The organism is Roseateles sp. P5_E8 (assembly GCF_054177665.1).
Window position 1 is genome coordinate 1 of sequence record NZ_JBGCUM010000012.1, and the last position, 57,671, is coordinate 57,671.

Here is a 57,671-nt window from a genome sequence, read left to right on the forward strand (position 1 = left end):
GCCTGGACCCGTTCGGCGGCGCCACCTTCGAGCGCCCCTGGTTCCAGGGCGGCTCGCCGATGGAACTCGCCAAGCTGAAGGCCGATGCCGCCTTCGAGTTCTTCGCCAAGCTGGGCGCGCCCTACTACTGCTTCCATGACCGCGACGTCGCCCCCGAAGGCGCCACGCCGCGCGAGAGCCAGGAGAACTTCAAGCGCATCGTCGACCTGCTGGGCGAGAAGCAGCAGGCCACCGGCCTGAAGCTGCTGTGGGGCACGGCCAACCTGTTCAGCCATCGCCGCTTCATGTCGGGTGCGGCCAGCAACCCCGACCCCGAGATCTTCAAGGTCGCCGCGCTGCAAGTGCGCGACGCGATGGACGCCACGCTGGAACTCGGCGGTGAGAACTACGTGCTCTGGGGCGGCCGCGAAGGCTATGAGACGCTGCTGAACACGCGTCTGGGCCAGGAGATGGACCAGCTCGGCCGCTTCCTGAACATGGTGGTCGAGTACAAGCACAAGATCGGCTTCAAGGGCGCCATCCTCATCGAGCCCAAGCCGCGCGAGCCGTCCAAGCACCAGTACGACTTCGACACCGCCACCGTCTACGGCTTCCTCGTGCGCTACGGCCTGGAGAAAGAGGTCAAGGTCAACATCGAGGCCAACCACGCCACGCTGTCGGGCCACAGCTTCGAGCACGAGATCGCCACCGCCGGTGCGCTCGGCATCCTCGGCAGCCTGGACATGAACCGCGGCGACCCGCAACTGGGCTGGGACACCGACCAGTTCCCCAACAACGTGCCCGAGACGGCGCTGGCGCTGTATCACGTGCTGCAAGCCGGCGGCCTCGGTTCGGGCGGCTTGAACTTCGACGCCAAGGTGCGCCGCCAGTCCATCGACGCGGCGGACCTCTTCCACGGCCACATCGGCGGCATGGACGTCTGCGCGCAGGCGCTGCTGATCGCCGAAAAGATGGTCAACGACGGCCGCCTCAAGGCCGCCGTCGACAGCCGCTACGCCGGTTGGGACGCTGCGCAAGGCCAGGACATCCTCAACGGTCGCCGCACGCTTGATCAACTGGCCGACGAGGTGCTGGCAAGGAACACCGACGTCGTACCGGTCTCCGGTCGACAGGAAGTCCTGGAGAACCTTGTCAACCGCTTCTGCGGTTGAACTCACCTCCCTTGGTCCGCGCACTGACGGCGCCGGCCACGAACACAGGACTGCTATGACTGACTCGAGCACTTGCCTGGCTGACTTCATCAGAGGTGTCGCCGCCACCAGCCAACACGGCAGTGACGACCCATTCATGGAAATCGACAACTTGACCTACTCCAGCCCCTTCCCCGCCGACTTCATCTTCGGCGTTGCCGCCGCTGCCCCGCAGATCGAGGGCGCCGCCTTCACCGACGGCAAAGGCGAGTCCATCTGGGACCGCTTCTGCCGCACGCCCGGCAAGGTGCACGACGACGACACGCTCGATGTCGCCTGCGACCACTACAACCGCTTCGACGACGACTTCGCGCTGATGGCCTCGCTGGGCCTGAAGTACTACCGCCTGTCCCTCGCCTGGCCGCGCATCTACCCCAAGGGCGACGGCGAGCTGAACCAGGCCGGGCTGGACTTCTATCACCGCCTCTTTGCCAGCATGAAGAAGCACGGCATCGAGCCGTGGGTGACGATGTTCCATTGGGACCTGCCGCAATCGCTGGAAGACCGCGGCGGCTGGACCTCGCGTGTCACCGTCGACGCCTTCGCGACCTACGCCGACACCATCGTCAAGGCCTTCGCCGGCGAGGTGAAGCACTGGATCACGATGAACGAGATCCGCTGCTTCACGGAGCTGGGCTACGGCTGGGGCACCAAGGCGCCGGGCCGCAAGGAGAGCGCCGCGGTCGTCAACCAGACCTTCCACCACGCGCTGCTCTGCCACGGTCATGGTGTGAGGGCCGTGCGCGAGTTTGGCGGCGCGGGCGCGGTCGTCGGCCTGACCGACAACCTCGATGTCTGCATCCCCGTCACCGAGATGCCGGCCGAAATCGCGGCTGCCAAGGCCTGGTTCCTGGAGAAGAATGCCCATGTGCTGGGCGCCATGCACGCCGGCCGCTATCCGGCCGATTACCTCGAACGCGTCGGCCCGGATGCGCCCGACGTGCGGCCGGGCGATTTCGACCTCATCAGCCTACCCACGGACCACCTGGGCCTGAACATCTACACCGGCACCTTTGTGCGCGCCGGCAGGAACGGCGCTGCATTCGAGGCCCTGGCCCATCCCGTGAACTATCCGCGCGCCGACAGCCCGTGGCTGCGCCTTGTGCCCCAATCCATCTACTGGGCCACGCGCTTTGCCGCCGAGTGCTACGGCCACCAGGCCCTCTACATCACGGAGAACGGCTGCGGCTACAACGACGAGCCCGTGGTGAACGGCGAGGTGCTGGACCTGCACCGCCGCGACTTCCTGCGCAACCACCTGCGAGAGGCCCATCGCGCCATCGGCGATGGCGTGCCGCTGAAGGGCTATTTCCTGTGGTCGTTCATCGACAACTACGAATGGGAAGACGGCTACCAGCGCCGCTTCGGCATCGTGCATTGCGATTTCGAGACGCAAGTCCGCACGCCCAAGCTGTCGGCCCGCTACTACTCGGACGTGATCACGACACGCAAGATCCTGTGAACGCAAGCACCCTCCACCTGACACAGGTCGTACCGCCCGCGGCCGACCGCCTGCCGATGCGCCAGAAGGTCGGCTTCGGCCTGGGCGCCTTCCTCGACATGTGGGGCCACTGGCTCTACCCATCCCTGGCCTTCCAGGTTTTCAACATTTTTCTGGGCGTCGCACCCGGCCTGATCTCCACGGTGCAGATGGTCAAGATCTTCATCGACGCGGGGTCGGATGCGGTCTTTGGATGGATCTCGGACAACACGCGCACGCGTTACGGCCGGCGCCGACCGTTCATCCTGGTCGGCGGCGTGCTCGCCGGCATCGGCCTGCCGCTGATGTTCGCCGTCGGCAAGGACTGGACGCAGACGCAGTACTTCATCTTCATGCTGGTCAGCATGGTGATCTACGTGCCCATCATGAGCTGCTTCAACATGCCCTGGGTCAGCCTGGGTTCGGAGATGACGCCGGACTATCACGAGCGCACCACCGTGATGGCCATCCGCAACGCCATCCAGAAGCTGCCTGAGCTGTCGATGTTCTTCGCGGCGCAGTTCACGACGCTGTCGATCTTCAACGATGCGAGCGGCAAGCCCGACATCCTGCGCGGCGCGCAGACCTACTGCGGCATCCTGGGCGCCATCATGGTGGCGGTGTCCATCGCCATCTTCCTGCTGGTGCGCGAGCGCTACTACGAGAAGCTGGTGTCGCGCACGCAGACACACATCCCCTTCTCCGATACGTTGTGGCGCACGCTGCGCTGCAAGCCGTTCCGGCATGTGCTGCTGATGGCCCTGGCCTACGGCATCGGCACGGCGATGGTGGGCGCGCTGGGCTACTACGCGACCATCTACTACGTCTGCCAGGGCGATGTCGTGCAGGGGGCGAAGTGGAACACCGCCATGGGCCTGGCCGGCATGGCCTTCGGCTTCGCGGGCATCCCCTTCTTTACCTGGATCGCGCGCAAGCATGGCAAGCGTGCCGGCCTGGCTGCGGTGCTGGCGCTGGCCATCTGCGCCTTCATCGGCGACTGGTGGCTGTATGACCCGGCGCGGCCTTATCTGCAACTGTTCGCCTGCGGCTTCGTCGCCTTCACCGGCGCGGGCTTCTGGACGCTGTACGGCGCCACCATCGGCGACGTGGTGGACTACGACGAGTCCCTGACCGGCCAGCGCCGCGAGGGCTCGTTCTCGGCCTGCCAGTCCTGGATCACCAAGGTCGGCATCGCGCTGGGTGTGGGCGCGTCGGGCTGGATCCTGCAGTTCACCGGCTTCGACGCCAAGCAGGCAATCCAGACGCCCGAAGCCATCTTCTGGATCCGCATCCTGCTGTCGGGCATCCCGGTCATCGGCCTGGTGCTGGCACTGATCGCTATCCTCCGCTTCCCGCTGACAGAAGCGCGCATGCTGGCGATACGCGGGCAGCTCGAATCAACGCGGGGGACGGTATGACGATGGCACGCGCGATTCCCGCACACATGCAGACTGAAGTTATGCACAACCACAAGTCATCCTTGAATGGCTTCAAGGCACTCTGGTTTGCGTGCTGCCTGGCGTTGAGCACCCTCTCTCACGCTGCGGGACCCGCGAAACAGGCTCAGCCTTTTGAATGGAAATCCAGCGAGCCGCTGATCAGGCCGCCCGCGGATGCGAAGAACATCTTTGGCGTCAAGGACCCGACCATCGTCTATCACGACGGCCGCTATCACGTCTTCATGACGACGGCGGGGACGGCGGGCTGGGGCATGGCCTATACGAGCTTTGCGAATTGGGACGAAGCGCCGAATGCGCCCAAATTCATGCTCGAAAAGTCCCCCATCGGGCCGGGCTACCGCGCGGCGCCGCAGGTCTACTACTTCGCGCCGCAAAAGCTCTGGTATCTCATCTTCCAAGGCGGCGACCCGCTGTACTCCACCACCAAGAACCTGGCTGACCCCCAATCATGGACGGCTCCAAAGCCCTTCTACGCGGCGATCCCGCAAAGCGTTAAAGACGCCAAGGGCCAGGCGCACTGGCTGGACTTCTGGAATATCTGCGACGACAAGAAGTGCTATCTCTTCTTCACTGACGATCACGGCAGCTTCTACCGCGCTGAAACCACGTTGGAGCGTTTCCCCCAGGGTTTCTCCGAGCCCGTCGTCGTCATGAAGGAAAAGCTCGAGGACATGTTCGAGGCGAGCAACACCTACAAGATCACGGGCACCAACCAGTATTTGACGCTGATCGAGGCGATGGGGCCCAGCGGCAGGTATTTCCGGGCCTGGACAGCCGATCGCCTGGACGGGGAGTGGCAACCCATTCCCGGCGCAAGGATGAACATGTTTGCTGGCGCAGACAACGTCAAGTTCAGCGGCCGGATCTGGTCCGAAGGCATTTCCCACGGCGAAATGATCCGCGACGGCGTCGATCAGACGCTGAGCATCGACCCCTGCCAGCCGCTGAAGTTTCTCTATCAGGGCCTGGACATGGAAAAGAACAAGAAATACGACTACATCGAGCTGCCTTATCGTCTGGGCTTGATCACCGCCACAACGCCCAACGCCATCAGCGACTTGTGCAAGAAATGAACGACGGCACCGCTGCCCTTGCGCACGACCGCGAGAGCTGGGCGGAAAACTTCCATCACTTCGCCCAGCAAGCCTTTCGCTGAGCGGTCCGCCACACCCCAACACAACACGGAGACATCATGCGCCGCATCACCTTTCTCGGACTGGGCCTCATGCTGACGCTCGCGCCCTGTGCAGCAGCGCTGGCGCAGGGCAAGGGCACCATCGGCATTGCGATGCCGACCAAGAGCTCCCAGCGCTGGATCGCCGACGGCGACAACATGGTCAAGAGCCTCAAGGCCCTGGGCTACCAGGTCGACCTGCAGTACGCCGATGACGAGATCCCGAATCAACTCGCACAGCTCGAGAACATGGTCACCAAGGGCGTCAAGGCCCTCGTGATCGCGTCCATCGACGGCACCACGCTGTCAGGCGTCTTGCAGAAGGCCGCCGAGAAGGGGGTCAAGGTTGTCGCCTACGACCGGCTGATCCGCGGCTCGAAGAACGTCGACTACTACGCCACCTTCGACAACTTCCAGGTCGGTGTGTTGCAGGCCGAGTCCATCGTCAACCGGCTCGGCCTGAAGCAGGGCAAGGGGCCCTTCAACCTGGAGGTGTTCGCGGGCTCACCCGATGACAACAATTCGGGCTTCTTCTACGACGGCGCCATGAGCGTGCTGAAGCCCTACCTGGACAGCGGCAAGCTCGTCGTCCGCAGCAAGCAGCTGGGTGCGATGAAGGTCGGCATCCTGCGCTGGGACACCGCCACCGCTCAGGCGCGCATGGACAACCTGATGTCGGCCTTCTACGGCAAGGAGAAGCTGCATGCCGTCCTGTCCCCCGCGGACATCCTGTCGATCGGCATCATTTCTTCCTTGAAGGGCGTCGGCTACGGCAGCGCGAGCCAGCCGATGCCGGTCATCACCGGGCAGGACGCCGACCTGCCGTCGGTCAAGGCCATCCTGAGGGGCGACCAGGCCTCCACCGTCTTCAAGGACACCCGCCAGTTGGCCAAGGTCACGGCCGACCTCGTCGACGCGGTGCTCAGCGGCCGCACACCGCAGGTGAACGACACCAAGACCTACAACAACGGCGTCAAGGTGGTGCCGTCCTATCTGCTCAAGCCCGTTGCGGTCGACACGACGAACTGGAAGCCGGTGCTCGTGGACAGCGGCTACTACAAGGAAGGGCAGCTCAAGTGAAAGTGAGCCCCTCGCCCGCTCCTGCACCGCTGAACGCGGGCAGGCCCGGCCGGCCCCCCGAGGGGGCGGCGATGCTTGCCGGTGCGACCGGCAAGCACATCGCCAAGTGGGCCGGCTTGGGAGCGGCCCGGCGCTCGGCCCTCAACACATCAGTGGAATGACAACCTCAGGCAATCAGCCTGCCGCGCTGCTGGAGATGCGCGGCATCGGCAAGAAGTTCCATGGCGTGGTCGCCCTCCGGCACGTCGACCTCGTCGTCCAGCAAGCTCAGATCCACGCGGTGGTCGGCGAGAACGGCGCTGGCAAGTCCACGTTGATGAAGATTCTCTCGGGGGTCTATCCGCACCCGGACTACGAAGGAGAGATCCGGTTCGCCGGGGAACCGCAGCGCTTCGCCGGCATTCGGCAGAGCGAGGCGCTCGGCATCGTCATCATCCATCAGGAGCTGGCGCTGATTCCGCAACTCTCCATCGCCGAGAACCTCTTCCTCGGGCACGAGCGTGCCCGGCGCGGCGTGATCGACAGGGCGCGCACCCACGAGCAGGCCGTCGAGCTGCTGCGCCAGGTCGGGCTTCAGGAATCCCCGAACACGCTGGTGAAGGACATCGGCGTCGGCAAGCAGCAGCTCGTGGAGATTGCCAAGGCACTCGCGAAGGACGTCAAGCTGCTGATCCTCGATGAGCCCACGGCCAGCCTCAACGAGGACGACAGCGCCGCCCTGCTCGAGCTGCTGAAACGGCTGCGTGGCCGCGGTGTCAGTTGTGTGCTGATCTCCCACAAGCTCAACGAGATCGCCGAAGTGGCCGACGCCGTCACGGTGCTTCGCGATGGCTCGACCATCACCACCATGGACTGCCGGGACGCACCGCCGGCGGAGGCGGCCATCGTCCGCGCCATGGTCGGGCGAGACATGCAGGATCGTTACCCCAAGCGGCAGCCCAATCCTGGCGACGTCCTGTTCGAGTTGCGCGACTGGTGGGTCGAGCACCCGCTTCACGTGGGCCGCGAAGCCATCAAGGGCGTCAACCTGAATGTGCGCCGCGGCGAGATCGTCGGCATTGCCGGGCTCATGGGCGCCGGGCGAACCGAGCTGGCCATGAGCGTGTTCGGCCGTTCCTGGGGGCGGCGCATCCGCGGCTCCGCCTGGATGGGCGGTCAGCAGGTCGACGTTTCCACGGTCAGGCGGGCCATCAAGGCCGGCATGGCCTATGTCACCGAGGACCGCAAGTCCCTCGGCCTGGTGCTGCAGGAGAGCATCGCCCGCAACACCAGCCTGTGCCGCCTCGAGGGCGTCTCGCGCCTGGGCGTCATCGACGAAGCCAGGGAGGACGCCGTGGCGAATGACTTCCGGCAGCGCCTGGCCACCCGTTGCTCCGGCGTCCAGCAGCCGGTCGGCGACCTGTCAGGCGGCAACCAGCAGAAGGTCGTGCTGGCCAAGTGGCTGTTCACCGACCCCCAGTTGCTGATCCTGGACGAGCCGACCCGAGGCATCGACGTCGGCGCCAAGTTCGAGATCTACAGCCTGATCGCCAGCCTGGCTGCCCAGGGCCGCGCGATCCTGATGATTTCGTCCGAGCTGCCCGAGCTGCTGGGCCTGTGCGACCGCCTGTACATGATGAACGAGGGTGCACTGGTGGCCGAGATGCCGGCCGCCGGCGCCACCCAGGAAACCGTCATGCACGCCCTGCTGGGCACCCATTGAAACCTATCGCCATGTCTTCCTCTTCCCTGCGCAATTTCCTTGCATCGCATCTGCGCGACTACGGCATGCTGCTGTCGCTGGTCTGCATCATGGGGTTCTTTCAGGTGCTCACCGACGGCACCCTGCTCCAGCCGCTGAACCTGACCAACCTGTTCCTCCAGAACAGCTACATCGTGGTCATGGCCCTCGGCATGTTGCTCGTCATCGTCGCGGGCCACATCGACCTGTCGGTCGGTTCCATCTGCGGCTTCGTCGGTGCCCTGGCGGCCATCCTGATGGTCGAGTGGGGCTGGCCTGTGCTGCCATCCGTCGCCGTTTGCCTGGTCGCGGGCGCTCTCATTGGCGGCCTGCAGGGCTGGTTCGTCGCCTATTTGAAGATCCCCTCGTTCATCGTCACCCTCGCCGGCATGCTGGTGTTCAAGGGCCTGGCGCTGGCGCTGCTGGGCGGCCAGTCCGTAGGCCCCTTCCCGGACAGCTTCCAGCTCCTCAGCAGCGGCTTCTTGCCCGACTGGCCCGCCGGCGCGGAGCACCACCTCAGCACGCTTGTCATCGGGTTCGGTCTGGTGGCCTGGCTGGGCTGGCGGGAGCTAGCCGCGCGCGGCAAGTCCGCAGCGCTGGGTTTGACGGTGGAGCCGGCTGCGCTCTTCGGCCTGCGGCTGCTAGCCCAGTCCGGCGCCCTGGCGGCGCTGGTGTGGCTGCTGGCCTCATACAAGGGCCTGCCCAATGTGCTGCTGCTGATGGGCGTGCTGATTGGTGCCTATGTCTTCCTGACCCAGCGCACGACGCTCGGCCGGCGTGTCTACGCCCTTGGCGGCAACGAACGCGCCGCGCGCCTGTCCGGCGTGCCGACGGAGAAGCTGACGCTGCTGTGCTTTGCCAACATGGGCGTCATGGCGGCGCTCGCCGGCCTGGTCTTCGCGGCGCGCCTCAATACGGCCACGCCCAAGGCCGGCCTGGGCTTCGAGCTCGACGTGATTGCCGCCTGCTTCATCGGCGGCGCCTCAGCATCGGGCGGCGTCGGCAAGGTGATCGGCGCGGTGATTGGCGCCTTCATCATGGGCGTGATGAACAACGGCATGTCCATCCTCGGCGTGGGCATCGAATGGCAGCAGGTCATCAAGGGTGTGGTGCTGCTGGCCGCCGTGGTTTTCGACGTCTACAACCGCCGCAAGGGCGGGTGACGCCTGGCCGGTCCGGTGATGCCATGAAGCAGCAAGCCGCCGTCGCCGTGAAACGGCCGAAGTGGCGTTGGCCACAGTGGATGCCGATCCTGGCATCGCTGGCCGGCCAACAGGCCGTGCATGCCGCCGAGCCAAGCCCGCTGTTGATCGTGGCACCGACCAGCCAATCCATGCCCATGCTCAGGATGGCGAAGGACAGGCCCGTCGACGGTGTGCTCAAGGAACTTGGCGAGCTGCTGGCCCGGCGCCTGGGCCTGAAGCCCGTGTTCGTGGCGCTGCCCAGCAAGCGCGCCGGCCCGGCCGTGGCGTCGGGAGCTGCAGACCTGCTGTGCTACGTCAAGCCCGCATGGCTCGAGGGCAAGGTGCTCTGGACGCGTCTTTTCCTGTCAGGCACGGGGGTCATCGCGGCGGGGTCGAGCGCCCCTGAAGTGGCTGAGCTTCAGGCCCTCGCCGACGAGCCGCTGGGCACGGTGCTGGGGTACTACTACCCCGCCCTCGAATCGGCTTTCAGGCAGCAGGTGCGGCGGGCAGACGTCCCCGATGCCGAGACCAATCTGCGCCGGCTGACCTACGGCCGTGTGCGTTACGCGGTCACCGACCGCGCCGCGCTGGCCTACTACCTCAGGGCCAACCCGGACGCCGGACTGCGCGAGATCCTGGAAGTCGAACACTACCAACTTGGCTGTGCGCTGACCCTCGCCAAGAAGGCGCTATTGCAGCCGCTGAACAAGGCCATCGACCGAATGGTGGCCGACGGATCGCTGGAAGCGCTGCTGAAGCGATACCGCTGAAACCGACGGCCGCTGCCCGGTGGCGGCGAGCGGCCGTGCCGGGTCGTCAACACATCACTTCACAAACCGCGCGGTGTAGCTTCGTCGTGGCCGCGCGACTGGCGGCCCGCGACGAGGTGCCTCTGACGTGGTCGCGCCGGGTTGGCAGGCAGGCCCTTTTTCGTGGGTCCATCTTTGTGTCCGTTTTGACATCTAATCCGAAACGGAATTTTGGTAAGACCAACTTCGCACAAAGGACAGATTCAGCACCATCCGCCRCAGCCCCGGGTAAGCACCGGTCTGACCAAAGCGCCAATGTGGCAAAGTGGCATGACCGAAAACTTGCCTGTTTTGAATCCGTTCGCCGAGATGTCTGAGTTCCCAGCCCCCCGATCGACCTTGTTGAGCATGCAGGGTGTCTGCAAGCGTTTCGACAACGTCACGGCGCTGGCGGGCGTTGCGCTGGACGTGCGCCGCGGTGAAGTCCATGCGATCTGCGGCGAGAACGGGGCCGGCAAGTCGACGCTGATGAAGATCCTCAGCGGCGTCTACACACCCGACGAAGGCGAGATCCGCATCGATGGCGAGCCCGTGCGCATCCAGGGCCTGCAACATGCACGGGCCCTGGGCATCGTCATGATTCATCAGGAGCTCAACCTGGTGCCGCATCTGACGGTGGCCGAGAACATCTGGCTCGGCCGCGAGCCACGCCGCGGCTGGTTCGTCGATCAGGCCAGGCAGCGCGAAGGCGCGCGCGCCTACCTGCAACGCCTGGGCGTGGATATCGATCCGGACGCCGAGGTATCGACGCTGTCCATCGCCCAGCAGCAGATGGTCGAGATCGCCAAGGCCTTGTCGATGCAGGCGCGGCTGCTCATCATGGACGAGCCCACCTCCTCCCTGGGCGAGGCCGACGCCGCGCGGCTGCTCAACGTCGTGAAGGACCTCAAGCGCGAAGGCGTGGGCATCGTCTACATCTCGCACCGGCTCGACGAGCTGGAGGCGATCGTCGACCGGGTCACCGTGCTGCGCGACGGCCACTACATCACGACCCGCCAATGGACGGAGACCTCCATCGACGAGATCGTCAGCCTGATGGTGGGTCGCGAGTTGAACCAGCAGTTCCCGCCTGCGACGCGGCAGCCCTCCTCCGACGTGCTGCTGCGCGTGCGCGGCCTGCGGCAGGACGGCGTGTTCGGGCCGCTGGACTTCRAGCTGCGGCGCGGCGAGATCCTCGGCTTCGCCGGCCTGGTCGGCGCCGGCCGCACCGAGGTCGCGCGGGCCATCTTCGGCGCCGATGCCGTCGATGGCGGCGAGGTTGAACTGGCCGGCGAGCGGCTGGACATCCGCTCGCCGCGCGACGCCATCGCCGCCGGCATCGCCTACGTCTCGGAAGACCGCAAGGCCCATGGGCTGGCGGTGAAGATGAGCGTGGCCCACAACATCACGCTGGCCAACCTGGGCGCGCTGGCCAGCGGCCTGGGCTTCATCGACGCGGCCGGCGAACGCAGCACCGCCGAACGCTTCATCGCCGAGCTGGGCATCCGCACGCCCTCGCCCGACCAGATCGCCCGGCTGCTGTCGGGCGGCAACCAGCAGAAGGTGGTCATTGCCAAATGGCTGTTCCGCCAGGCCCGCGTCATCCTCTTCGACGAACCGACGCGCGGCATCGACGTGGGCGCGAAGTACGCGATCTACGCACTGATGGACCAGCTCGCAGCCCAGGGCGTCGGCGTCGTGCTGATCAGCTCGGAGCTGCCCGAAGTCCTGGGCATGAGCGACCGCGTTGCCGTGTTCCGCCAGGGCCAACTGGCCGGCGTGCTGGAAACCCGCCACTGCAGCCAGCACGACGTCATTCACCTTGCCTCGGTCGGCTCATGCGACCCGGCCATGCACAGCGCGGCCTTCCTTGAACCCACGACATGAACGACCGCCAGAAAGACCTGATCCAGAAATTCGCCGCGCTGGCGGGCCTGCTCATCCTGTTGCTCGTCTTCTCGCTGACAAGCGCCGCCTTCTTCTCGGTCGGCAATGCGATGACGGTGTCGCTGCAGGTGACGACCATCGTCTACCTCGGCATCGGCGCGACGCTGGTCATCCTGACCGGCGGCATCGACCTGTCGGTGGGCTCGGTGCTGGCCCTGTCGGGCGTGGTGGCGGGCATGCTCGTCAAGAGCGGCATGCCGGTCGCGCCGGCCATGGTCATCGGCGTCGTCGTCGGCGCGCTGTGCGGTGCGATCAACGGCCTGTGCGTGACCAAGCTGCGGCTGCCACCATTCATCGCCACGCTGGGCATGATGCTGGTCGCACGCGGGGTCGCGCTGCAGCTCACCGACGCGCGCGCCATCTCCGGCCTGGGCGATGCCTTCGGTACCTTGGGCAACGGCGCGCTCTGGCGCATCGAGAAGATCGACGAGCAAGGCTTTCCTGACGTCGTGTTTCCCGGCATCCCCTACCCTGTGCTGCTGATGATCGTGATCGCGGTCGCCGCGGGCATCCTGCTGCGTCGCACGACGCTCGGCCGGCACCTGCACGCGGTCGGCTCCAACGGCGAGGCGGCGCGGCTGTCGGGCGTCAACGTGGGGCGCGTCACGATGTTTGCCTACGTCGCCTCGGGCGCGCTGGCCGGCCTGTGTGGCTGCGTGCTGATGTCGCGCCTGGTGACGGCACAGCCCAACGAGGGCGTCATGTACGAGCTCGACGCCATCGCGGCCGCCGTCATCGGCGGCACCTCGCTGCTGGGCGGCGTCGGCACCATCTCCGGCACGCTGATCGGCGCCTTCGTCATCGGCATCCTGCGCAACGGGTTGAACATGAACGGCGTCTCGTCCTTCACGCAGCAAATCATCATCGGCGTGGTCATCCTCGTCACCGTCTGGATCGATCAACTCCGCAACCGGCGCTGAAGACCGGCCTCACACATCAAGAGACATCCCACATGCCCAATTCTTTGATCCGCACGCTCCTGAGCGCCTGCCTGGCCGTGCTCGGTGGCACGGCCCATGCCGGCGAGATCGCCGTCATCGTCAAGACCACCAACTCGACCTACTGGCAGAACGTCAACAAGGGCGCCGAGGCTGCCATCAAGGAGGCCACCGGCCACACCTTGACCTTCTCCGGCCCGGCGAGCGAATCGGCCATCGCCGACCAGGTCAACCTGGTCGAGAACGCCATCAACCGGCGGGTCGCCGGCATCGTGCTGGCCCCGTCGGACCCGGACGCCCTCGTGCCGGCGATCAAGAAGGCATGGCAGGCGCGCATCCCCGTCGTGCTAATCGATTCGCACGTGTCCGAGGCCGGCAAGGCCTACTACCAGTCCTTCYTGACGACGGACAACCGCGCCGCCGGCGAGCTCTGCGCGAAGCAGCTGATCGACAAGATCGGCACCACCGGCAAGGTCGCCGTCATGTCCTTCGTGGCCGGGGCGGGCTCGGAGGTCGGCCGGGTCGGCGCGTTCACGAGCTACCTGAAGGCCCATTCCAAGCTCGAGATCGTCGGGCCGTTCTATTCGCAGTCGCAGATGGCCACCGCGATGAACCAGACCACCGACGTGCTGGCCGCTCATCGCGACCTCAAGGCCATCTTTGGCGCCAATGAGCCCACCGCCGTCGGCATGGGCCGCGCGTTGGTGCAGAGCGGCCGCGCGGGCCAGGTGGTCGCCATCGGCTTCGATGGCAACCAGGACCTGCAGAAGTTCGTCCAGGACGGCACGCTGGCTGGCATCGCGGTGCAAAGCTCGTTCCAGATGGGCCAACTCGGCGTCAAGACCGTCGTGGACGTGCTGCAGAAGAAGCCGGTGGCCAAGTTCCGCGACACCGGCGTCGTTTGGGTGACCAAGGCAAACCTGCAGTCGCCCGAGGCCAAGGCAGTCCTGTACTGAACCGCGCCTGCCAACTTCGATTGAGCGCATGCACGCCCTCCCCAGTCGCCCCCTCCCCGGTGCCGGGCTGCCGCTGACAACGCTGGGCCTGGGCGCTAGCGCGCTGGCGGGCCTCTACGAGGCCGTCAGCGATGCCGCGGCCACCGCCACGTTGCAGGCCGCCTGGCGCGCCGGCATCCGCTATTTCGACACGGCGCCCTTCTACGGCTACACGCGCAGCGAACGCCGGATCGGCGAGTTCCTGTCGCGCCAGCCGCGAGATAGCTTTCGACTCTCCACCAAGGTGGGGCGGCTCATGCGCGCCGATCTGACGGTGAAGGCCGGCAGTGACGGCTGGGCCGATCCCTTGCCCTACCGCCCCGTCTACGACTACAGCTACAGCGGCGTGCTGCGCTCCTTCGAGGACAGCCTGCAGCGCCTCGGACTGGCGCGCATCGACATGCTGCTGGTCCATGACATCGGCCGCCTGACGCATGGCGACCGTCACGCCGAGCATTGGCAGGCGTTGACCGCGGGCGGCGGCTTTCGTGCGCTGGAGGAACTGCGCGGCCAGGGCGTCGTGGGGGCCATCGGCCTGGGCGTGAACGAATGGGAAGTGGCTCAGGATGCTGTCGCCGCCGCGCCACTGGACTGTGTGCTGCTGGCCGGCCGCTACACCTTGCTGGAGCAGGGCAGCCTGGGATTCCTGAATCAGTGTGCGGCGACCGGCGTTGGCGTCGTCATCGGCGGCCCGTTCAACTCGGGGCTGCTGGCCGGCCAGGCCAAGTACAACTACGGCAGCGTGCCACTGGCGGTGATGCGCCAGGCCAATGCCCTGGACGCCACCTGCGCCGAGTTCGGTGTGCCCTTGCAGGCGGCTGCCCTGCAGTTCCCGCTCGCGCACCCGGCTGTCACCAGCGTGCTCGCGGGCATGCGGTCGGCCGAGCAGGTCGCGGCCAACGCGGCCTGGCTCGAGTGCCCGATCCCGCGCGAACTCTGGCATCGCCTGCGCGGCCGCGGGCTTATCGCCGGCGACGCGCCGTTGCCGGACGACCAGGAGGACTGATGAGAGTCGACGCGCACCAGCACTTCTGGCGCTTGATGGACCGCGAGGGCCAGTGGCCGCCCGCGTCGCTGCAGGCCATCCACCGCGACTTCGGGCCCGATGACCTCGCACCCGACCTGCAGGCCGCCGGCATCGACGCCACCGTCCTCGTGCAATCGCTGCCCAGTGCGGCCGACACGCACTGGATGCTGGCGCTGGCCGAGCGCACGCCGTGGGTGCGGGGCGTGGTCGGCTGGGTCGACTTCAAGGCCGCCAACGCGGCCGAGCAGATCGACGCTCTGGCGCGCCACCCACTGCTCAAGGGCCTGCGACCCATGCTGCAGGACTTGGCCGAAGACGACTGGATAGACGACCCTGCCTGCGCCGCTGCCGCCGAGGCCATGCAGCGACATGGCCTGGTGTTCGACGCGCTGGTGCTGCCTCGCCATCTACCCGCTCTGGCCCGCTTCGCTGCACGCCACCCGGCCCTGCCTATCGTCATCGACCATGCCGCCAAGCCCCTCATCGCGCGCGGCGAGACGCAGCCGTGGCAAGACCACATGGCCCGGCTGGCTGCCCTGCCCCAGGTCCACTGCAAGCTGTCGGGCCTGCTGACGGAAGCCGGTGAGCGGCGCGACGCCGCAGCGCTGCATCCCTATACACAGGCCCTCTGGACGCTGTTCGGCCCGCGCCGCCTGCTCTGGGGCAGCGACTGGCCCGTGCTCCGCCTGGCCACCGACTACGCCGACTGGTGGCAACTCGCCCACCAGCTGGCCCACCAGTTCCAACCCATTCCCCAGCCTGACGACCTACGTGCGCTGTTCGGGGGTAATGCCAATCGCATCTACCGCCTTGCCTTGACTGACTAGCACCATGCTGACTGTTTCCTGCGAATCCCCTGGCATCCTCGTCGCCCACGACCGCCCGCGCCCGGAGCGCGGCCCCGGCGAAGTGCTGCTGCGCGTCAAGCGTGTCGGCGTGTGCGGCACCGACCTGCACATCTTCACCGGCCACCAGCCCTATCTCAACTACCCGCGCGTCATGGGGCATGAGCTTTCCGGCATCGTCGAAGAGGCGGATGCGGACAGCGGGCTGGCCGCCGGCGACCCGGTCTACGTCATGCCCTACCTGTCCTGCGGCCACTGCATCGCCTGCCGCCAGGGCAAGACCAACTGCTGCGTGCGCATCCAGGTGCTGGGCGTGCACCGTGACGGCGCCTTTGCCGAGTACGTCAGCGTGCCGCAACGCTTCGTCGGCAAGGCGGGCGACATCACGCTGGACCAAGCCGCGATGCTGGAATTCCTCGCCATCGGCGCGCATGCCGTGCGCCGCGGTGAAGTCGCCGCTGGTCAGCGCGTGCTCGTGGTGGGAGCTGGCCCGATAGGCATAGGCGCGATGATCTTTGCGAGTCTGCGCGGCGCGGTCGTCACGGCCCTGGATGGCCGGCAGGACCGGCTCGATTTCGCGCTCAAGCATGCCGGCGTGGCCGCAGCCGTGCCGCTTGGCGAAGGCGACGAGGCGCAGCTGTCGCAACTCACCGACGGCGAGTTCTTCGATGTGGTCTTCGATGCCACCGGCAACGCCGGCGCCATGGAGCGGGGATTTCGCTTCATCGCCCATGGCGGCCGCTACGTGCTGGTGTCCATCGTGCAGGGCGATATCCGCTTCTCCGACCCAGAGTTCCACAAGCGCGAGGCCACGCTGCTGAGCAGCCGCAATGCCACGACTGAAGACTTCGAGACCGTCATGCGAGCGATCCGCCAAGGCCAGGTGCCCGACGGCGCGCTGGCCACGCACCGGCTGAGCCTCGCCGAGGTTCCGGCATCGTTTGCGCGCCTGCTGGACCCAGCGGAAGGCGTCATCAAGGCAATCGTCGAATGCTGAACGGAGCGATGAGCGCCGGCCATCCGATCCTGCAGTTCGGCACCAGCCGCTTCCTGCAGGCGCATGTCGACCTGTTCGTCTCGGAAGCCGCCGAGCGCGGCGAGGCCTTGGGCGGTATCACGGTGGTCCAGAGCACCCGCAGCCCGACCAGCACGATGCGCACGCAGGCCCTCGCTCGCGCCGAAGGCTTCGATGTCGTCGTGCGCGGGCTGTCGGGAGGGCAGGCCGTTGACGTGCGCAAGACCTGCCGGTCGGTGCGCGAAGCCTTCCTGGCCGCAGACGACTGGGCCGCGGTGCGAGCGCGCGTACGCGGGCCGGTGCAGGTGATCGTTTCCAACACCGGCGACGGCGGCTGGGCACTGGCGCCGCAAGACGACGCCGTGCTGCTGGCCGAAGAGGCGCCAGCGCCCACGTCCTTTCCCGCCAAGCTGCTGGTGCTGCTGCACGACCGCTGGCAAGCGCAACCGCATGCCGAGTTGACGCTGCTGCCCTGCGAGCTGGTGTCTCGCAACGGTGACACGCTGCGCGACCTCGTCGTGGGCCTCACGCGTGAGTGGCAATGCACGGCGGCCTTCATCGACTGGCTGCTGACGCAGCCGGTCTGGGCCAATTCGCTGGTGGACCGCATCGTGTCGGAAGCCCTCGATCCGGTGGGCGCCGTGGCCGAGCCCTACGCGCTGTGGGCCATCGAGGCGCAAGCCCGTCTGCAACTGCCTTGCCGCCATGCCGACATCGTCGTCACCGACGACCTCGCCGGCTACGAGCGGCTGAAGCTGTTCCTGCTCAACCTGGGCCACACGCTGCTGGCCGAGCAGTGGCTGTCGGGCCAGCACGGCAGGGAAATGACCGTGCTGCAAGCCATGCAGGAACCAACCCTTAGAGACCCGCTCGAACAGGCCTGGCAGCACGAGGTGCTTCCCGTCTTCGACGCGCTCGGCCAGGGCGAAGAGGCTCGCGACTACCTGGTCAGCCTGCGCTCCCGGCTGCTCAACCCCTTCCTCGCCCACCGCCTGGCCGACATCGCCCAGAACCACACGCTCAAGAAAGCGCGCCGCCTGCAGCCGGTCGTCGACCTCGCGCGGGAGCGTGTGMCCGGGCTGCCACAACCGCGCCTGCGCGCCGCGCTCGCCAACCACTGAACAAGGAGCACGCAATGCAACGCATGGGCATGGTCATCGGCATCGAGCCGGACCGCATCGCCGAGTACAAGCGCCTGCACGCCGCCGTCTGGCCGGCGGTGCTGGGCCGTCTGGCCCTCTCCAACATCCGCAACTACAGCATCTTCCTGCGCGAGCCGGAGAACCTGCTGTTTGGCTGCTGGGAGTACCACGGCAGCGACTACGACGCCGACATGGCGGCCATCGCCGCCGACGCCGAGACGCGCCACTGGTGGAGCTTCTGCGGCCCCTGCCAGCGCCCGCTGGACAGCCGTGCGCCCGGCGAGCACTGGGCATCGATGGAGTGCGTCTTCCATGTCGACTGAAGCCCCGGCGCCGCAGGCGTTGATCCAACTGCACGCCAATGACAACGTTGCGGTAGCCCGGCTGGCGCTGGCCGGCGACACCGTGGTTCCTCAGCCGGATGGCAGCTCCCTGCACGTCAGCACCCCTGTGGCTGCGGGTCACAAGGTCGCGCTGAGAGCGATTGCGCGCGGCGAGGTGGTGCTGAAGTACGGCCAGCCCATCGGCGTGGCCAGCACCGCCATCGCGGCCGGCGAGCATGTCCACGGGCACAACCTGGCCATGGGCCACGCTCCGGCGGCGCCTGCGGCGGGCGGCCCAGCGGCGGCGCAGGTCGCACCCAAAGAGACCGCCAGCTTCGAGGGCTATGTGCGCGCCGATGGCCGCGTCGGTACGCGCAACTACATCGGCATCGTGTCGACGGTGAACTGCTCTGCCAGCGTCTGCAAGGGCATCGCCCGCGCCTTCGAGGGGGCAGCGGCGCTGCCGGGCATCGACGGTGTCGTCGCCATCACGCATGGCAGCGGCTGCGGCATGAGCGACGGCGAAGGCCTGGAGCTGCTCAGGCGTACGCTGCGCGGCTATGCCAGCCATCCGAACTTTGCCGCGGTCCTCGTCGTTGGCCTGGGCTGCGAGGTCAACCAGGTGGGCGCGCTGCTCGACGGCATGCCGGCCGCCGCCCGCGTGCGCAGCCTGACCATCCAGCAGGCAGGCGGCACGCGCGAGGCCATCGCGAGTGGCCAGGCCGTCGTGAGAGAGCTCGCCGCCGAGGCCGCGCTGGCCCAGCGCAGCCGCGTACCGGCGTCGCGCCTCGTCGTCGGCCTGCAATGCGGCGGCTCGGACGGATATTCCGGCATCAGCGCCAACCCGGCCCTGGGCGCGGCGGTCGACCTGCTGGTGCGCCACGGCGGCACGGCCATCCTGTCGGAGACGCCGGAGATCTATGGCGCGGAACATCTGCTCACCGCACGCGCCGCACGGCCCGAGGTGGCCGAGCACCTGCTGGCCCGGCTGCGGTGGTGGGAGGGTTATGCCAGCCGCAACGGCGCCGAGTTGGACAACAACCCCTCGCCCGGCAACAAGGCCGGCGGCATCACGACCATTCTCGAGAAGTCGCTCGGCGCCGTCGCCAAGGGTGGCAGCAGCCCGTTGAACGAGGTGCTCGACTATGCGCAGCCGGTGCGGGCCCACGGCCTTGTCTTCATGGACACGCCGGGCTATGACCCCGTGTCGGCGACCGGCCAGGTGGCCGGTGGCGCCACGCTGATCTGCTTCACGACCGGCCGAGGCTCGACTTACGGCTGCAAGCCCACACCCTCGCTGAAGCTGGCGACGAACACGCCGCTGTTTGAGCGCATGCGCATGGACATGGACTTCAACGCCGGCGGCATCGTCGATGGCACGCAGAGCGTTGCCGAGGCCGGCGAGGCGCTATTTCAGCTGATGCTGGAGACCGCGTCGGGCAGAGCCACGCTCAGCGAAACGCATGACCTCGGCGACAACGAGTTCGTGCCGTGGCAGCTCGGTGCCGTCATGTGACCCGCGTCGCCGAGCCTCAGCATCAGTCGGCAATCATCCCTTCACCGCAGGGGCGGCTGGCTCACCAACCCAGCGGCCATGCGACGCCAGCAGGTGACTGCACATCGCAGCGGAAGCGGCCTGCGGATTGCGGGCCTCAAGTGCCCTGTAGATCGCCTCGTGTTCGGCCATGGCCGCCTGCCAGGTCTGTGTCGACTCGACCTGTCCGCTCATGCGCGATCCGATGGGGCTGTGCCGCCCATCGAAAAGCGTGCCGACGATGCCGACGAGGACCGAGTTGCCAGCCATCTCCGCAATGCTAAGGTGAAAGCGTCGGTCCGACTCCACGGGTTTGCGACCGTTGGCGTGGTCTTCGCGCATCGCCTCCAAGGCGTCTCCAACTCGCTGCAGCGCAGCCTTGCTCACTCGCGCAGCAGCCAGCGTGACGATTGAACTTTCAAGCACGACACGAGCCTGCATCAGCTCCGCCGGGCTTTCACCGAGCGATGACGTGGCGGGGTCGCCTCCGACCGGGGCGGCGCAGACATACACACCGGACCCACCGCGGATTTCCACTCGACCATCGATCTCCAGCGCGATCAGTGCTTCGCGCAAGGATGGACGCGAAACGCCGAGCTTCAACGCCAGTTCCCGTTCGGCCGGCAGCCGCGACCCCACCGCCACCCGCTCATCGTCGATGAGCGCGCGAACGCGGTCAGCGACCAGCTGATATTGCCGGCGCGATTCCCCTGCGCGGTTGTTGACCATTTAATGTTTGCTCCCAAATTGGACAGACCAAATGTTATCGCAATCAACGGCTTGCGACACATTGGTACAGAGGTCGCCCCGACAAACGATATCGGGGAATACACCGGTAAGACCAATCTCGGTCATTGTGGCAAAGTGGCTTGACCAAATCGGTTTGACCAATCACTGTACCCAAACGGACGGCCGGACGTCGATGACAGCGCTGCCCACAGCGCCAAGCGCACAACCAAAAGCGCAGGAGACCAAATGAAAGAGCCCCGCAGAACTTCAGTTTCGATGGCCGCACGGCCCGTGAGCCCTTCAAGGTGCGCGTGCTGCATCTGTGGTTCGGCACGTCGACGAACGCCGGGCGCATGGTCCTGAAGGTTGGCCCGTTGAGGCCCTGAATCCCATGGACATCTCCCCCACCTCCCGCCGCAGCTTCGTCGCCGCCTCCACCCTCGCCCCCGCCCTCACTTCCCTGTTGGCCGCCTTGCCCCAGTGGGTGCAGGCCGGCGCCGCCGGGGTCAGTGCCGATGCGCTGAGCCTCTGGTACGACCGGCCCGCCGGCCCGTGGATCGAGGCGCTGCCGGTCGGCAACGGCCGCCTGGGCACGATGGTCTTCGGCCGCCCGGCCCAGGAGCGCTTGCAGTTCAACATCGACACGCTCTACGGCGGCGGCCCCTACGTGCCGGACAACCCGAAGTTCCGCGAGGCCCTGCCCCAGGTGCGCAGCCTGATCGAGCAGGAGCGCTGGAAGGAGGCCAACGACCTCGTCTCCGAGGCGCTGATGGGCAAGCCCATCAAGCAGATGCCCTTCAGCGGCGCTGGTGACCTGTTGCTCGACTTCCCCGGCGTGAAGGCCGCGGCGCGCTATCGGCGCAGCCTGGACCTCGACAGCGCCATGGCCGTCACCACCTTCATCGACGGCAGTGGCCGCCACCGGCGCGAGACCTTTTGCAGCGTGCCGGACCAGGTAACGGTGATCCGGCTGGAGATCGAGGGCGACGGCACCATCGATCTCGACCTCGGCTACCGCCATGCTGATTACCAGCCCTATGGCGGCTTCGGTGATACGAAGTACGACGCAGATGGCGTCGTCTTCGTCGGCGCACCCTGGGACCACCGTGAATCGCTGAACGCCGAGAAGCGGCCAGCGTCGCTGGCGGTTCGCGCCGACGGCAGTGACGCGCTGCTGGTCGAGGGCCGCAATGCCGAGGCTTTCGGCATCCCCGGCCAACTGCGCTTTGCGCTGCGCGTACAGGCAGTGGGGGACGGCCGCATCGAGGCCAACGGCGACCGGCTGCGCGTGCGTGGCGCGCGCCAGCTGACGCTGCTTGTCTCCGGCGAGACGAGCTACGTCAACTGGCAGGACACCAGCGGCGACCCGGTGGCCGCCGTGCGCCAGCGCACCGCCGCTGCCGCGCGCAAGCCGTTCGCCCGGCTTCGCGAGGACCATCTGAAGGCACACCGTGCCTTGTTCCGCCGCCTGCACATCGACCTCGGCGGCCACGAGGCGGATGCCCGCTCCACCGACGCCCGCATCAAGGGCGTGCCCCGGCAGCCAGACGCTGCGCTAGCCGCGATGTACGTTCAGTACGCGCGCTACCTGTTGCTGTCTTCGTCGCGACCGGGCAGCCAGCCGGCCAATCTGCAAGGGGTGTGGAACGAGGTGCTGCACCCACCGTGGGAAGGCAAGTACACGATCAACATCAACACGGAGATGAACTACTGGCCCGCCGGGCCGGCGAACCTGCACGAGTGTGTCGAGCCGCTGCTGAAGATGGTGGAGGACCTGGCCGTCACCGGAGCTCGCACCGCGCGCAACAGCTACGGCGCGCGCGGCTGGGTCGCGCACCACAACACCGACCTGTGGCGCGCCACGGCGCCCATCGACGGCCCGCTGTGGGGCATGTGGCCCACGGGCGGCGCCTGGCTGTGCACGACGCTGTGGCAGCACTACCAGTACGACCCGAGCCCGGCCCGGCTGCGCCGGCTCGTGCCGCTGCTCAAGGGCGCCGCGCTGTTCTTTCTCGACACGCTGGTCGAGGACCCCAAGGGGCGCGGTCTCGTCACCTCCCCCTCGCAGTCGCCGGAGAACAACCACCATACCGACATCGCGCTGTGCGCCGGGCCGGCCATGGACCGCCAGATCCTGCGCGATCTGTTCGACGCGGCCATTGCGGCGCAGGCCCAGCTTGGCGAGGACGACCCGGCATTCACCGCTGCCGTCCGCAAGGCGCGAGCCCGCCTGCCGGCCGATCGCATCGGCGCGCAGGGCCAGTTGCAGGAGTGGCTGGAAGACTGGGATGCGTCGGCCACCGACCAGCAGCACCGCCACGTCTCGCATCTCTACGCCGTTTACCCCAGCGAACAGATCAATGTGCGCGACACGCCCGCGCTGGCCGAGGCCGCACGCGTGACGCTGAACAGGCGCGGCGACGAGAGCACCGGCTGGGCCACCGCCTGGCGGCTGGCGCTGTGGACACGCCTGGGCGATGGCGAGCGGGCCTACAAGGTGCTGCAAGGACTGCTGGGGCCGGCGCGCACCTATCCCAACATGTTCGACGCCCACCCGCCCTTCCAGATCGACGGCAACTTTGGCGGCGCCGCCGCCATCCTGGAGATGATCGTGCAGTCCTGGGGTGGCGAGGTGCATCTGCTGGCTGCGCTGCCCAAGGCCTGGCCCGAGGGGCGACTGCACGGTGTGCGGGCGCACGGCGGGCTGGAGCTGGATGTCGACTGGAAGGCTGGCCACCTGACGCGCGTGCGTCTGCGCGGTCCGGCCAAGGCGAGCGTCGCGCTGCGTTACCTCGGCCAACGCATCACGGCGAAGCTGGACGAACGCGGCCATGCCCGCCTGGACGCTGCCAACTTCATGCCGCGCGCATGACCATGCTGGACTTCGTCACACCTTCGGTCGCGTCGCATGGGGGAACCGCCCATGCGCAGCGTCGGCCGGACCTGGGTGACGGAACCTTCCTCAATCCCATCCTGCCCGGCGACCACCCCAACCCCTGCATCCTGAAGGACGGCGCCGACTACTACCTGGCCTGCTCATCGCTCCAGTTCACGCCCGGCCCCGTGATCTGGCATTCGCGGGACCTGGTGAACTGGTCGCCGATTGGCCCCGCGCTGACCCGCGCCATCGGCACGGTGGGGGCCGTGGACCTGGTCAGGCACAAGGGGCGCTACTTCCTTTACATGGCGGTGTTGCAGGCTGGTCGCGCATCCATCCACGCCGTGCACGCCGATGACATCGCAGGCCCCTGGAGCGATCCGGTCGACCTCGGCCTGACGGACTGCTTCGGCGCCGGCCACGTCGTCGCAGAGGATGGCAGCCGCCACCTGTTCGTGAATGGCGTACGCCGCGTCCAGCTGAGCGACGACGGCCTCGCGACCGTGGGCGGGCCTGTCCACGCTCACACGCCTGCGCACAGCGAGCATGACGCCGGGCCGCCATCGGCATTCACGTCCCCCGGCCCGCGGCTGATCTGTCGCGACGGCTACTTCTATCTGCTGGGTGCATCCGCAGGCGGGGGTGCTCAAACAGGCGAGCACGTTCTCACGGCTGCCAGGTCTTCCTCCGTCTTCGGCCCCTGGGAAGACTGCCCCTTCAACCCACTCGCGTGTGGCGACGCGACCTGGTCCACCAGTGGCAATGCCAGCTTGGTGGAGGGGCTCAACGGCGACTGGTGGCTGGCCTGCCACGGTCACGAGCAAGGCCACCGCACCCTTGGCAGGCAACCGCTGCTGCAGCCCATCGAATGGGGTCGCGACGGCTGGTTCCGCACCTGCGGTGGCGCGCTCGGCCGGCCCCAGCGCAAGCCTCGCTGGGCCCGGCCCTGCCCGGGCGTGCCGGCGTTAGCAGACGATTTCAGCGGCCAGCGCATCGGCCACCAATGGAGCTTCTTCGACGCCGGCCCGGACGAGCTGCAGCGCGCGCGCCATGGCGACCGAGGCCTCCTGCTCGCTGGCAAGGGCAGTGGCCTGGCTGACTGCTCGCCTTTGACTTGCGTCGTGGGTGACCACGCCTACGAGGCCGAGCTTGAGTTCGAGACCAGCGGCGATGCGCAGGGCGGCCTGGCCCTCTTTCACGACACACGCGGCTTCGTCGGCATCGGCATCGACGGCGACCGCATGCACACCTACAGCTACGGCCAGGCGCATCGCTGGATGCAGCAACCGGTCCAAGGCCGCCATCACCGCCTGAGGCTCACGCATCGCCGCCACCTGGTCAGCTTCCATCACGCCACCACCGACGGCTGCTGGATGCCCAACCCCTGGCTGCAGCAGGTCTCGGTGATGCACCAGAACACCTTCAACAGCCCGCACAGCCTGCGGCTGGCCTTGTTTGCCGCCGGTGCCGGAGATGTGTGCATGAAACGCTTCACCTACCGCCGCCTGGACGCTTGATCCATTGATCCATTGCTGCCACCCAAATCCATCGTCGTTGTCGGGATGTAGGCCGATGCACTGAGCCACGTCCATCCATAAAGCTCGTATCCGGAGGAGACAACCGGTCGAGCACTTTCAACCTTGAAAGGTAGAACATGAGAACCTTGATACCCGCACTGCTGCTCGCCTTCGGCGCGAGCGCAGGCACCCTGGCGCAGGCGCAAAGCTGCGGCAGCGGCGGCGGCGCCACCGTCTGCCTGACGGCCACCGGCACGGCCAGCAACGTCCAACTGGGCTGGACCGTCAGTGGCACCGTCACGTCGTTGGAGATCTTCCGCGACACCGACGCCGACCCCAACGGCCGCATCCGCATTGCCGTGCCGGGCAGCAGCGCCAGGAACTACAACGACGCCTCGGGCAACATCGGCACGCGCTACTGGTACTGGGTCAAGTTCACGACCAACGCCGGCAGCTACAACTCCGGCTCGGCCAACGCCACGCTTGGCGCCAACTGCACGCCGACGGCCATCACGCCCTACATCAACGCCAACGGTGCGTGGACGCAAACGGCATCGGCCACCATCAAGACCGGTGCCTCGGCCATCCTCGGCCCGCAGCCGACATCCGGCGGCATGTGGAGCTGGAGCGGCTGCGGCACCGCAGGCGCAGCGCGCGAGCAGACCATTCAGCCGCCCGCAGCCTGCACGGCCACCGCCACCTACACCAACAGCTGTGGCGCCAAGACCCAGCAGACGTTCTCCGTCAAGGTGGGTACCTGGACGAGCACGAAGTTCGGCGGCGGCGGCTACGTCAGCGGCCTCGTCTTCCACCCAACGACTCCCAACCTGCTGTACGCGCGCACCGACATCGGTGGCGCCTACCGCTGGAACCAACTGACGTCGTCCTGGTTGCCCATCACCGACGGCCTTGGCTTCGGTGGCGGCGAGGCCAGTTTCCACGGCGTCGAAAGCATGGCCGTCGATCCGAACAACGACCAGCGCGTCTACATGGGCGCCGGCATGTACACGTTCGGGGGCAACGGCCGCCTGTACATCTCCAGCAACCGCGGTGACCAGTGGAGCTATGTCGCCCTGCCCTTCCCGCTGGGCGGCAACAACCCCGGCCGGGCCATCGGCGAGCGCCTGATGGTGGACCCCAACAAGCCGTCGACGCTGTTCTACGGCTCGCGCACGGCCGGCCTGTGGAAGAGCGCCGACTCCGGCCTCACCTGGGCCCAGGTGACGTCGCTGTCGAGCRCCAAGCTGACCCAGGACCAGGTCAATGCCTTGGGCATCAACAGCGCAATGGGCGTCGAGACGGTCGTCTACGACACCGCCACCAAGGGCAGCGGCACGGCCACGCAGACGATCTACGTGCCCATCGCGCCGGACTACGTCCAGACAGCCGGCCTGGCCTCGAACCTGTACAAGTCCAGCAACGGCGGTGCTTCGTGGACCCCGGTCGCGGTGCCGATCTCCGGCTATCACATCCCGCACATGGTGCGCGCCGCTGACGGCATGTTCTATGTGGCCTTCACCAAGGAGACCGGCCCGGGCGCCGGCGGTCCTGCCCGCCTCTACAAGTTCGACGGCAGCAACTGGACCTTGCTCAACAGCAATGACTCCGCGGGCTACGGCGGCTTGTCGGTCTCCGGCACGGGTGCTACCACGCGCATTGCGCTGGGTGTGACCAACACCTGGGGCAATTACAGCGGTCAGCAGATCATCCGGCTGTCCGACGACGCCGGCCGCAACTGGCGCGAGATTGCGGCCACCATGCCGCATACACCGGCCGATGGCGGTTTCTGGGGCTGGCCCGACGATGTCGAGATCGATCCGCTCAACCGGGAGCGCGTGCTGCACGTCACCGGCGGCGGGGTCTGGGAAACCCGCAACGCGTCCTCGGCCACGCCGAGCTGGAACGAGTTGGTCGACGGCATCGAGGAGACGGCCGTCCTGGGCCTGGCCACGCCGCCGGCCGGTGCCACGTACACCGTGATCAACAGCACGGGTGACATCGGCGCCTGGGTGCACACCAACCTCACGACCAAGCCGACGCTGACGCCGGCCACCAGCTGGAGCAACAGCTTCGCCGCTGACATGGCGTGGTCCGATCCGCAGTACATGGCCACCATTGGCGTCGTGCTGGGCAACAACACCGCCTACGGCATGTGGTCCGGCGACGGCGGCAAGACCTGGGCGAAGTTCGCCACCTACGCACCGGGCGCGGCGGAAAACACGGGTGGGGAAGCGAGCATCGCCATCACCGCGCGCAACAAGGCGGTCTGGGCACCCGGCTACTCGGTGCCGTCGTACACCACGGACAACGGCGCCACCTGGGTGCCGACCAATCTGCCGGCGATCAACAGCATCTACCCCCGCGCCTACCACCTGGTCGCCGATCGCAAGAACCCGAACAAGGTCTATGCCTACGATGCCGGTGGCAACTGGTGGGGCACGCCGGGCAAGGTCTACACGTCGACGGATGGCGGCCACACCTTCACGCTGAGCCAGGGCTCGGTGAACGCGGGGCTGGCACCGAACTACTTCGGCAACACCTCGCTGGCGGTCAACCCCAACGCCGAGGGCGACCTCTGGCTGGCTGACGGCAACGCCGTGTACCACTCGACGGATTCGGGCACGACCTGGACCAAGCTGAGCAACTTCGCGTCGATCTTCGTCGGCAACCCATGGGCGCAGGTGCAGGGCGCCTCGGCGGTGGCACTGGGCAAGGCCAAGGCCGGCGCCCCGTACTCGGCTGCGGTCTACGTCGTGGGCGTGAGCAACGGCGTGTGGGGCGTACATCGCTCCGACGACGGCGGCGCCACCTGGACGCGCTTCAACGACGACGCGAACCAGTTCGGCGGCATTGGCGTCATGGCGGCCGATCAAGGCATCTACGGCCGCATCTACATCAGTGGCACCGGCCGAGGAATGCTGTTCAGCAATTGAAGCTAGGGCTCGACTGACTGGCGTCCAGATCCTGGACGCCGCGCCTGCCGGCCCATTCATCACCGTCGCCGAGGTCGTGCCCATCCCCTGGGCCGGCCTCCTACAACGCTCGTATCCGGAGGAGACAACCGGCCGAGCACTTTCACCTTGAAAGGTAGAACATGAGAACCTTGATACCCGCACTGCTACTCGCCTTCGGCGCGAGCGCAGGCACCCTCGCGCAGGCCCAAAGCTGCGGCAGCGGCGGCGGCGCCACTGTCTGCCTCACGGCCAACGGCTCCGCCGACAACAACCAGCTCAGCTGGACCGTCAGCGGCAACGTCTCACGCCTGGAGGTCTACCGCGACACCGATGCCGACCCCAACGGCCGCAGTCGCATCGCCGTGCCGGGCAAGAGCGCCACGAGCTACGCCGACACCTCGGCCAACACCGGCACGCCCTACTGGTACTGGGTCAAGTTCACGACCAACGGCGGCAGCTACAACTCCGGTTCGGCCTCCGCCACGCGCGGCACTGCCTGCACGCCGACCGCTGTGTCGCCGTGGATCAGCAACAACGGCTCTTGGACGCAGACGTCTTCGGCCACGGTCACTGGCGGCAACTCCGCCATCCTCGGCCCGCAGCCGATCAACGGCGGCTCGTGGAGCTGGAGCGGCTGTGGCACGTCAGGCTCGGCCCGCGAGCAGTTGATCACCCCCGCTGCCAGCTGCACGGCCACCGCGACGTACACCAACGCCTGCGGCGCCAAGACCACCCAGGCGTTCGTCATCACCGTGCCCGGCTCCATGCGCGACCTGACGAGCGTGCAGCTGTCGCAGCTGATGTCGCCCGCCTGGAACGTGGGCAACTCGCTGGACGCCTCGCCCAACGAGACCAACTGGGGCAACCCGCTCATCAACCAGCAGCTGCTCAACGCAGTGAAGGCGGCCGGCTTCAAGACCATCCGCCTGCCCGTCAGCTGGAACCAGTACGCCGACGCCAACGGCAACATCAGCCCGACCTTCATGGCGCGCGTCACCGAGGTGGTCGGTTATGCCCGCAACGCCGGCCTGTACGTGGTGATGAACACTCACCATGAAGGCAGCTGGCTGATCCCGACCTACGCCTACCAGGCAAGTGCCAACGCGCGCCTGGCCAAGCTGTGGACGCAGATCGCCAACAACTTCAAGACCTACGACGACTACCTGCTGTTCGCCGGCACCAACGAGGTGATGGTGTCTGGCGACTACGGCCCGCCAACGGCCGAGTACCAGAACGTCCAGAACGGCTTCAACCAGGTCTTTGTCGACACGGTGCGGGCCACGGGTGGCAACAACGCCAAGCGCCATCTCGTGGTGCAGGGCTTCAACACGAACATCGACTCAACCTACAACGGCTTCATCAAGCCCGCGGATTCGGCGACGAACCGGATGTTCCTCGAAGTGCACTTCTACGACCCGTACCACTTCGCCCTCGACGGCGGCAGCAACATCTGGCAGTGGGGTGCGAGCGCGACCAACCCGGCCGTGACCGAGACCTGGGCCAATGAAGCCTACGTCGACGCGCAGTTCCAGAAGTTGAAGACCCGCTTCGTCGACGCCGGCCTGCCGGTGCTGATGGGTGAATACGGCGCCATCCTGAAGTCCGAGTACGACCCGGCGGGCACCTATCGCACCGCCTGGACCAAGTACGTGACCAAGTCGGCCTTCCAGCACGGCATCGTGCCGGTGTGGTGGGACAACGGCTACGACGCCAACCACCAGTTCGGCCTGTTCAACCGCTCGACCGGTGCGCAGTACTTCCCTGAACTGATCAAGGCCATCATCGACAACGCGAAGTGATGTGATGACGCAGGTCGGGTCGTGATTTCACGACCCGACCTTTCCTGCTTTTAGGCTCGCGCGAGATCGCGTCGACCGAAATGAAACTGATACCCACCATGACTTTCTGGCGCCCGCTGCTGGCAACGGCGCTGGCGCTTTTGGCCTCTCTGGGCCAGGCTGAGCCCTACCGCTGGGACAGCCTGGCTATCGGCGGTGGCGGCTATGTCGCGGCCATCGTGCCGAGCAAGACCGAACGCGGGTTGATCTACGCCCGCACCGATGTTGGCGGCGCCTACCGCTGGGACGCCAAGCAGGCGCGCTGGACCTCTCTGCTCGACGGCGTGTCAGAGGCCGACGTGGGCCTGCTGAGCGTGGACGCCCTGGCACTCGACCCCAAGGACAGCGACGTCGTCTACCTGCTGGCCGGCGTGCCCTACTTCAGCGGTGGCAAGACCGCGGTGCTGCGCTCGACCGACCGCGGCGCCACCTTCAGCCGTGTCACCGACGTGAGCCACCTGTTCCGCGCCAACGGCAACGGCCTGGGCCGCAGCAACGGCGAGAAGATGCAGGTCGACCCCGGCGACAGCCAGGTGCTCTACGTTGGCTCACGCACCAATGGCCTGTTCAAGAGCCTTGACGCCGGCACCAGCTTCAAGCGCGTGGACGCCTTGCCGGTGACCAGCACGCCCAACGAGACCGGCATCAGCTTCGTGCTGCTTGACCCGACCAGCGTGATCAGGGGCGTGGCACAGCGCATCTTCGTGGGCGTGTCGCGCTTCGGCTCGATCGGCCCCAACCTCTACCGCAGCGACGACGCCGGCGCCAGCTTCAAGCCGGTGGCCGAGGCGCCGTCGGCCTTCATCCCGCAGCGCGCGACGCTGGCCGTGGACGGCCATCTCTACATCACCTATGGCGACGGCTCGGGCCCGCATGGCGACTCGAAGAAGCTGAACCCGCCCGAGCCGCTGACGGCAGGCCAGGTGTGGAAGTACCAGGTCGCCAGCGGCGGCTGGACCAACGTCACGCCCAAGGGCGACAAGCGCGCGTTCTCGGGCGTGTCGGTCGATCCCGCCAACCCGAAGCGCCTGGTCATCTCGACCATCAACACCTGGATGCCGCAGGGCGGCAAGAACGCCGGCGACCGCTTCTACGTGACGAACGATGGCGGCCGCAGCTGGACCGACGTGGTGGAGCGCGGCTTCGCCATGGACACCAGTGGCGTCAGCTGGATCTCGGCCTACGCCATCCACTGGACGGGCTCCATCGAGTTCGACCCCTTCGACACCCGCGCCGTCTGGGTGACCTCCGGCAACGGCGTGTTCCGCACCGCCGACATAGACGCCGCGCCGGCCACCTGGACCTTCACCGTCAAGGGGCTGGAGGAGACCGTGCCCAACGTGGCCGTCAGCGTGCCGGGCGGCCCGCTGCTGTCGGTGATCGCCGACTACGACGGCTTTAGCCACCATCAGCTGGACGCCTTTGCGCCTATCCACGAACCCCGCCTGGGCTCGACCACGGGCCTCGCCGTCGCGAGCAGCAACACAGCGGTCGTCGTGCGCGTGGGCGGCAAGAAGATGTATCGCTCAGCCGACACCGGCACCACCTGGACCGAGGTGGCCGGCATGCAGGGCGGCTACGGCACGCTGGCGCTGTCGGCCGATGGCGCTGCGCTGCTGCACAGCTTCCGCCAGGCAGACGGCAGCAACCGCACGGTCCGCTCCACGAGCTTCACCGAGGCCAAGCCCGTCTGGACCGTCGTGCGTGGCCTGGAGGGCGCGCCGATGCGGCCGGTGGGCGACCCGGTGAACCCGGCCAAGTTCTACGCCTACGACCGCGGCAGCGTGCGCGTCAGCACCGATGGCGGCGCCAGCTTTATCGCCTCCGCCACGCTGGCTGCCAAGGGCTCGTCGCTGGTGCGAGTGGCGCCGGGCCGCGAGGGCGATGTCTGGATCGCCCTGAAGGAAGGCGGTCTGGCCCGCTCAACGGACTCCGGCCGCACGTTCACCACCTTCTCCAACATCGCCCACTGCGGTGCCGTGGGCTTCGGCAAGGCTATGGCCAACGTGCCCTACCCAACAGTCTTCATCTGGGGCTCGCCCAAGGGCAGACCGCTGGGCGTGTACCGCTCTACCGACGCCGGGGCCAGCTGGCTGCGCATCAACGACGACGCCCACCAGTTCGGCGGCCCGGGCAACGGCGAGTTCGTCACGGGCGACATGAACGTCGAAGGTCTGGTCTACATGAGCACTGTCGGTCGCGGCATCGTCTACGGCATGCCGGCCGACCGCCCCAATTCACTCAAACCGTGAGCACCATGAATCAAAAGCTTTCCCGCCGCGCACTGCTGCAATCCTCCGCTGCCGTCATGGGGGCCGCCGGCCTGCCCGCCCAAGCCGCGCCCGCCCCCTTCAAGCCGACCTGGGATTCCCTTGTCGGCGGCTACCGCACGCCCGACTGGTTCCGCGATGCCAAGTTCGGCATCTGGGCGCACTGGAGCGCGCAATGCGTGCCCGAGATGGGCGACTGGTATGCCCGCAACATGTACTTGCAGGGCAACTGGCAATACGACCACCACGTCAAGACTTACGGCCACCCGACCAAGGTCGGCTTCATGGAGATGCAGAACCGCTGGAAGGCAGAGAACTGGGACCCCGAAGCCTTGATGGACCTGTACGCGAAGGCCGGCGCGAAATACTTCGTCTCGCTCGCCAATCACCACGACAACTTCGACGCCTACGATTCCAAGTTCCACCCCTGGAACTCGGTGCGCGTCGGTCCCAAGAAGGACATCGTCGGCACCTGGGCCAAGGCCGCCCGCGCCAGAGGCATGCGCTTCGGCGTCAGCAACCACTCGGCGCACGCCTGGCACTGGCWGGCACCCGCCTAYGGCTACGACCCCGAAGGGCCGCTGGCCGGCCAGCGCTACGACGCCTTCAATCTGACCAAGGCCGACGGCAAGGGCAAGTGGTGGGAAGGCCTGGACCCGCAGGACCTCTACACGGGCCGCAACATGGTGATGCCCGACGGCATCAGCACCATGCGCACCGCCAACGAATGGCATGAGCACAACGATCGCGTGTGGGACGAGAAGGCGCCGCCGCACAACCCGGCGTTCACGCGCCAATGGTTCCTGCGCTGCCGCGACCTGATCGACAGCTACCGGCCCGACCTCGTCTACTTCGACAACTCGCGCCTGCCGCTCGGCCAGACCGGCCTGGACATCGCGGCGCATTACTACAACGCCAGCATGGCCTGGCACGGCGGCAAGCTGGAGGCTGTGCTCAACGCCAAGGAGATCCCGCCCGAATGGCGCGCTGGCGTCGTCGAGGACGTCGAGCGGGGCCAGCGTGCCGGCATCGAGCCGCTGCCCTGGCAGACCGACACCTGCATCGGCGACTGGCACTACAACCGCGGCGTCTTCGACCGGCACGGCTACAAGTCGGCCACCAGCGTCATCCACCGCCTGGTGGACATCGTCTCCAAGAACGGCAACCTGCTGCTGTCCATCCCGCTGCGCGGCGACGGCAGCATCGACGCCGACGAGCGCAAGGTCCTGGATGGGCTGGGAGAGTGGATGGGGCGCAACGGCGAAGCCATCCACGGCACGCGGCCGTGGCGCAGCTTCGGCGAAGGGCCGACGCAGGTCGGCGGCGGCATGTTCAGCGAAGGGCAGATCAAGACCTTCACGGCCCAGGACATCCGCTTCACCACCAAGGCCGGCGCGCTCTACGCCATCGGGCTGGCCTGGCCGACGAACGGCGTCATGCGCATCGCCGCGCTGGCGCAGGACTCGGGCCTGGCGCCGGGCGTCATCGAACGCGTCGAAGCCGTGGGCTCGACCGACAGCCTGCCCTTCAAGCGCACGCCGCAAGGGCTGGAGGTGCGGCTGCCCGAGGGCCTGGCCGGCACACCGGCCGTGGCTTTGAAGATTCGGGGAGGCGGGCTCTCATGAACACCCGTCGTGGTGCCCTGCCCGGCGCGGTCGTGGCGCTCTTTCCGAATCGAGGTTTCCCATGATTGCGCGCGTGCTTCCGCTCCTGGCACTTGGACTGGCCTGCGTCTGGCCGCAGCAGAGCCAGGCCGAGAACCCTGTCGTACAGACCAGCTTCACTGCCGATCCGGCACCGTTGGTGCACAAGGGCGTTGTCTACCTCTACACCGGGCAGGACGAGGACGAAGCCCGTGACTTCAAGATGCGCAACTGGCGTCTCTACACATCGACCGACATGTCGAACTGGACCGACAAGGGCGTCGTGGCGTCGCTGGCGACCTTTCCTTGGGCGGTGCAGGACAACGATGCCTGGGCTTCACAAGTGGTCGAGCGCAACGGCAAGTTCTACCTTTATGCGTCGGTGAGCGTACCGGGCTGGCCCAAAAGCGTGATTGCCGTCGCCGTGGCCGACAGACCCGAGGGGCCGTTCAAGGATGCCCTGGGCAAGCCGCTGATCGACAAGGGCATCGGCTACTTCGACCCCACGGTCTTTGTCGATGACGACGGGCAGGCGTACATGTACTGGGGCAATCCGAACCTGTACTACGTGAAGCTGAACCCGGACATGATCTCCTACAGCGGCGAGATCCAGCAGGCCGAGGGCAAGCCGCGCAACTACCAGGAAGGCCCCTGGGCCTACAAGCGCCAGGGCAAGTACTACATGGCCTACGCGTCGAGTTGCTGCCCCGAAGGCATCGGCTACGCCATGAGCGACAAGCCCACCGGCCCCTGGGTCTACAAGGGCGACATCATGGACCACAACGCCAACTCGACCGGCAACCACCCGGGCATCGTCGACTACATGGGCGGGTCCTACGTGTTCGGGTTCAACTACCGGCTGAACTTTGCCGACACGCCTATCCATCGCGAACGTCGCTCCGTCACGGTGACCCGCTTCGACTACAACGCGGACGGCACCATCAACATGCTCCCCTGGTGGGACAACGTCGGCGTCGCTCCGCTCAAACCCTTGTCGCCCTATGAACGCGTGGAGGCCGAGACCATGGCCTGGACGTCGCGCCTGAAGCGGGATCGGGATCGCCCGATGGACTGGGCGCCGGGCATCAAGACCGCGCGCAATGACAAGGTCGGCATGGTCGTCACGCGCATCACCGATCACAACTACATCAAGGTCAACAGCGTCGACTTTGGCAGCAAGGGCGCGGCCCGCTTCGTCGCCAACCTGGCCAGTGAGATGGATGGCGGCAAGATCGAGTTGCGGCTCGACAGCGTCGATGGGCCGCATCTCGGCACGCTGACGGTGGCCCGGACCGGCGGCCGGGATCAGTGGCAACAGCAAAGCGTGCCAGTCTCGGGCGCCACGGGCGTGCACGACCTCTACCTCATCTTCAGGGGGCAAGGCGAGCCGACGATGTTTGAGTTCGACTACTGGCGCTTCGACCGCAAGTGAAGCCAGCAACCCTCAAGCGCACGACGCAAGGGCTCGAAGTGCGGCTGCCGGAAGGCCTGACCGGCACGCCCGCCGTCGCACTGAAGGTCCGCGGCGCTGGGCTCGCATGAGCGGACGCCAATTCACTAGAAGCAGAACATGACGCCTACGCTTTCCCGCCGCTCGCTGCTGCAAGCCACCGCCGCCATGATAGGCGCCGCCGGCCTGCCCGCCGCCCACGCAGCGCCCACTCCCTTCAAGCCGACCTGGGACTCCCTCGTCGACGGCTACCGCACGCCCGACTGGTTCCGCGATGCCAAGTTCGGCATCTGGGCGCACTGGAGCGCGCAATGCGTGCCCGAGAGGGGCGACTGGTATGCCCGCAACATGTACATGCAGGGCAACTCGCAGTACGACCACCACGTCAAGACCTACGGCCACCCGACGAAGGTCGGCTTCATGGAGATGCAGAACCGCTGGAAGGGGGAGAACTGGAACCCCGAAGCGCTGATGGACCTGTACGTGAAGGCGGGTGCGAAGTACTTCGTCTCGCTCGCCAACCACCACGACAACTTCGACGCCTACGACTCCAAGTTCCACCCCTGGAACTCGGTGCGCGTCGGTCCCAGGAAGGACATCGTCGGCACCTGGGCCAAGCTGGCCCGCGCCAAGGGGCTGCGCTTCGGCGTCAGCAACCACTCGTCGCGTGCCTGGCACTGGTTGGCGCCTGCCTATGGCTACGACCCCGAAGGCCCGCTGGCCGGCCAGCGCTACGACGCCTTCAACCTGACCAAGGCCGACGGCAAGGGCAAGTGGTGGGAAGGCCTGGACCCGCAGGACCTCTACACAGGCCCCAACAGAGTGATGCCCGACGGCATCAGCACCGTGGCCGCCGTCACCGAATGGCATAAGCGGAGTTACTACACCTGGAAAGACGTGGAGCCACCGAACAACCCGGCGTTCATTCGCCAGTGGTTCCTGCGCTGCCGGGACTTGATCGACAGCTACAAGCCCGACCTCGTCTATTTCGACAACGCTCACCTGCCGCTCGGCCAGGCCGGCCTGGACATCGCGGCGCACTACTACAACGCCAGCATGGCCTGGCACGGCAAGGTGGAGGCCGTCATCAACGCCAAGGAGCTTTCACCCGAAATGCGTGGCGGCGTGGTGGAGGATCTCGAGCGGGGCCAGCGCGCCGGCATCGAGCCGCTGCCCTGGCAGACCTGCACCTGCATCGGCGACTGGCACTACAACCGCGGCATCTTCGACAACCACGGCTACAAGTCGGCCGCCAGCGTCATCCACCGCCTGGCGGACATCGTCTCCAAGAACGGCAACCTGCTGCTGTCCATCCCACTGCGCGGCGACGGCACCATCGACGCCGACGAACGCAAAATCCTGGAAGACATCGCCGCCTGGATGGGCCGCAACGGCGAAGCCATCCACGGCACACGACCGTGGCGCACCTTCGGCGAAGGGCCGACGAAGATCGGCGGTGGCATGTTCAGCGAAGGCCAACTCAAGAACTTCACCACCCAGGACATCCGCTTCACGGCCAAGGCCGGCGCGCTCTACGCCATCGGGCTGGCTTGGCCGACGGACGGCGTCATGCGCATCGCCGCGCTGGCGCAGGATTCCGCGCTGGCTCCGGGTGTGATCGAACGCGTCGAAGCGGTGGGCTCCACCGACAGCCTGCCGTTCAAGCGCGCGCCGCAAGGGCTGGAGGTGCGGCTGCCCGAAGGCCTGGCTGGTTCGCCGGCCGTGGCGTTGAAAGTTTCAGGCGGTGGGCTCGCATGACGCTACCTATCCGCAGACATTTCCTGGCACGGGCCGTTGCGCTCATTGCTGCGGTGCCGGCTTGCTCGCTGGCGGCGCCGCCCATACCCACGAATTCGCTGTTCGACGTCAGGCGTTTCGGCGCCAAGGGCGATGGACGCATGCTCGACTCGCCGGCGATCAACGCGGCCATTGCTGCCGCGGCGACAGCGGGCGGGGGAACTGTCTATTTCCCGCCGGGACGCTACTTGTCCGCATCAATCAGGCTCAAGAGCAATATCACGCTCTACCTGGAAGCGGGCGCGGTGATTGAAGCCGTTGACGCGACCGTGGCGCGCTACGACCTGCCCGAGCCGAACGAGGCCGGTGGCAACTATCAGGACTATGGTCACAGCCACTGGCAAAACAGCCTGATCTGGGGCATTGGCCTCGACAACGTGGCCATCGTGGGCGGCGGTTTGATTCACGGCAAAGGCTTGATCAGCGGCCACGACAAGTACACCGGCTACTACACCGACAAACCGGACCAGCCCGGCGAAGCCGACAAGGCGATTGCGCTGCGCGAATGCCGCAACGTGACCCTGCGCGATTTCTCAATCCTGCATGGAGGCCATTTCGGCATCTTGGCGACTGGCTGCGGAAATATGCTGATCGACCACTTGACCATCGACACCAACCGTGACGGCATGGATATCGACGGGTGCAACAACGTGCGCATCACGAATTGCAGCCTGAATACGCCCTGGGACGATGCGATTTGCCTCAAGGCCAGCTACGGCCTGGGGCGCATCCAGCACTGCGAAAACATCACGATCTCCGATTGCCTCGTATCGGGAAATTTCGACGAGGGCAGCGTCATTGATGGCACCTTCAAGCGCAGTGCGCCGGACTACCGGTCGGGGCGATATGGCCGCATCAAGATGGGCACCGAATCGAACGGCGACTTCAAGAACATCGCCATCACGAACTGCATTTTCGACGAGTGCCGCGGCCTGGCAATCGAGAGCGTGGACGGGTCACACATCGAGGATGTGACGATTTCCAACATCACCATGCGCAACGTGGTGAACGATCCGATCTTCATCCGCCTGGGCGCGCGCCTGCGCGGACCGAATCAGCCGCCGGTGGGCACCATCAAGCGCATCAATATCAGCAATGTTGTTGTCTCGGGTGCGCACGTCAATCACGCCAGCACCATCGCCGGGCTGGAAGGGCACTTGATCGAAGATATTCGTATCAGCAATGTGCAGATAGAAACGCAAGGCGGCGGCGACGCGGCCTGGAGCAAGGTGGTTCCGCCCGAAAACGCAAACGGATATCCCGAGCCCGGCATGTTCGGCAAGGCGCCGGCGTATGCGTTTTACATGCGCCACGTGAAGGCCATCGAGGTTCATCACGTCAAGGTTGGCTACGTCAAGCCGGAGGGCCGAACCGCGGTCGTGCTGGACGATGTCAGCGATGCCAGCTTCCATGCCGTCAATCTGCGGCGCGGGCACGGCGGGGCGGCGCTGTTCGCGCTGCGCGGGGTCAGCGAATTCTCGGCAAGGGACGTGCGCGGCATGCCGGACCGCGAGGTCCCGGGGCGCGTGGATGCGCTGACCTTGTAGACACGCAAGGCCATGACCAACGCGCCCTACCCCACCGTCTTGCCCATCAAAACCATAGCGATGACATGAAGTACATCAAGCACACTCTCTCCCGGCGCGAGGCGTTGCGGGCCGCCCTCGCCGCTGCCGCCACCCCACTGGGCGCTGCGGCAGCAACGGCCGCGATGGCCTCCTCCAGCGTGGCGAACGCCGCCGCCGGCAACCTGGCGCCTGAGGGCGCCGCGGCCCGCCGCGCGCAGCCATCGCTAGCCCCGGAATGGGTGCTGACGACGCCCCAGGGCACGCTGCGGATCAGCGCGCTCTGCGACCGCGCGCTGCGCGTGCGCTTCCTTCCTCCGCAGGCCACGATGCAGGCGCCGCCACCCAGCCTCACGCTGCTGCCCGGCCGTGCCAAGCCCCTCATGAAGCAGACGCCGGGCGCGGACGCGACCCGCCTGGAACTGCCGGCCATCCGCTGCGAGGTGGACAACGGTACCGGGGCACTGCGCTTCTTCGACCGCAACGGCGCCTTGCTGCTCGCTGAAGCGCCCGGCACCCGGCGGCTGACACCGTCGCGGCTGGGTGACGAGGCCGTGTTCATCGCCGAGCAGATTTTCGAGTCACCCGCCGGAGAGCGGCTCTACGGCACCGGCTGCTTTCAGGACGGGGCCATGGACCTGCGCGGCCACCCGCGCCGCCTGACGCAGGTGAACACGCAGATCAGCCTGCCGTTCATGCTGTCCAGCCGTGGCTACGGCTTGCTCTGGCACAACAACGGCATGGCCGAGCTGAACACGCCCGAGCAGTTGGTGGCACTGAGTCGTGCGAAAGCTGAGAACAAGGCCGAGAACAAGGCCGAAGTCGTGGACGTGACGACGACCACGGGCAATGCGCAGGTCGTGCGAAACCTGACGCGCTTTGAAGGCACGTTCCGAACGGCAACGGCGGGCCGTTTCGCCTTCCTCCTCGACGTGGGCCGCGCCATGGGTTCGCGCCACTCGGTCGAGATCGACGGCAAGTCCTGCGTCGAGATCGCGAACCACTGGCTGCCGCCGACGGTTGGCTTCGTCGTCGATCTGCCGGCAGGCGAACATCAGGTGCGCATCCACGCCGACAAGGATGACTCTCCCTCTCTGCGCTTTGGCGCCGTGGGCGCAACCACGGCGTGGCGCTCACCGGTGGCCGATGCCATCGACTACGTCGTCATCGCCGGCCCCAGCGCGGACGAGGTGTTCGAGGGCTACCGCGAGATATCCGGCGCCACGCCGATGATGCCGCGCTGGGCCTATGGCTACATCCACACCCGCGAACGCTTCCATTCGTCGCAGGAGATCGTCGACACGCTGCGCGAGTTCCGCCGCCGCAAGCTCCCCGTCGACGTGATGGTGCAGGACTGGCAGTACTGGGGTCGCCACGGCTGGAACGCGATGCGCTTCGACGAGGCCCACTACCCCGATCCCGCTGCGTTGATGCGCGAGGTGCACGGCATGAACGGGCGGCTCATGCTGTCGGTGTGGGCCAAGATCGGGCGCGACACCGAGCTCGGCCGCAGCACCGCAGCCGCCGGCCACTACATCGACCAAACCGACTGGGTCGACTTCTTCGACCCGAAGGCCGCCGCCTTCTACTGGAACAACCAGCGCGAACGCCTGCTCAAGCTCGGCATCGACGCCTGGTGGCAGGACGCGACGGAACCCGAGAACGACGACCTGGTGGGCCGGCATACGGCGGCCGGCCGAGGTGAGCGCGTGCGCCTGGCCTACCCGTGGCACGTCACGCGCACCGTCTACGAGGGCCAGCGCGAGGCGGCGCCCAATCAGCGGGTGATGATCCTCACGCGCTCGGCCTTCCCCGGGCAGCACCGTCATGCGGCGGCCACCTGGTCGGGCGACATCGGCAACGACTGGGACACGCTCAAGCGGCAGATCCCCGCGGGCCTCAACATGGCCGCCGCCGGCTATGCCTACTGGACGGTCGACGCTGGCGGCTTCTTCCGCCCGGGCGACGGCCAGTACACCGACAAGGCCTACCACGAGCGCCTGATCCGCTGGTTCCAGTACGCGACCTTCCTGCCGCTGCAGCGCGTGCATGGCTACATGACCAACACCGAGTTCTGGCGCTATGGCGACACGGTGGAGACGGTGGCTCGCCAGTATCTGGAGCTGCGCTATCAGCTGCTGCCCTACCTCTACAGCCTGGCCCACGAGGTGCATGCGAAAGGCGCGCCGATCATGCGGCCGCTGGTGTTCGACTTCCCGCAGGACCAGCAGGCCCTGGACCAGGCGCACAGCTACATGTTCGGCCGCGCGCTGCATGTGGCGCCGGTGCTGGCGCCCGAGGTGTCGAGCTGGCCGGTCTACCTGCCGCAGGCTGCCGGTGGCTGGGTCGATTTCTGGACCGGGGAACGGCGCGCTGGTGGCCGCACGCATGACGTGGCGTCGCCGCTGGAGCGCGTGCCCCTGCACCTGCGCGCGGGCAGCATCCTGCCGCTCGGGCCGGTGCTGCAGTCCACCGCCGAGGCCACCGGTGAGGTGCTCGACCTCTACGTCGTGCCCGGCGCCGATGGTGCCTTCGACCTCTACGAGGACGGCGGCCTGGACTATGCCTACGAGAAGGGCGGGTTCAGCGTGATCCGCATGACCTGGGACGACCGCCGCGGCGTGCTGCGCCTGGCGTCGCGCAGCGGCCGCTTCGCGGGCATGCGTACGACCAAGCGCCTGCGCATCCACCGCATCGGCAACGGCGGGCCGACGCTGCAATCCACACCGCTGCGCGAGGTGGTCTACACCGGCCGCGCCGTGGAAATACGCCTGAGCTGAACGCTCGCCAAGACCAACACAGCCCACACATCTCCATGAAGACCACCCACCTCGCCATCGCCACGCTGGCCCTGGCCGCATCGGGCGCCCAGGCAGCCGACGCCGTCATCACTTCGCCCGATGGCCGCGTCGCGCTGCGCATCGCCGTCAACGGCGGCCAGTTCAGCGTCAACCGCAATGGCGAAGCCGTCATCGCCCCCTCACCGCTGGGGCTGGAGCTGGAAGGCCAGCCCCTCGGCGCGTTGACGCTGGAGTCACGCCAGGACGTCGCCGAAGACCGCGTCATTCCCCTCGTCGCCACGAAGGCGGCCACGGCGCGCGACCACTACCGCGGCGCGACGCTCACCTTCCGCGAGGCGGGCGCCGGCCGCCGCCTCTTCATTGATGCCCGCGCCTACGACGACGGCGTTGCCTTCCGCTACCGGCTCGAGGACAGCGGCCCCGTGAAGCTGCGCGGCGAACGCACGGCCTTCGTGCCGGACGGCGACCCGTCGTGCCTCGTCACGCCCACCGACGGTTCGCACGAGCAGCCGTTCGAACGGCTGCGCATCTCGCAGATGAAACCGGGTGCCGCCTACGACGTGCCGGTGGTCTGCGCCACGCCGTCGGGCCGCACGCACTACGCCATCACGCAGGCCAATCTGAAGGGCTATGCCGGCGCCTCGCTGCGGCGCGAAGGCGACGCGCTGCGCCTGCATCTGTCGGCCGTGCCGGGGCGGCCGGGCGCGGCCTTCGTCTCGCCGGGCGGGCTGACGACTGCCTGGCGTGCCGTCATGCTGGCCGACCAGGCCGGCAAGCTGATCGAGTCGCACCTCGTCGGCAACCTCAACCCGCCGCCCGAAGGTGATTTCAGCTGGGTCAAGCCCGGCAAGGCGGCATGGGACTGGTGGTCCGGCCCGCTGGTCGGCATGAAGCCCGACATGGGCGCCTACAAGCGCTTCATCGACTTCGCCGCCGAGTCCGGCTTCCCCTACTACTTGATCGACGCGAATTGGGCCTCGGGCCCGAGCGGCTGCTGCGACGCCAGCCCGGAGACCGACATCACCCGCCCGGCGAAGGGCATCGACATGGCCGAACTCGCGCGCTACGCCGAGGCCAAGGGCGTGGGCTTGCTGCTGTGGGCGCACTGGGCGCATGTGGACGCGCGCATGGACGAAGTGCTGGACACCTACGTCCGCTGGGGCATCAAGGGCGTCAAGGTCGACTTCATGAACCGTGACGACCAGCAGGTGGTGGACTTCTACGAGCGCATCGCCGCCGCCACCGCCAAGCGCAAGCTGCTGCTGGACCTGCACGGCGCCTACGTGCCTGCCGGCCTGCAGCGCACCTTTCCCAACTACATCACGCAGGAAGGCGTGCTCGGTGCCGAGTGGAGCAAGATGACCACGCGCACCACCCCCAGCCACAACGTGACCTTGCCGTACACGCGCATGCTGGTCGGCCCGATGGACTACACGCCCGGAGGCTTCCGCAACGCGACACCGGCCACCTTCGAGGTGCGCGCAGAAATGCCGCTGGTGCAGAACACGCGCGGCCRGGCGCTGGCGATGTATGTCGTCTACGACAGCCCGCTGCAGATGGTGTCCGACGACCCGACCGCCTACCGCGGCGAGCCCGGCTTCGACTTCATCAAGCGCGTGCCCACCGCCTGGGACGAAACCCGCTTCATCGCCGGCGAGCCGGGCCAGGACATCGTGCTGGCGCGCCGCCATGGCAAGACCTGGTACATCGGCGCAATGACAGGCGACGAGGCCCGCACGCAAAAGGTGTCGCTGGGCTTCCTGCCGGCCGGCAACTGGCGCGCCACGATCTGGCAGGACGGCGAGGTCGTGCGCGAAGTGCGCCGCACGCAGCGCAAGGTCACCCGCAAGGACGTGCTCAGCCTGTCCCTGGCCGCGGCTGGCGGCGCCGCCGTTGTGCTGGAGCCATTGCCTGCCCCGTGATCAACGCCGCAGCGCGATCACATCAACGATTCGATCCTGTTTTCCGTCATGAGCACGTGCAGTAAACGATCCTTTGTCCTTTCCATTCTTGCCGCTAGCGTCACGGCAGGTTGCGGAGGTGGCGGCACGGGTGGCGGCACGCCACCCCCGCCTCCATCGTCCGGCGGCGGGACGCCCTCGCCGCCTCCGCCTCCGCCCCCACCGCCTCCGCCGCCCCCTCCACCTGCTCCCCCGCCACCTGCGAGCGGCAGTGGCGGGACGACGTCTCCTGCCGGGACGTGGACGAGCGTGAAGTGGGGCGGCGGCGGCTACGTCACGGGCCTGGTCTTCCACCCGGCCACCGCCAACCTGCTGTATGCGCGCACCGACATCGGTGGCGCCTACCGATGGAACCAGGCCACGTCGTCCTGGACGCCCATCACCGACGGCCTGGGTTTCGGTGCGGTCGAGGCCCGTCACCACGGCGTCGAAAGCATGGCCGTCGATCCGAACAACGACCAACTCGTCTACATGGCCACCGGCATGTACGTGGCCGATGGCAACGGCCGCCTGTACATCTCCAGCGACCGTGGCGACCACTGGACCTACGTCGCCCTGCCCTTCTCCCTGGGCGGCAACAACCCCGGGCGGGCCATCGGCGAACGCCTGATGGTCGACCCCAACAAGCCGTCGACGCTGTTCTACGGCTCGCGCACGGCCGGCCTGTGGAAGAGCACCGACTCGGGCCTCAGCTGGGCCCAGGTCACGTCGCTGTCGACCCTCAAGATGACCCAGGACCAGCTCAACGCCAACGGCGGTACGGCCATGGGCGTCGAGACGGTCGTCTACGACACCGGCACCAAGGGCAGCGGCTCGGCCACGCAGACGATCTACGCGCCCATCGCGCCGGACTACGTCAGCCTGGCAGGCCTCGGCTCGAACCTGTACAGGTCGACGGACGGCGGCGCATCGTGGACTGCGGTGCCGACCCCGGTCTCCGGCTATCACATCCCGCACATGGCGCGCGCCGCGGACGGCATGTTCTACGTCGCGTTCACCAAGGACCCCGGGCCAGGCGCGGGTGGCCCCGCGCGGCTCTACAAGTTCGACGGCAGCAACTGGACCCTGCTGAAGGACCCGAACAGCGGCGGGACAGGAACGGGTCTCGGCCTCGGCGGCCTGTCCGTCTCCGGCACCGGCTCGAGCACGCGCATCGCCTTGGGCGTGACCAACACCTGGGGCAACTACAGCGGTCAGCAGGCCATTCAGTGGTCGAGCGACGCCGGCAAGACCTGGCGCGAGATCGCGGCCACCATGCCGCGTACGCCGGCCGACGGCTCCTTCTGGGGCTGGCCCGACGATGTCGAGATTGACCCGTTCAACGCCGACCGGGTGTTCCATGTCCATGGCGGCGGCGTCTGGGAAACCCGCAACGCTTCTTCGGCCACGCCGAGTTGGACCGAGGCCGTCGATGGCCTGGAGGAAACCGCGGTGCTGGGCCTGGCCACGCCGCCGGCCGGTGCCACGTATACATTGATCAACAGTTCGGGCGACGTCGGCCCCTGGGTGCACACCAACCTCGCGACCAAGCCGACGCTGACGCCGGGCACCAGCTGGAGCAACGGCTTTGCCGCCGACATGGCCTGGTCCGACCCGCAATACATCGCCAGCATCGGCGTCGTCCTCGGCACCAGTACCGGCTTCGGCGTGTGGTCCGGCGACGGGGGCAAGAGCTGGGCGAAGTTCGCCGCCTACCCGACGGGTGTCGCGGACAACAAGGGTGGTGAAGCCAGCATCGCCGTCACGGCGCGCAACAAGGCGGTCTGGGCGCCCGGCAACTCGGTGCCGTCGTACACCACGGACAACGGCGTCACCTGGGTCGCGACCAATCTGCCGGCGATCAACAGCGTCTTTCCCCGCGCCTATCGCCTGGCCGCGGATCGCAAGAATCCGAACAAGGTCTATGCCTACGACTCCGGTGGCCATTGGTGGGGCACGCCGGGCAAGGTCTACGTGTCGACGGATGGCGGCCACACGTTCACGCTGAGCCCCGGCTCGGTAGCTGCGGGGCTGGCCCCCAACTACTTCGGCAACACCTCGCTGGCGGTCAACCCCAACGCCGAGGGCGAGCTCTGGCTGGCCGATGGCAACGCCGTGTACCACTCGACCGATTCGGGCGCGACCTGGACCAAGCTCAGCAACTTCGCGTCGATCTTCATCGGCAATGCCTGGGCCGATGTGCAGGGCGCCTCGGCGGTGGCGCTCGGCAAGGCCAAGCCCGGCGCCGCGTACTCGGCGGCGGTCTATGTGGTGGGCGTGGTGGGCGGCGTGTGGGGCGTCTACCGCTCCGACGACGCTGGCGCCACCTGGACCCGCTTCAACGACGACGCACACCAGTTCGGCGGCATCGGCGTGATGGCGGCCGACCAGAACGTCGATGGCCGTATCTACGTCAGCGGCACCGGCCGAGGCCTGCTGTACAGCAACTGAACCCCGCTACCTTCACTTCCTCATTCCGAATCGCCCATGAACAAGACAAACGCGACAGCCACCACCTCGGCCGATGAACCGGCGCGCCGCAGCTTCGTGCGCACCGTGGCTGGCGCCGGGCTGGCCGCCATGGCCGGCGGGTCGACGGCAGCTACCGCCGGCTCCTCTGCCAAGGTCTCCGCCACCGGCGCTCCCGAGCCCGGCCTGCCCTTCCACGCCTGGGCCGCCACGCCGCCGATGGGCTGGAACAGCTGGGACGCCTTCGGCGCCAGCGTCACCGAAGCCGAGTACCTGGACAACGCGCGCATCCTGGCCGAGCGCTTCCTGCCCTTCGGCTACGACACCGCCACCGTCGACATCCAGTGGTACGAGGCGGGCGCCACATCGGGCTGGTACCGGAACTTCGCGCCGCTGGTGCTGGACGGCAACGGCCGCCCGCAGCCCGCACCCAACCGTTTCCCCAGCGCTGCCGGCGGCCGCGGCTTCGCGCCGCTCGCCGCCCAGGTGCACGCAATGGGCCTGCGCTTCGGTGTGCACATCATGCGCGGCATCCCGCGCCAGGCGGTCGGGCTGGAGCTGCCCATCGCCGGCAGCAAGTACCGCTGCAACGAGGTGGCCAACGCCGGCTCGACCTGCGCCTGGAACACCGACATGTGCGGCGTGAACCCCGAACACCCCGGCGCCTTCGACTGGTATCGCGCCTGGTTCGCCCAGCTGGCCGACTGGGGCGTGGACTTCGTCAAGGTCGACGACATTGCCGCGCCCAACTACCAGGCCAAGGAAGTCGAGCTGATCCGCCGCGCCATTGACGCCACCGGCCGACGCATGGTGCTGAGCCTGTCGCCCGGCCCGGCGCATCTGGAGCAGGCGGCGCACTTGCAGGCCCACGCCAACCAATGGCGCGTCTGCAACGACTTCTGGGACACCTGGCCCCAGCTGCGCGACAACCTGGTGAACCTGGTGAAGTGGGCGCCGCACGCCCGCGCCGGTGCCTGGCCCGATGCCGACATGCTGCCCGTCGGCAAGATCGGCCTGCGCAACTACGACGACAAAGGCCGCGGCGAGCGCGATACCGGTTTCACGCGTGACGAGCAGTTGATGATGCTCACCGCCTGGACCTGCGCGCGCAGCCCGCTCATCCTCGGCAACGACCTGCGCAAGCTCGACGACTGGACGCTGCGCCTGGTGACCAACCCCGAGGTGCTGGCGCTGCTGCGCGTGCCCGGGGCACGCGAGTGGCACTCGGTGGCACAGGGCCACCGCTTCGTCTGCACCGGTCCGCAAGGCACCTGGGCGGCATGGCTGAACACCGGCGACGCGCCATGGCAGGTGCCGCTGCCCGCTTGGCTGCCGGACGCCAGCCGCGACTGCTGGGCACGCGCGGATCTGCCCGCAGGCACCCGCGTGCTCACCATCCCACCCCATGGCGCGCGCCTCGTGCGCTGTGCTTGAACACCTGACTGCGAGTTGTCATGAAACGTCGAGACCTCTTCGGCCTGATGGCCTGCGCTGCGGCGGGCACGCAGGCGGCCCCCACCGGCAAGGCCGGCCCCCATCCTTCGGCGCTGGACGCCGCCGGGCAGCTGCGTGCCCTGCCCATGGACGGGCCACCCGACGGCTTCGGCTGGCTGCGCGTCGCCGAGGGCCTGCAGTTCCGCTCTGGCGGGCTGACCAAGAGCGTGCTCTTCTACGGCCCGGGCCTGGTGCGCGTGGCCGCCCACCTCGGCCAGGCCCACACCGCCCAGCCCAGCCTCGTCGTCGGGGCGCGGCCGCAAGCCGTTGCCTTCGACGTGCAGGAGACCGGTGACCAGCTCGCGCTCACCGGCGCAGGCCTGCGCATCACGGTGGACAAGCGCAGCGGGGCGCTGGCCTTCTTCGCCGCCGACGGCCGGCCGCTGACGCGCGAGCGCGAGCAGGCACCCATCGAACTCAAGCAAGTCGAGATCGCCGGCAGTCCCACCTACACACTGACGCAGACCTTCACGCTGACGCCCGACGAGTCCCTCTACGGCCTGGGCCAGTACGACGAACCCTACATGGACTACCGCGGTCGCGACGTGCTGATGGTGCAGACCAACATCGGCATCGTCGTGCCCTTCCTGGTGTCCACGCGGCGCTGGGGCCTGCTGCTGGACGTCTATTCCAAGATGACGTTCCGCGACCGGCCCGAGGGCATGAGCTTCACGGCCGAGAGCGCGCCGGCCGGTGCCGACTACTACCTCACGGCCGGCCCCGACATGGACGCCGTCATCCGCGGCTACCGCCACCTGACCGGAAGCGCGCCGATGTTCCCCAAGGCCGCCCTGGGGCTGTTCATGAGCAAGGAGCGCTACCAGACCCAGCAGCAACTGCTGGACGTCGTCAAGCGCTTCCGCGCCGACCACTTCCCGCTCGACTACATCGTGCAGGACTGGCAGTACTGGGGCGGCGAGAAGAACGGCGTCTGGGACGGCAAGTGGAGCGGCATGGTCTGGGACGCCGAGCGCTTCCCTGACCCCGCCGGCATGGCGCGCGAGCTGCACGGCAAGCTCAACGTCAAGCTGATGGCCTCCATCTGGCCGAGCGTCGGCAACGACACGGACCTGGCCCGCGAGCTGGATGCCAAGAAGCTGCGCTTCGAGCCGCTGCACTGGATCTCCAAGAAGGCGCGCATCTACGACGCCTTCAGCGCCGAGGGTCGCCGCATCTACTTCAAGCATGCCAAGAAGGGGCTGCTGGACATCGGCGTGGATGCCTTGTGGATGGACGGCACCGAGGTCGAGGTGGGCGGCGCAGCCCACGACGCGCGCGAGGTCGAGGCCGACATCAAGAAGCTGGGCATGACCGCGATGGGCGACACCACGCGCTACCTCAACGTCTACACGCTGGTGACGACGCGCGGCGTCTACGAGGGCCAGCGCGCCGCGAAGGACCTGGGCGGCAAGCGCGTGCTGACGCTGACGCGCTCCGCCTGGGCCGGACAGCAGCGCTATGCGGCCATGTCCTGGTCCGGCGACACGACGGCCTCCTGGACCACGTTCCGTGCGCAGATCGCCGGCGGCCTCAACGTCGCGATGGCCGGCCAACCCTACTGGACGCAGGACACCGGCGGCTTCTTCGTCAACTACGGCGGCGGCCAGCACAACCCGTCCTGGCGCGAGCTGTACGCGCGCTGGAACCAGTTCGGCATCTTCAACCCGGTCTACCGCATCCACGGCACCAACGTCGACCGCGAGCCCTACCTGTTCAAGACGCTGGACCCGCAGGTCTACGCCTCGCTGCTGAGCGCCGCGCAGCTGCGCATGCGCCTGCTGCCCTATCTCTACGGCCTGGCCTGGCGCAGCACGCAGGACGGCTACACGATGATGCGCGGCCTGGCCATGGACTTCCCCGACCAGCCGGCGCTGCGCAAGGTCGACGACACCTACATGTTCGGCCCCGCCTTCCTGGTGCAGCCGATCACGCGGGCCATGTTCCATCCCGAGGCCCCGCCGCCGCTGACCGTGCCGGCCACGCAGCTGCGCACCCCCGACGGCCAGCGCGGCCTGGTGCTGGAGTACTTCGACGGCATGAACTTCGAGAAGCCGGCGAGCCGCACTGTCGACACCGTCGTGGCCCACCACTGGCCCGATCCGCCGCTGGGCAGCATCCCGCCGGGGCTGAAGGGCCTGAGCAACTTCTCGGTGCGCTGGACAGGCGAGATCACCGTGCCGGAGAGCGGCGAGTACGAACTGGGCGTCGAGGGCGACGATGGCTTCCGCATGTGGCTGGACGACAAGCTGGCCGTCGACGACTGGGCCATGGGCGCCGCCCGCTTCAAGGGTCAGGTCATGACGCTGCGCGAAGGCCAGGTGCTGAAGGTTCGCGTGGACTTCTTCCAGGCAAGCGGCGGCCGCGCGCTGCGCCTGGCTTGGCGCACGCCCTCCCAGCGGCGCGAGGCGGCCGAGGCCCAGCGCAAGATCGACCAGAGCCAGGCCACGCTGCTGCCGGCGGGCTGTGACTGGTTCGACTTCTGGACCGGCAAGCAGCACACCGGGGGTGGCCGCGTTGAGCGCGACTACACGCTGGACCAGTTCCCGCTGTTCGTGCGCGCCGGCTCGGTCGTGCCGCTGGGCCCCGTCGTCGAGCACACCGGCCARGACCGCGACGCGCCGTGGGAGATCCGCATCTACCCCGGCGCCAACGCAAGCTTCACGCTCTACGACGACGACGGCGAGACCTACCGCTACGAACGCGGCGAGCGCGCCACCACCGCGCTGCGCTGGGACGACGCGCGCCGCACGCTGCATGTGGGCGCCCGGCAGGGTCGCTTTCCCGGCATGGTCGCGCGCCGCGAGCTGAACGTGCGCCTGATGGCGTCGCCTGGGCAGGGCGAGCAGACGCGCACCGCGCAGTACGACGGCCGCGGCCTGGCGCTCCACTTTTCCAAAGAACACGAGGCACGATCACCATGAAGAGGACCCTGCTGGCCTGCGCCCTCGCGCTAGCCACCCTCCAACCCACCCTCGCCCAGGACGCCAAGAGCCCGCAAGGTCGCCCAGACTGGCCCGGCGCCGGCCGGCTGTTCGCCGGGGTCAACTACCAGCCCGTGGACCGCACGCTGGAACAGGTGAAGTCCGACGTCGCGTTGATGAAGCAGTCCGGCTTCAGGGTCGTGCGCATGGGCGATCTGGCCTGGGACTATTTCGAGCCCGAGGAGGGGAAGTTCGACTTCAAGCACTTCGACGCCGTGATGGCCGAGGTGCATGCCGCCCGCATCCAGGTCATTCTCGACATCCCCGGCGCGCCGGCACCGATGTGGCTGCACCACAAGTACCCCGGTGTGGACATCGTCAACCAGGCCGGCACGCGCCTGGCGCCGGCCGAGCGCTACATGGACAACACCGCCGACCCGGACTACCGGCGCCTGGCCACCCGCATGGCCGACACGCTGGTCAAGCGCTATGCCAAGCACCCCGCCTTGCTCGCCGTGGGCTATGACAACGAGATCGGCAACGGCTTCATGTCCTACTCCGAGGCCGACCGCAAGCGCTTCGTCGAATGGCTGAAGAAGCGCTACGGCAGCATCGAGACGCTGAACAAGGCCTGGGCCACGCAGCGTTGGTCGCGCCGCATCGGCAAGTGGGACGAGGTGCGCCTGCCCCTGGCCGACGGCCCTGGGCCCGCCGAGCGCTACCTTGACCTGCGGCGCTTCTGGTCCGACATGACCCTCGCCACGCTGGCCGACCGGGAGGCGGTGCGACGCAAGCACACGCCGGACAAACCGGTGCTGTCCAACTACTGGGACTGGTCCGGCCGCAAGGGCTTCGACTACCTGGGCAGCTACCGCGATCACACCACCTTCGGCGCGATGGGCTTCTATGCCGGCGACGCCATCAACGGCGGCTGGGAGGCGGCGCTGATCAAGGGCGGCATGACGGTGCCCACCTGGTTCAACGAGTTCACGGCCGGGGGCGGCGGCTCCTACGGCAGCAAGGGCTGGTCGCGCATGTGGGCGCACTTCGTGCTGCTGATGGGCGGACAGGCCTCGCTCGCCTGGACCTTCAACAGCCACCTCGGCGGCGAGGAGCAGGCGCTGTGGGGCCTGATCGACCACGACGGCCGACCCTCGTGGCGGCTGGCCGAATGGGCCCGCATTGCCGGCGACTACGCCAAGCTGGAGAAGCTCGGCTTCCCGCGCCAGGTCGAGCCCAAGGTGGCCATCGCTTATTCCTTCGACAACGTGCATGCCACCAGCCCCAACGGCCCGAGCAACACGGTGCGCCAGTACATCAAGGCGCCCTACATCAAGCAGGCGCACGGCGCCTTCGAGCCGCTGTTGAAGGACAACATCGACGTGGCCGTCATCAAGCTCACGTACGAGGACCTCAGCCGCTATCGGCTGATCATCCTGCCGGGCATGTACCTGCTGGACAAGGCCGCCACCGAAGCGGTGCGCAAGTTCGTCGCCGAAGGTGGCACGGTCGTCATGACGGCGCAGTCGGCCAAGGTGGACGACAACAACCAATGGCACGCCACGCCCAAACCCGCCGGCCTGACCGACGTCTTCGGCCTGCGCACCAACGAGTTCTACGACTGGGTTGGCACGGTCAAGCTGGGCGACGAGGAGATCAAGGGCACGGTCAACCACTTCGAGGTGCTTGAGCCCTCCACCGCCCAGGTGCTGGCGCGCTTCAGCAACTTCGACGGCCAGCCCCCGGCGATCACGGTCAACAGCTTCGGCAAGGGCCGGGCCATCTACGTCGCCACCACGGCGCAGGCGCCGATCATGAAGCCGCTGCTGCGCCAGCTCTACACCGAGCTGGGCATAGCGCCCGGCCCCAAGACGCCGGACGGCGTGTACGCCCGCGCCGTCGACGGCCGCGTGCTCTACGTCAACACCAACTGGACGCCGGTGGACGTGCCGATCAGCGGCGCGATGCAGGGCGTGCTGGGCGGCCAGCGTTGGGACAAGACGCTGAAGCTGGAGGCGCTTGGCGTGGAAATGCTGGAACCCCGGAATTGAAGATGGCCCCCGAGAGACGAGAACGAACCCGATGAAGAAGAAGACCTCCGCTCTGCTGCTGGCCCTGCTTGCCGCTACCGCCCAGGCCGATGTACGCCTGGCCGAAGTGTTCGGCGAGCACATGGTGCTGCAGCGCGACCGCCCGCTGAACATCTGGGGCCAAGCGACACCCGGCAAGACGCTGAGCATCGAGCTCGGCGGCCGCAGCGGCACGGCCCGCGTCGGCGCCGACGGCCGCTGGCGTGTGCAGCTGGCCCCGCTGCCGGCCGGCGGCCCGCACCGCCTCGTCGTCAAGGGCGACCAGACCGTGGCGCTGAACGACGTGCTGATCGGCGATGTCTGGCTGCTCGGCGGTCAGTCGAACATGGAGTGGCCGCTGGCGCAAACCGACACGGGCCCGCAGGAAGTGGCCTCGCCGCAAAACGCACAACTGCGCCACCTGCGCGTGCCGCTGCGTGCCAGCGTGCAACCCGAAACCGACATCGCGCCCGCGCCCTGGGTCGTTGCGGAGCCCGGCCGCGTGGCCGAGTTCAGCGCCGTCGGCTACCACTTCGCGCGCCAGATGCAGGCCGTGCAGGGCGTGCCCATCGGCCTGATCAACACCGCCTGGGGCGGCTCCATGCTGGAGACCTGGATGAGTCGCGACGCGGCGCTGCGCGACCCCGACCTCGCACCCGCGGTGCGCGCCTTGCCGGCCGACAACGCTGCCTTCACCGCGGCGCTGGGCCAACGCATGTTGCCCCGCATCGCCGCCTGGCAGAAGGGTCTGCCGCTGGACGGCGCGGACGCCTCGGGCTGGTCTGCCGCTGCCGACATCGACGCCGACTGGCCCACGCTCAAGGCGCCAGGCAATTGGGAAGGCCAGGGGCTGGCCGACGTCGACGGCGTCGTCTGGATGCGCAAGCGTGTCGAGCTGAAGCCGGCTCAGGCCGCGGGAGCCGCTGAGCTGCACCTGGCCAAGGTGGACGACTGCGACGAGGTCTGGGTCAACGGCCAGAAGGTCGGCGGCCAGTGCGGCTGGGAGCAGGCGCGCCACTACACGCTGCCGGCCGGCCTGCTGCGCGCGGGCGCCAACTGGATCGCCGTGCGGGTGACCGACACCGGCGGGGGCGGCGGCATCTATGGCGACGCAGCCGACCTGCGCCTGGACACGACCGCCGGCGCGGTGTCGCTCGTCGGCCCCTGGCGGGCACGCGTCGAGACGCTCGTGGTGGCCGGCGGCCCCGTGGCGAACAACGCCCCGGCCCTGGGCCACAACGGCCTCGTCGCACCGTTGCAAGGCCTGTCCGTGCGCGGCGTGCTCTGGTACCAGGGCGAAGAAAACTCCGGGCGCGCGGCGGCCTATGCCGACGGCTTCAAGCGCCTCATCCAGGACTGGCGCAACCAGTTTGGCGATGCCAAGCTGCCCTTCTTGTTCGTGCAACTGGCCTCGTGGCGGCCCATGGCCGAGAACCGCCCCGACGGCAACGGCTGGGCCGAACTGCGCGCCAGCCAGGCCGCGGCCCTGGCCCTGCCTCACACCGGCATGGCCACGGCGATCGACGTGGGCGATGCCATCGACATTCATCCCCGCAACAAGCGCACCGTGGGCCAGCGCCTGGCCGCGCTGGCGATGCACGAGCTGGGCCTGCGCACCGCCCCGGCCACAGGCCCTCGCCTGACCGGCCACCAGTCGAAAGGCGGCGAATTCGAGCTGCGCTTCGACACCACCGCCGGCGGCCTGCGCACGGCACGCACGGGCGAGCCGCTGCGCGGCTTCTACCTGGCGGGCGCCGACCAGCGCTGGGTGCCGGCCGAAGCCCGCTTCGACGGCGACCGCATCGTGCTGCGTAGCGCTGCTGTGCCGTCGCCTGTCGCCGCGCGCTATGCCTGGGTCAACAACGCCAGCGAAGCCAATGTGATCGGCGGCGACGGCCTGCCGCTGCCGCCGCTGCGCACCGACGACTGGCCGCTCGAATCCGCCGGCCGCCGCTACGGGCGCTGAGCCCGACGCCCGTTCGACGCACCGCTCCAGAACGACGCTCTTCCCATCCCTCCAAAGAAACCTCCACATGCACCGCCTGATCCGACGCGCCGCTCGTGCCGTCGCACTGCTCTGCTTCATCGCCACCACGCCCGCCCATGCCGACGGCACGTTGAAGCTGGAAGCTCCCAAGCCCAATGTCGCGCCGACCCCACCGATGGGCTGGAACTCCTGGAACAAGTTCAAGTGCGAAGTTAGCGAAAAGCTGATCCGCGAACAGGCCGATGCGATGGCCGCCACGGGCATGAAGGACGCCGGCTATCAATACCTCGTCATCGACGACTGCTGGCAGAAAAGCCGCGACGCCGACGGCAACATCCAAGCCGATCCGAAGCGCTTCCCGTCCGGCATCAAGGCACTCGCCGACTACGTGCATGCCAAAGGTCTGAAGTTCGGCCTGTATTCCGACGCTGGCTCTCTGACCTGCGAAGGCCGCCCCGGCAGCGCCGGCCACGAGTTCCAGGACGCTCGCCAGTACGCCAAATGGGGAGTCGACTACCTGAAGTACGACTGGTGCCACACCGGCACCCGGAACGCCGAGGCGGCCTACACCATCATGGCCAAGGCGCTGCGCGACTCGGGCCGCGACATCGTGCTGTCCATCTGCGAATGGGGCACCGACCATCCCGAGCGCTGGGGCCCGACGGTGGGCCACCTGTGGCGCACCACCCACGACATCTACGACGGTTGGGAAAGCACGAAGGACCGTGGGAATGGCATGACCAACATCCTGGACATGCAAGCCGCGCGCGGGGGGCAGTCGGCTCCAAATGCCTGGAACGACCCCGACATGCTGGAAGTGGGCAACGGCGGAATGACGACGACCGAGTACGAATCGCACTTCTCGCTGTGGGCCATGCTCGCCGCGCCGCTGATCGCCGGCAACGACCTGTCAAGGATGGACGCCGACACGCTGCGCATCCTCACCAACAAGGACGTCATCGCCATCGACCAGGATCCGCTGGGCCAGCAAGGCCGCCGCGCGCTGAAGGACGGCGACCTCGAGGTCTGGATCCGTCCGCTGGCAGGCGGCGAGCACGCCGCAGTGCTGTTCAACCGCAGCAAGACGCCGGCCGACATGAAGGTGTCTTGGGAACAGCTCCAGTTGCCCGTCGACCAGAAGGCCGACGTGAAGGACCTGTGGAGCAAGAAGGTCACGAAGGGCGTGCGTGGCAGCTACGGCGGCAAGGTTGCGCCGCATGGCGTGATCATGTTTCGCATCAAGGCCGCGCCATGACAGCCCGGTGAACGCCCGCCATCCGACCTGAGGACGCCCCGAGTCGCAGCAGAGGGACGCGCCATGAGCGTGCACACGGCAGCACCATGCCTATTTGTTTTTAATTGTTGACCCAAACCCGGACCAACAATTTCGTGGAGATTTCCATGCGTGACAATATTTCCTTGTCATTTATATGTCTGTTATTGACTGTCGGATACAACGGCGTGCTCGCATCACCGCCARAGCAGCGCATTACGCTGCAAGGCGATGCGGGCGGGAAGCGTTTTGACGGCATTGGCGTCGTCGATGGGGGCGGGGCCACTTCGGTCTTGTTGAAGGACTATCCGGAACCCCAGCGCAGCCAGATTCTTGATTTGATCTACAAGCCCAAGTTCGGCGCTTCCGTCAGCGCGCTGTACGTCGAAATTCCCGGCGATGGCAATTCTACGCAGGGCTCCATGCCCAGTCATATGCACAGGCGCGATGACTTGAATTATTCGCGCGGTTATATATGGTGGGTTATGCAGGAGGCCAAAAAGCGCAATCCGAAACTCTCGCTTGATGCGACTGCCTGGAGCGCGCCCGGCTGGCTGGGCGACCAGGGCCCGGTGTTTGCAAAACAAGCCGGCAGCGACGACAAGGGCGACCGCAACTTCTTTTCGCAAGACACGGCCAACTACTACGTGACGTGGCTCCAGGGCCTGCGCCAGGTATATGGGCTGGAGCTGGACGCGATCGGCATTCGCAATGAAAAGGGTGTGAGCTATGCCTTCAGCAAGGCGCTGCGCACGACGTTGACGGCGAATGGTTTCAAGTCGACAAAAATTCATGCCTTTGACAATTGGCCGGACGATTGGAAATTCAATTTTGTGAACGACCTGGTGACGGATAAAGACTTGCGCGACTCGATCGACATCATCGGCGCCCATATCAATCCGCCCAAGTCGTTTACGCCGGCATCTGTGCGCGGGTTGGCCGAACGCCTCGACAAGCCGATCTGGAATACCGAGCAGCATGTGTACAAGGCTGGCTACGACGGCCTGATCTCGATGGTGCAGGGTTTCAACGAGAATTTTTTTCGCAGCGGCGCCACCAAGGTCATCAACTGGTATGGCATTGCCGGCCTGTACACCATGACCCCGTATTCCGGAGAGAAAGAAGCGGCCATACGGGCAAACTGGCCTTGGAGTGCGCATTACCAGCTCAACCCCGCGCTTTGGGGTTATGCCCATTACGGCCAATTCACCGAAATCGGCTGGAGCTACCTCAATGGTGGTAGTGGCGACCTGACGGCGGGCGGAACTTTTGTCACTCTGAAATCGCCAGCTGGCGACTACAGCGTCATTTTGGAAACCAAAAATGCCACGGCCTCACAACAGGTCCGTTTTGAAATTGGCGGCGGCCTGTCGTCGAATAAGCTGGCAGTCTGGCGCAGCAATGAGAAGGAGCACTTCGTACGGCAGGATGACCTGGAACCGGTCAATGGCGTCGTGACGCTCACCCTCGATCCGCAGGCTGTCTATTCACTGACGACCACCCGCGGGCAGCGCAAGGGCGGTTTCGACAAGATCCCGGAGATCAAGGCGTTCCCCTTCCCCTATTACGAAACCTTCGAGCAATACGCCGATCCGAAGCAATGGGGTTATTTGCCGCGCTACTTCTCCGACATCAGCGGTGCCTTCGAGTTGACCGCTTGTCCAGGGGGCAAGGGTCGTTGCCTGCGTCAGATGACGCCAGTGCCAACGATCTCGTGGGGGCCTGATTGGCAGCCGTACACCATCGTTGGCGACGACGCCTGGCAAGACTACGAAGTCAGCACCGACGTGTATCTGCAGCCTGGCGACGCGGCCGCGGTGATGGGACGTGTGAACCACGTTGGCACCGGTTTCGGTGTCATCCCCAAGGGCTACTTCGCGCAACTGAACGACAGCGGGGAACTGCGGTTGGTGGTCGTTCGCGGCAAGGTTGACCCGAAGAAGCTGGAAGGCGACGCCGAGCAGCAGGCCTTGATCAAGGCGCAAAACGACAGCAATGCTGGTGGCGAAAAAGTGCTCGCGACGATGCAGTTAGCGGGCATCGCGCCAGCTCAGTGGCACAAGTTGGCGCTGCGTTTCAGCGGTTCCACCATCACCGCCGTCGTTGATGGCAAAGCGGTACTGAGTGCGACCGACACGCTGTACGGCAAGGGCATGGCGGGTCTGATGGCGGGCGCATCGAAGAACCGGGTCAGCACGCCGTACTTCGACAATGTGCTGATCAACAGACTGGAT

36 protein-coding genes (1 of these 36 running past the window's edge) are annotated in these 57,671 nt (G+C 67.2%); 35 read left to right on the forward strand and 1 reads right to left on the reverse strand.

Annotation, left to right across the window (positions count from 1 at the left end; genetic code table 11):
• Positions 1-2 precede the first annotated feature (2 nt).
• The 17 genes from xylA to ACXRVZ_RS09585 all read left to right on the forward strand — a co-directional run bounded on the left by xylA (position 3) and on the right by ACXRVZ_RS09585 (position 19,824).
• Positions 3-1,151: a xylose isomerase gene (gene xylA / locus ACXRVZ_RS09505; RefSeq protein ID WP_458232337.1), complete on the forward strand. Its 1,149-nt coding sequence runs from the start codon at positions 3-5 to the stop codon at positions 1,149-1,151.
• A 136-nt stretch (positions 1,152-1,287) separates the two neighbouring features.
• Positions 1,288-2,652: a GH1 family beta-glucosidase gene (locus tag ACXRVZ_RS09510; protein ID WP_457428119.1), complete on the forward strand. Its 1,365-nt coding sequence runs from the start codon at positions 1,288-1,290 to the stop codon at positions 2,650-2,652.
• The gene (locus ACXRVZ_RS09515; protein ID WP_457428121.1) at positions 2,649-4,088 is read left to right on the forward strand and encodes an MFS transporter; all 1,440 of its coding nucleotides are present in this window, start codon (positions 2,649-2,651) and stop codon (positions 4,086-4,088) included. The genes ACXRVZ_RS09510 and ACXRVZ_RS09515 overlap by 4 nt, the downstream gene beginning before the upstream one ends.
• A 41-nt stretch (positions 4,089-4,129) precedes the next feature.
• Positions 4,130-5,203: a non-reducing end alpha-L-arabinofuranosidase family hydrolase gene (locus ACXRVZ_RS09520; protein WP_458232338.1), complete on the forward strand. Its 1,074-nt coding sequence runs from the start codon at positions 4,130-4,132 to the stop codon at positions 5,201-5,203.
• 119 nt (positions 5,204-5,322) lie between these two features.
• Positions 5,323-6,384 (forward strand): multiple monosaccharide ABC transporter substrate-binding protein, encoded by a 1,062-nt coding sequence (gene chvE / locus ACXRVZ_RS09525; RefSeq protein ID WP_457428150.1) that lies wholly within the window; start codon positions 5,323-5,325, stop codon positions 6,382-6,384.
• Between the two features lie 157 nt (positions 6,385-6,541).
• Positions 6,542-8,086, forward strand: a complete 1,545-nt coding sequence (mmsA, locus tag ACXRVZ_RS09530) for a multiple monosaccharide ABC transporter ATP-binding protein (RefSeq protein ID WP_458232339.1) — start codon at positions 6,542-6,544, stop codon at positions 8,084-8,086.
• 11 nt (positions 8,087-8,097) lie between these two features.
• On the forward strand, positions 8,098-9,267 hold the full coding sequence (gene mmsB, locus ACXRVZ_RS09535) for a multiple monosaccharide ABC transporter permease (protein WP_457421235.1): 1,170 nt from the start codon (positions 8,098-8,100) through the stop codon (positions 9,265-9,267).
• A gap of 23 nt (positions 9,268-9,290) precedes the next feature.
• On the forward strand, positions 9,291-10,058 hold the full coding sequence (locus tag ACXRVZ_RS09540) for a substrate-binding periplasmic protein (protein ID WP_457421233.1): 768 nt from the start codon (positions 9,291-9,293) through the stop codon (positions 10,056-10,058).
• A 348-nt stretch (positions 10,059-10,406) separates the two neighbouring features.
• A complete protein-coding gene (locus tag ACXRVZ_RS09545) occupies positions 10,407-11,963 on the forward strand; it encodes a sugar ABC transporter ATP-binding protein (protein ID WP_458232340.1) in 1,557 nt (518 codons plus the stop codon).
• Positions 11,960-12,943 carry an ABC transporter permease gene (locus tag ACXRVZ_RS09550; protein WP_457421229.1) on the forward strand — a complete coding sequence of 328 codons (984 nt, stop codon included), beginning with the start codon at positions 11,960-11,962 and terminating at the stop codon, positions 12,941-12,943. The genes ACXRVZ_RS09545 and ACXRVZ_RS09550 overlap by 4 nt, the downstream gene beginning before the upstream one ends.
• A gap of 32 nt (positions 12,944-12,975) precedes the next feature.
• A complete protein-coding gene (locus ACXRVZ_RS09555; protein WP_457421227.1) occupies positions 12,976-13,917 on the forward strand; it encodes a substrate-binding domain-containing protein in 942 nt (313 codons plus the stop codon).
• A 28-nt stretch (positions 13,918-13,945) separates the two neighbouring features.
• Positions 13,946-14,962 (forward strand): aldo/keto reductase, encoded by a 1,017-nt coding sequence (locus ACXRVZ_RS09560; protein ID WP_457421225.1) that lies wholly within the window; start codon positions 13,946-13,948, stop codon positions 14,960-14,962.
• Positions 14,962-15,810: an amidohydrolase family protein gene (locus ACXRVZ_RS09565; RefSeq protein WP_457421223.1), complete on the forward strand. Its 849-nt coding sequence runs from the start codon at positions 14,962-14,964 to the stop codon at positions 15,808-15,810. The genes ACXRVZ_RS09560 and ACXRVZ_RS09565 overlap by 1 nt, the downstream gene beginning before the upstream one ends.
• Positions 15,811-15,814: 4 nt before the next feature.
• A complete protein-coding gene (locus ACXRVZ_RS09570) occupies positions 15,815-16,825 on the forward strand; it encodes a zinc-binding alcohol dehydrogenase family protein (protein ID WP_457421221.1) in 1,011 nt (336 codons plus the stop codon).
• Positions 16,819-17,964, forward strand: a complete 1,146-nt coding sequence (locus ACXRVZ_RS09575; RefSeq protein ID WP_458232341.1) for a mannitol dehydrogenase family protein — start codon at positions 16,819-16,821, stop codon at positions 17,962-17,964. Before ACXRVZ_RS09570 ends, ACXRVZ_RS09575 begins: the two co-directional genes overlap by 7 nt.
• Positions 17,965-17,978: 14 nt before the next feature.
• Positions 17,979-18,308, forward strand: a complete 330-nt coding sequence (locus ACXRVZ_RS09580; protein WP_457421217.1) for an L-rhamnose mutarotase — start codon at positions 17,979-17,981, stop codon at positions 18,306-18,308.
• A complete protein-coding gene (locus ACXRVZ_RS09585) occupies positions 18,298-19,824 on the forward strand; it encodes a UxaA family hydrolase (protein WP_457421215.1) in 1,527 nt (508 codons plus the stop codon). Before ACXRVZ_RS09580 ends, ACXRVZ_RS09585 begins: the two co-directional genes overlap by 11 nt.
• A 33-nt stretch (positions 19,825-19,857) precedes the next feature.
• Here the strand turns inward: ACXRVZ_RS09585 and ACXRVZ_RS09590 are convergent, their stop codons facing one another.
• On the reverse strand, positions 19,858-20,571 hold the full coding sequence (locus ACXRVZ_RS09590) for a FadR/GntR family transcriptional regulator (RefSeq protein ID WP_457421213.1): 714 nt from the start codon (positions 20,569-20,571) through the stop codon (positions 19,858-19,860).
• A 391-nt stretch (positions 20,572-20,962) separates the two neighbouring features.
• Between ACXRVZ_RS09590 and ACXRVZ_RS09595 the strand changes: the two genes are divergently transcribed.
• From ACXRVZ_RS09595 to ACXRVZ_RS09680, 18 genes are all read left to right on the forward strand, one after another.
• Positions 20,963-23,443 (forward strand): glycoside hydrolase family 95 protein, encoded by a 2,481-nt coding sequence (locus tag ACXRVZ_RS09595; RefSeq protein ID WP_458232342.1) that lies wholly within the window; start codon positions 20,963-20,965, stop codon positions 23,441-23,443.
• Complete coding sequence (locus tag ACXRVZ_RS09600; RefSeq protein ID WP_457421209.1) at positions 23,440-24,966, forward strand: family 43 glycosylhydrolase; 1,527 nt, start codon at positions 23,440-23,442, stop codon at positions 24,964-24,966. Before ACXRVZ_RS09595 ends, ACXRVZ_RS09600 begins: the two co-directional genes overlap by 4 nt.
• 137 nt (positions 24,967-25,103) lie before the next feature.
• On the forward strand, positions 25,104-27,899 hold the full coding sequence (locus tag ACXRVZ_RS09605; RefSeq protein WP_458232343.1) for a dockerin: 2,796 nt from the start codon (positions 25,104-25,106) through the stop codon (positions 27,897-27,899).
• Between the two features lie 161 nt (positions 27,900-28,060).
• On the forward strand, positions 28,061-29,719 hold the full coding sequence (locus ACXRVZ_RS09610; RefSeq protein WP_457421205.1) for a cellulase family glycosylhydrolase: 1,659 nt from the start codon (positions 28,061-28,063) through the stop codon (positions 29,717-29,719).
• A gap of 98 nt (positions 29,720-29,817) precedes the next feature.
• Positions 29,818-32,010, forward strand: coding sequence for a WD40/YVTN/BNR-like repeat-containing protein (locus ACXRVZ_RS09615; RefSeq protein WP_457421203.1), 2,193 nt, complete (start codon positions 29,818-29,820; stop codon positions 32,008-32,010).
• A 5-nt stretch (positions 32,011-32,015) separates the two neighbouring features.
• Positions 32,016-33,653, forward strand: coding sequence for an alpha-L-fucosidase (locus ACXRVZ_RS09620; RefSeq protein ID WP_458232344.1), 1,638 nt, complete (start codon positions 32,016-32,018; stop codon positions 33,651-33,653).
• Between the two features lie 73 nt (positions 33,654-33,726).
• Positions 33,727-35,103 (forward strand): glycoside hydrolase family 43 protein, encoded by a 1,377-nt coding sequence (locus ACXRVZ_RS09625; protein ID WP_457421199.1) that lies wholly within the window; start codon positions 33,727-33,729, stop codon positions 35,101-35,103.
• Positions 35,104-35,241: 138 nt separating this feature from the next.
• On the forward strand, positions 35,242-36,879 hold the full coding sequence (locus tag ACXRVZ_RS09630; RefSeq protein WP_457421197.1) for an alpha-L-fucosidase: 1,638 nt from the start codon (positions 35,242-35,244) through the stop codon (positions 36,877-36,879).
• Positions 36,876-38,465, forward strand: coding sequence for a rhamnogalacturonidase (locus tag ACXRVZ_RS09635; RefSeq protein WP_458232345.1), 1,590 nt, complete (start codon positions 36,876-36,878; stop codon positions 38,463-38,465). Before ACXRVZ_RS09630 ends, ACXRVZ_RS09635 begins: the two co-directional genes overlap by 4 nt.
• Before the next feature lie 65 nt (positions 38,466-38,530).
• The gene (locus ACXRVZ_RS09640; RefSeq protein ID WP_457421193.1) at positions 38,531-41,263 is read left to right on the forward strand and encodes a TIM-barrel domain-containing protein; all 2,733 of its coding nucleotides are present in this window, start codon (positions 38,531-38,533) and stop codon (positions 41,261-41,263) included.
• Between the two features lie 35 nt (positions 41,264-41,298).
• On the forward strand, positions 41,299-43,206 hold the full coding sequence (locus tag ACXRVZ_RS09645) for a glycoside hydrolase family 97 protein (protein WP_458232346.1): 1,908 nt from the start codon (positions 41,299-41,301) through the stop codon (positions 43,204-43,206).
• 288 nt (positions 43,207-43,494) lie between these two features.
• On the forward strand, positions 43,495-45,675 hold the full coding sequence (locus tag ACXRVZ_RS09650; protein ID WP_458232347.1) for a dockerin: 2,181 nt from the start codon (positions 43,495-43,497) through the stop codon (positions 45,673-45,675).
• A gap of 36 nt (positions 45,676-45,711) precedes the next feature.
• Positions 45,712-47,127, forward strand: a complete 1,416-nt coding sequence (locus tag ACXRVZ_RS09655) for a hypothetical protein (protein ID WP_457421187.1) — start codon at positions 45,712-45,714, stop codon at positions 47,125-47,127.
• Positions 47,128-47,147: 20 nt separating this feature from the next.
• Positions 47,148-50,108 carry a TIM-barrel domain-containing protein gene (locus ACXRVZ_RS09660; RefSeq protein WP_458232348.1) on the forward strand — a complete coding sequence of 987 codons (2,961 nt, stop codon included), beginning with the start codon at positions 47,148-47,150 and terminating at the stop codon, positions 50,106-50,108.
• The gene (locus ACXRVZ_RS09665) at positions 50,105-52,159 is read left to right on the forward strand and encodes a beta-galactosidase (protein ID WP_457421183.1); all 2,055 of its coding nucleotides are present in this window, start codon (positions 50,105-50,107) and stop codon (positions 52,157-52,159) included. Before ACXRVZ_RS09660 ends, ACXRVZ_RS09665 begins: the two co-directional genes overlap by 4 nt.
• 31 nt (positions 52,160-52,190) lie before the next feature.
• Positions 52,191-54,143: a sialate O-acetylesterase gene (locus ACXRVZ_RS09670; protein ID WP_458232349.1), complete on the forward strand. Its 1,953-nt coding sequence runs from the start codon at positions 52,191-52,193 to the stop codon at positions 54,141-54,143.
• Between the two features lie 67 nt (positions 54,144-54,210).
• Positions 54,211-55,419 carry a glycoside hydrolase family 27 protein gene (locus ACXRVZ_RS09675; RefSeq protein ID WP_457421179.1) on the forward strand — a complete coding sequence of 403 codons (1,209 nt, stop codon included), beginning with the start codon at positions 54,211-54,213 and terminating at the stop codon, positions 55,417-55,419.
• Positions 55,420-55,565: 146 nt separating this feature from the next.
• Positions 55,566-57,671, forward strand: the 5' portion of a protein-coding gene (locus ACXRVZ_RS09680; RefSeq protein WP_458232350.1) for a hypothetical protein. Its footprint extends 69 nt past the window's final position; only the first 2,106 of its 2,175 coding nucleotides appear in the window; its start codon is at positions 55,566-55,568; the stop codon falls past the right edge of the window.

Coding starts and splice junctions, on each gene's coding strand:
- ACXRVZ_RS09510 (WP_457428119.1), top strand. CDS start 1,288: ATGGAAATCGACAACTTGACCTACTCCAGCCCCTTCCCCGCCGACTTC.
- ACXRVZ_RS09520 (WP_458232338.1), top strand. CDS start 4,130: ATGCACAACCACAAGTCATCCTTGAATGGCTTCAAGGCACTCTGGTTT.
- chvE (WP_457428150.1), top strand. CDS start 5,323: ATGCGCCGCATCACCTTTCTCGGACTGGGCCTCATGCTGACGCTCGCG.
- mmsA (WP_458232339.1), top strand. CDS start 6,542: ATGACAACCTCAGGCAATCAGCCTGCCGCGCTGCTGGAGATGCGCGGC.
- mmsB (WP_457421235.1), top strand. CDS start 8,098: ATGTCTTCCTCTTCCCTGCGCAATTTCCTTGCATCGCATCTGCGCGAC.
- ACXRVZ_RS09540 (WP_457421233.1), top strand. CDS start 9,291: ATGAAGCAGCAAGCCGCCGTCGCCGTGAAACGGCCGAAGTGGCGTTGG.
- ACXRVZ_RS09550 (WP_457421229.1), top strand. CDS start 11,960: ATGAACGACCGCCAGAAAGACCTGATCCAGAAATTCGCCGCGCTGGCG.
- ACXRVZ_RS09560 (WP_457421225.1), top strand. CDS start 13,946: ATGCACGCCCTCCCCAGTCGCCCCCTCCCCGGTGCCGGGCTGCCGCTG.
- ACXRVZ_RS09565 (WP_457421223.1), top strand. CDS start 14,962: ATGAGAGTCGACGCGCACCAGCACTTCTGGCGCTTGATGGACCGCGAG.
- ACXRVZ_RS09570 (WP_457421221.1), top strand. CDS start 15,815: ATGCTGACTGTTTCCTGCGAATCCCCTGGCATCCTCGTCGCCCACGAC.
- ACXRVZ_RS09580 (WP_457421217.1), top strand. CDS start 17,979: ATGCAACGCATGGGCATGGTCATCGGCATCGAGCCGGACCGCATCGCC.
- ACXRVZ_RS09585 (WP_457421215.1), top strand. CDS start 18,298: ATGTCGACTGAAGCCCCGGCGCCGCAGGCGTTGATCCAACTGCACGCC.
- ACXRVZ_RS09590 (WP_457421213.1), bottom strand. CDS start 20,571: ATGGTCAACAACCGCGCAGGGGAATCGCGCCGGCAATATCAGCTGGTC.
- ACXRVZ_RS09595 (WP_458232342.1), top strand. CDS start 20,963: ATGGACATCTCCCCCACCTCCCGCCGCAGCTTCGTCGCCGCCTCCACC.
- ACXRVZ_RS09600 (WP_457421209.1), top strand. CDS start 23,440: ATGACCATGCTGGACTTCGTCACACCTTCGGTCGCGTCGCATGGGGGA.
- ACXRVZ_RS09610 (WP_457421205.1), top strand. CDS start 28,061: ATGAGAACCTTGATACCCGCACTGCTACTCGCCTTCGGCGCGAGCGCA.
- ACXRVZ_RS09615 (WP_457421203.1), top strand. CDS start 29,818: ATGACTTTCTGGCGCCCGCTGCTGGCAACGGCGCTGGCGCTTTTGGCC.
- ACXRVZ_RS09630 (WP_457421197.1), top strand. CDS start 35,242: ATGACGCCTACGCTTTCCCGCCGCTCGCTGCTGCAAGCCACCGCCGCC.
- ACXRVZ_RS09635 (WP_458232345.1), top strand. CDS start 36,876: ATGACGCTACCTATCCGCAGACATTTCCTGGCACGGGCCGTTGCGCTC.
- ACXRVZ_RS09640 (WP_457421193.1), top strand. CDS start 38,531: ATGAAGTACATCAAGCACACTCTCTCCCGGCGCGAGGCGTTGCGGGCC.
- ACXRVZ_RS09655 (WP_457421187.1), top strand. CDS start 45,712: ATGAACAAGACAAACGCGACAGCCACCACCTCGGCCGATGAACCGGCG.
- ACXRVZ_RS09665 (WP_457421183.1), top strand. CDS start 50,105: ATGAAGAGGACCCTGCTGGCCTGCGCCCTCGCGCTAGCCACCCTCCAA.
- ACXRVZ_RS09670 (WP_458232349.1), top strand. CDS start 52,191: ATGAAGAAGAAGACCTCCGCTCTGCTGCTGGCCCTGCTTGCCGCTACC.
- ACXRVZ_RS09675 (WP_457421179.1), top strand. CDS start 54,211: ATGCACCGCCTGATCCGACGCGCCGCTCGTGCCGTCGCACTGCTCTGC.